This is a genomic window from Cupriavidus sp. UYPR2.512, assembly GCF_000379565.1.
Lineage (GTDB): Bacteria > Pseudomonadota > Gammaproteobacteria > Burkholderiales > Burkholderiaceae > Cupriavidus.
Window position 1 is genome coordinate 1 of the sequence record NZ_KB903195.1, and the last position, 55,763, is coordinate 55,763.

At 65.0% G+C, this 55,763-nt stretch carries 56 protein-coding genes (1 of these 56 running past the window's edge); 8 read left to right on the plus strand and 48 right to left on the minus strand.

The features are described from left to right. Positions 1-1,032, plus strand: a 1,032-nt coding sequence (locus A3A5_RS39840; protein ID WP_018314971.1) for a bifunctional UDP-4-keto-pentose/UDP-xylose synthase, incomplete at its 5' end; no start/stop codon positions are given. A gap of 13 nt (positions 1,033-1,045) precedes the next feature. After that, the gene (locus tag A3A5_RS0134410) at positions 1,046-1,942 is read left to right on the plus strand and encodes a polysaccharide deacetylase family protein (protein ID WP_018314972.1); all 897 of its coding nucleotides are present in this window, start codon (positions 1,046-1,048) and stop codon (positions 1,940-1,942) included. An 87-nt stretch (positions 1,943-2,029) separates the two neighbouring features. Here the strand turns inward: A3A5_RS0134410 and A3A5_RS0134415 are convergent, their stop codons facing one another. From A3A5_RS0134415 to A3A5_RS0134430, 4 genes are all read right to left on the minus strand, one after another. Next, positions 2,030-4,417 carry a heavy metal translocating P-type ATPase gene (locus tag A3A5_RS0134415; RefSeq protein WP_026201422.1) on the minus strand — a complete coding sequence of 796 codons (2,388 nt, stop codon included), beginning with the start codon at positions 4,415-4,417 and terminating at the stop codon, positions 2,030-2,032. Between the two features lie 105 nt (positions 4,418-4,522). Then, positions 4,523-4,933 (minus strand): VOC family protein, encoded by a 411-nt coding sequence (locus A3A5_RS0134420; protein WP_013953282.1) that lies wholly within the window; start codon positions 4,931-4,933, stop codon positions 4,523-4,525. Positions 4,934-5,032: 99 nt separating this feature from the next. After that, entirely contained in the window at positions 5,033-6,490 is a 1,458-nt protein-coding gene (locus tag A3A5_RS0134425; RefSeq protein WP_026201423.1) for a heavy metal sensor histidine kinase, read from the minus strand. After that, complete coding sequence (locus A3A5_RS0134430) at positions 6,487-7,176, minus strand: heavy metal response regulator transcription factor (RefSeq protein WP_018314976.1); 690 nt, start codon at positions 7,174-7,176, stop codon at positions 6,487-6,489. The genes A3A5_RS0134425 and A3A5_RS0134430 overlap by 4 nt, the downstream gene beginning before the upstream one ends. Positions 7,177-7,372: 196 nt before the next feature. On the opposite strand from A3A5_RS0134430, the gene A3A5_RS0134435 reads away from it, so the two are divergent. Further along, positions 7,373-7,810, plus strand: a complete 438-nt coding sequence (locus tag A3A5_RS0134435) for a hypothetical protein (protein WP_018314977.1) — start codon at positions 7,373-7,375, stop codon at positions 7,808-7,810. A 99-nt stretch (positions 7,811-7,909) separates the two neighbouring features. Here A3A5_RS0134435 and A3A5_RS0134440 read toward each other — a convergent pair whose 3' ends face one another. Continuing rightward, positions 7,910-8,230 carry an H-NS family nucleoid-associated regulatory protein gene (locus A3A5_RS0134440; RefSeq protein ID WP_018314978.1) on the minus strand — a complete coding sequence of 107 codons (321 nt, stop codon included), beginning with the start codon at positions 8,228-8,230 and terminating at the stop codon, positions 7,910-7,912. Between the two features lie 272 nt (positions 8,231-8,502). On the opposite strand from A3A5_RS0134440, the gene A3A5_RS0134445 reads away from it, so the two are divergent. Next, the gene (locus tag A3A5_RS0134445) at positions 8,503-8,694 is read left to right on the plus strand and encodes a hypothetical protein (protein WP_018314979.1); all 192 of its coding nucleotides are present in this window, start codon (positions 8,503-8,505) and stop codon (positions 8,692-8,694) included. Between the two features lie 22 nt (positions 8,695-8,716). Here A3A5_RS0134445 and A3A5_RS0134450 read toward each other — a convergent pair whose 3' ends face one another. After that, the gene (locus tag A3A5_RS0134450) at positions 8,717-9,598 is read right to left on the minus strand and encodes a 3-keto-5-aminohexanoate cleavage protein (protein WP_026201424.1); all 882 of its coding nucleotides are present in this window, start codon (positions 9,596-9,598) and stop codon (positions 8,717-8,719) included. Continuing rightward, positions 9,595-10,563: a 3-hydroxyacyl-CoA dehydrogenase family protein gene (locus A3A5_RS0134455; RefSeq protein ID WP_018314981.1), complete on the minus strand. Its 969-nt coding sequence runs from the start codon at positions 10,561-10,563 to the stop codon at positions 9,595-9,597. The genes A3A5_RS0134450 and A3A5_RS0134455 overlap by 4 nt, the downstream gene beginning before the upstream one ends. Before the next feature lie 327 nt (positions 10,564-10,890). Here A3A5_RS0134455 and A3A5_RS0134460 point away from each other — a divergent pair, with 327 nt between their 5' ends. Together A3A5_RS0134460 and A3A5_RS39845 are read left to right on the plus strand one after the other, a co-directional pair. Further along, entirely contained in the window at positions 10,891-11,223 is a 333-nt protein-coding gene (locus A3A5_RS0134460) for a hypothetical protein (protein ID WP_018314982.1), read from the plus strand. 5 nt (positions 11,224-11,228) lie between these two features. After that, complete coding sequence (locus A3A5_RS39845) at positions 11,229-11,876, plus strand: hypothetical protein (protein ID WP_018314983.1); 648 nt, start codon at positions 11,229-11,231, stop codon at positions 11,874-11,876. A gap of 467 nt (positions 11,877-12,343) precedes the next feature. Here the strand turns inward: A3A5_RS39845 and A3A5_RS40440 are convergent, their stop codons facing one another. The 13 genes from A3A5_RS40440 to A3A5_RS0134540 form a co-directional block, all read right to left on the minus strand. Then, positions 12,344-22,585, minus strand: coding sequence for a PLxRFG domain-containing protein (locus tag A3A5_RS40440; protein WP_081624057.1), 10,242 nt, complete (start codon positions 22,583-22,585; stop codon positions 12,344-12,346). A gap of 18 nt (positions 22,586-22,603) precedes the next feature. After that, positions 22,604-24,964, minus strand: a complete 2,361-nt coding sequence (locus tag A3A5_RS44230) for a hypothetical protein (RefSeq protein WP_018314985.1) — start codon at positions 24,962-24,964, stop codon at positions 22,604-22,606. 1 nt (position 24,965) lies between these two features. Then, entirely contained in the window at positions 24,966-25,253 is a 288-nt protein-coding gene (locus tag A3A5_RS0134480; protein ID WP_018314986.1) for a hypothetical protein, read from the minus strand. 59 nt (positions 25,254-25,312) lie between these two features. Continuing rightward, positions 25,313-26,053 (minus strand): phosphoadenosine phosphosulfate reductase family protein, encoded by a 741-nt coding sequence (locus tag A3A5_RS0134485; protein ID WP_018314987.1) that lies wholly within the window; start codon positions 26,051-26,053, stop codon positions 25,313-25,315. Beyond that, positions 26,050-26,922: a hypothetical protein gene (locus A3A5_RS0134490; RefSeq protein WP_018314988.1), complete on the minus strand. Its 873-nt coding sequence runs from the start codon at positions 26,920-26,922 to the stop codon at positions 26,050-26,052. Before A3A5_RS0134490 ends, A3A5_RS0134485 begins: the two co-directional genes overlap by 4 nt. Positions 26,923-26,926: 4 nt before the next feature. Continuing rightward, positions 26,927-27,403, minus strand: coding sequence for a hypothetical protein (locus A3A5_RS0134495; protein WP_018314989.1), 477 nt, complete (start codon positions 27,401-27,403; stop codon positions 26,927-26,929). A 73-nt stretch (positions 27,404-27,476) separates the two neighbouring features. Further along, complete coding sequence (locus A3A5_RS0134500; RefSeq protein WP_018314990.1) at positions 27,477-27,662, minus strand: hypothetical protein; 186 nt, start codon at positions 27,660-27,662, stop codon at positions 27,477-27,479. Continuing rightward, positions 27,659-28,018 carry a hypothetical protein gene (locus tag A3A5_RS0134505; RefSeq protein WP_018314991.1) on the minus strand — a complete coding sequence of 120 codons (360 nt, stop codon included), beginning with the start codon at positions 28,016-28,018 and terminating at the stop codon, positions 27,659-27,661. Before A3A5_RS0134505 ends, A3A5_RS0134500 begins: the two co-directional genes overlap by 4 nt. After that, on the minus strand, positions 28,015-29,547 hold the full coding sequence (locus tag A3A5_RS40445; RefSeq protein WP_018314992.1) for a hypothetical protein: 1,533 nt from the start codon (positions 29,545-29,547) through the stop codon (positions 28,015-28,017). Before A3A5_RS40445 ends, A3A5_RS0134505 begins: the two co-directional genes overlap by 4 nt. Continuing rightward, positions 29,540-31,159: a hypothetical protein gene (locus A3A5_RS39865; protein ID WP_157637379.1), complete on the minus strand. Its 1,620-nt coding sequence runs from the start codon at positions 31,157-31,159 to the stop codon at positions 29,540-29,542. The genes A3A5_RS40445 and A3A5_RS39865 overlap by 8 nt, the downstream gene beginning before the upstream one ends. A 60-nt stretch (positions 31,160-31,219) precedes the next feature. Next, positions 31,220-31,444: a hypothetical protein gene (locus tag A3A5_RS0134525; RefSeq protein WP_018314994.1), complete on the minus strand. Its 225-nt coding sequence runs from the start codon at positions 31,442-31,444 to the stop codon at positions 31,220-31,222. After that, positions 31,441-32,610, minus strand: a complete 1,170-nt coding sequence (locus tag A3A5_RS0134530; protein WP_018314995.1) for a LysR family transcriptional regulator — start codon at positions 32,608-32,610, stop codon at positions 31,441-31,443. Before A3A5_RS0134530 ends, A3A5_RS0134525 begins: the two co-directional genes overlap by 4 nt. 202 nt (positions 32,611-32,812) lie before the next feature. Next, positions 32,813-33,037 (minus strand): hypothetical protein, encoded by a 225-nt coding sequence (locus A3A5_RS0134540; RefSeq protein WP_018314996.1) that lies wholly within the window; start codon positions 33,035-33,037, stop codon positions 32,813-32,815. Between the two features lie 637 nt (positions 33,038-33,674). Between A3A5_RS0134540 and A3A5_RS39870 the strand changes: the two genes are divergently transcribed. Further along, complete coding sequence (locus A3A5_RS39870; protein WP_157637380.1) at positions 33,675-34,859, plus strand: hypothetical protein; 1,185 nt, start codon at positions 33,675-33,677, stop codon at positions 34,857-34,859. Then, positions 34,856-36,304, plus strand: a complete 1,449-nt coding sequence (locus tag A3A5_RS39875) for an oligosaccharide flippase family protein (RefSeq protein WP_018314998.1) — start codon at positions 34,856-34,858, stop codon at positions 36,302-36,304. Before A3A5_RS39870 ends, A3A5_RS39875 begins: the two co-directional genes overlap by 4 nt. Here the strand turns inward: A3A5_RS39875 and A3A5_RS0134555 are convergent. The 28 genes from A3A5_RS0134555 to A3A5_RS0134680 all read right to left on the minus strand — a co-directional run. Next, a complete protein-coding gene (locus A3A5_RS0134555; RefSeq protein ID WP_018314999.1) occupies positions 36,287-37,723 on the minus strand; it encodes a hypothetical protein in 1,437 nt (478 codons plus the stop codon). The genes A3A5_RS39875 and A3A5_RS0134555 overlap by 18 nt on opposite strands. A gap of 8 nt (positions 37,724-37,731) precedes the next feature. Beyond that, entirely contained in the window at positions 37,732-38,580 is an 849-nt protein-coding gene (locus tag A3A5_RS0134560; protein WP_018315000.1) for a hypothetical protein, read from the minus strand. 18 nt (positions 38,581-38,598) lie between these two features. After that, positions 38,599-39,684, minus strand: coding sequence for a hypothetical protein (locus A3A5_RS40450; protein WP_018315001.1), 1,086 nt, complete (start codon positions 39,682-39,684; stop codon positions 38,599-38,601). Between the two features lie 11 nt (positions 39,685-39,695). Further along, entirely contained in the window at positions 39,696-40,337 is a 642-nt protein-coding gene (locus A3A5_RS40455) for a hypothetical protein (protein WP_018315002.1), read from the minus strand. A 3-nt stretch (positions 40,338-40,340) separates the two neighbouring features. After that, positions 40,341-41,129, minus strand: a complete 789-nt coding sequence (locus A3A5_RS0134575; RefSeq protein ID WP_018315003.1) for a DUF6682 family protein — start codon at positions 41,127-41,129, stop codon at positions 40,341-40,343. A 12-nt stretch (positions 41,130-41,141) separates the two neighbouring features. Then, complete coding sequence (locus A3A5_RS0134580; protein ID WP_018315004.1) at positions 41,142-41,525, minus strand: hypothetical protein; 384 nt, start codon at positions 41,523-41,525, stop codon at positions 41,142-41,144. A 90-nt stretch (positions 41,526-41,615) separates the two neighbouring features. Next, positions 41,616-42,248 (minus strand): hypothetical protein, encoded by a 633-nt coding sequence (locus A3A5_RS43820; protein ID WP_198293201.1) that lies wholly within the window; start codon positions 42,246-42,248, stop codon positions 41,616-41,618. Positions 42,249-42,653: 405 nt separating this feature from the next. Continuing rightward, positions 42,654-43,637: a N4-gp56 family major capsid protein gene (locus A3A5_RS0134590; protein ID WP_018315006.1), complete on the minus strand. Its 984-nt coding sequence runs from the start codon at positions 43,635-43,637 to the stop codon at positions 42,654-42,656. Positions 43,638-43,972: 335 nt separating this feature from the next. Beyond that, the gene (locus A3A5_RS0134595; protein WP_018315007.1) at positions 43,973-44,263 is read right to left on the minus strand and encodes a hypothetical protein; all 291 of its coding nucleotides are present in this window, start codon (positions 44,261-44,263) and stop codon (positions 43,973-43,975) included. A gap of 3 nt (positions 44,264-44,266) precedes the next feature. Next, positions 44,267-44,566 carry a hypothetical protein gene (locus A3A5_RS0134600; RefSeq protein WP_018315008.1) on the minus strand — a complete coding sequence of 100 codons (300 nt, stop codon included), beginning with the start codon at positions 44,564-44,566 and terminating at the stop codon, positions 44,267-44,269. A 10-nt stretch (positions 44,567-44,576) separates the two neighbouring features. After that, on the minus strand, positions 44,577-44,954 hold the full coding sequence (locus tag A3A5_RS0134605; protein WP_018315009.1) for a hypothetical protein: 378 nt from the start codon (positions 44,952-44,954) through the stop codon (positions 44,577-44,579). Positions 44,955-44,971: 17 nt separating this feature from the next. After that, positions 44,972-45,940 carry a hypothetical protein gene (locus A3A5_RS44235; RefSeq protein ID WP_018315010.1) on the minus strand — a complete coding sequence of 323 codons (969 nt, stop codon included), beginning with the start codon at positions 45,938-45,940 and terminating at the stop codon, positions 44,972-44,974. 83 nt (positions 45,941-46,023) lie between these two features. Next, positions 46,024-46,260 (minus strand): hypothetical protein, encoded by a 237-nt coding sequence (locus A3A5_RS0134615; protein WP_018315011.1) that lies wholly within the window; start codon positions 46,258-46,260, stop codon positions 46,024-46,026. Further along, positions 46,257-48,578 carry a hypothetical protein gene (locus A3A5_RS0134620; RefSeq protein WP_018315012.1) on the minus strand — a complete coding sequence of 774 codons (2,322 nt, stop codon included), beginning with the start codon at positions 48,576-48,578 and terminating at the stop codon, positions 46,257-46,259. Before A3A5_RS0134620 ends, A3A5_RS0134615 begins: the two co-directional genes overlap by 4 nt. A 10-nt stretch (positions 48,579-48,588) precedes the next feature. After that, a complete protein-coding gene (locus A3A5_RS39905; protein WP_018315013.1) occupies positions 48,589-50,112 on the minus strand; it encodes a hypothetical protein in 1,524 nt (507 codons plus the stop codon). Then, positions 50,113-50,745 (minus strand): hypothetical protein, encoded by a 633-nt coding sequence (locus A3A5_RS0134630; protein WP_018315014.1) that lies wholly within the window; start codon positions 50,743-50,745, stop codon positions 50,113-50,115. Further along, on the minus strand, positions 50,738-51,244 hold the full coding sequence (locus A3A5_RS40465; protein WP_018315015.1) for a hypothetical protein: 507 nt from the start codon (positions 51,242-51,244) through the stop codon (positions 50,738-50,740). The genes A3A5_RS0134630 and A3A5_RS40465 overlap by 8 nt, the downstream gene beginning before the upstream one ends. Before the next feature lie 8 nt (positions 51,245-51,252). Next, entirely contained in the window at positions 51,253-51,570 is a 318-nt protein-coding gene (locus A3A5_RS0134640) for a hypothetical protein (protein ID WP_018315016.1), read from the minus strand. Beyond that, positions 51,567-52,097: a hypothetical protein gene (locus A3A5_RS39915; RefSeq protein WP_035814327.1), complete on the minus strand. Its 531-nt coding sequence runs from the start codon at positions 52,095-52,097 to the stop codon at positions 51,567-51,569. Before A3A5_RS39915 ends, A3A5_RS0134640 begins: the two co-directional genes overlap by 4 nt. Before the next feature lies 1 nt (position 52,098). After that, complete coding sequence (locus A3A5_RS0134650) at positions 52,099-52,584, minus strand: glycoside hydrolase family 108 protein (protein WP_018315018.1); 486 nt, start codon at positions 52,582-52,584, stop codon at positions 52,099-52,101. Between the two features lie 1,097 nt (positions 52,585-53,681). Continuing rightward, positions 53,682-53,888: a hypothetical protein gene (locus A3A5_RS0134655; protein WP_018315019.1), complete on the minus strand. Its 207-nt coding sequence runs from the start codon at positions 53,886-53,888 to the stop codon at positions 53,682-53,684. Then, positions 53,885-54,118: a DUF4031 domain-containing protein gene (locus tag A3A5_RS39920; protein ID WP_051108611.1), complete on the minus strand. Its 234-nt coding sequence runs from the start codon at positions 54,116-54,118 to the stop codon at positions 53,885-53,887. The genes A3A5_RS0134655 and A3A5_RS39920 overlap by 4 nt, the downstream gene beginning before the upstream one ends. Continuing rightward, positions 54,103-54,276 carry a hypothetical protein gene (locus A3A5_RS43825; RefSeq protein ID WP_157637382.1) on the minus strand — a complete coding sequence of 58 codons (174 nt, stop codon included), beginning with the start codon at positions 54,274-54,276 and terminating at the stop codon, positions 54,103-54,105. Before A3A5_RS43825 ends, A3A5_RS39920 begins: the two co-directional genes overlap by 16 nt. Next, positions 54,273-54,602, minus strand: a complete 330-nt coding sequence (locus tag A3A5_RS0134665) for a hypothetical protein (protein WP_026201428.1) — start codon at positions 54,600-54,602, stop codon at positions 54,273-54,275. The genes A3A5_RS43825 and A3A5_RS0134665 overlap by 4 nt, the downstream gene beginning before the upstream one ends. 135 nt (positions 54,603-54,737) lie before the next feature. Continuing rightward, a complete protein-coding gene (locus A3A5_RS0134675) occupies positions 54,738-55,382 on the minus strand; it encodes a hypothetical protein (protein ID WP_018315022.1) in 645 nt (214 codons plus the stop codon). A gap of 1 nt (position 55,383) precedes the next feature. Beyond that, entirely contained in the window at positions 55,384-55,521 is a 138-nt protein-coding gene (locus tag A3A5_RS43830) for a hypothetical protein (RefSeq protein ID WP_157637383.1), read from the minus strand. Between the two features lie 43 nt (positions 55,522-55,564). Continuing rightward, on the minus strand, positions 55,565-55,714 hold the full coding sequence (locus A3A5_RS43835) for a hypothetical protein (protein WP_157637384.1): 150 nt from the start codon (positions 55,712-55,714) through the stop codon (positions 55,565-55,567). Positions 55,715-55,745: 31 nt separating this feature from the next. Next, positions 55,746-55,763 carry the 3' end of a hypothetical protein gene (locus A3A5_RS0134680; RefSeq protein WP_157637385.1) on the minus strand. The gene runs 240 nt beyond the window's last position, so 18 of the gene's 258 nt are visible here — the last part of the coding sequence; the start codon falls outside the window, past its right edge; the stop codon is at positions 55,746-55,748.

A 55,763-nucleotide genomic window follows, 5' to 3' on the forward strand; every position in this document is an offset into this window, starting at 1 on the left:
GGCGTCAACGGCTTCATCGGCCACCACCTGACGCGCCGCATCCTGGAAACCACGCCGTGGGAGGTCTACGGCATGGACATGTCGTCGGACCGCCTCGGCGATCTCGTCGACCATCCGCGCATGCACTTCTTCGAGGGTGACATCACCATCAACAAGGAGTGGATCGAGTACAACATCCGCAAGTGCGACGTGGTGCTGCCGCTGGTGGCCATCGCCACCCCGGCGACCTACGTGCGCCAGCCGCTGCGCGTGTTCGAGCTGGACTTCGAGGCCAACCTGCCGATCGTGCGCGCCGCGGTCAAGTACGGCAAGCACCTGGTGTTCCCGTCGACCTCCGAGGTCTACGGCATGTGCAGCGATGATGAGTTCGACCCCGAGGCCTCGCCGCTGGTCTACGGCCCGATCAACAAGCCGCGCTGGATCTATGCCTGCTCCAAGCAGCTGATGGACCGTGTGATCCACGCCTACGGCATGGAGCAAGGCCTGAACTACACCCTGTTCCGTCCGTTCAACTGGATCGGCGCCGGGCTGGACTCGATCTTCGAATCAAAGGAAGGCTCGTCGCGCGTGGTGACACAGTTCCTCGGCCATATCGTGCGCGGCGAGCCGATCAAGCTGGTCGACGGCGGCGCGCAGAAGCGCGCCTTTGCCGATATCTCGGACGGCATCAGCGCGCTGATGCGCATCATCGAGAACCCCAACGGCATCGCCAGCGGCAAGATCTTCAATATTGGCAACCCGGCCAATATCCACTCGGTGCGCGAGCTGGCCGAGATGATGCTGAAGATGGCCGCCGACTACCCGGAATACGCCGACGAGGCGCGCAAGACGCAGATCATCGAGACCTCATCGGGCGACTTCTACGGCAAGGGCTATCAGGACGTCCAGCACCGCGTGCCCAAGATCGACAACACCATTGAAGAGCTGGGCTGGAAGCCCGAGATCAGCATGGAAGCGGCGCTGCGCCGCATCTTCGAGGCGTACCGCGGCAAGGTGGTCGAGGCCCGCACGCTGGTCGATTCCGCCAACTGAGCGCGCACCGCAGATGGCACGCATTGCCCTGAAGGTCGACGTCGACACGCTGCGCGGCACGCGCGAAGGCGTGCCGAAGCTGCTGTCGATGCTGGCGGCTGCGCAGGCGCAGGCAACCTTCCTGTTCAGCCTCGGCCCCGACCATACCGGCTGGGCGCTGCGGCGCGTATTCCGGCCCGGCTTCCTGAAGAAGGTGTCGCGCACCTCGGTGGTGTCCAACTACGGCTTGCGCACGCTGATGTACGGCGTGCTGTTGCCGGGGCCGGACATCGGCCGCAAGGGCGCCGCCGAGATGCGCGCGGCGCGCGCGGCCGGCCATGAGTGCGGCATCCACACCTGGGACCACGTCTACTGGCAGGACAACGTGCGCGAGCGCGATGCCGCCTGGACGCGCCGGCAGATGCAGCAGGCGTTCGCGCGCTACCGCGAGGTCTTCGGCGAAGCGCCGGCCACGCACGGCGCGGCCGGCTGGCAGATGAACGAAGCAGCCTTCCGCCAGATCGACGAATGGGGCATGGCCTATGCGTCCGACGGACGCGGCAGCGCGCCCTATATCCCGACCATCGACGGCGTGCCCTGCCGGCACGTGCAGATGCCGACCACGCTGCCGACGCTGGATGAACTGATCGGCACCGACGACCTGACCGAAGATAACGTCCACACCGCGCTGCTGAAGCTGACCGCAGGCACGCGCGACCATGTCTTCACGCTGCATACCGAGCTGGAAGGCGGCAAGCTGGCGCCGGTGTTCGAGCGGCTGCTGGCGGGATGGCGTGCGCAGGGGCACGAGCTGGTGTCGATGGCGACGTGGTATCGCGGGCTGGACCGGCAGGGACTGCCGGAGTTGCCGGTGACGTGGGGAGAGATCCCGGGACGCAGTGGTGAGTTGATCGTGCAGCCGCAGGGCTGACAGCTAGTTCCGGCCGCTGAATTTTCCAGTTGCCGAATGGTTGCCCCCTCTCCCGCAAGCGGGAGAGGAAGCAACCCGCGCGCGGAGTCAGCTCCCGCGCCTTACCGCCCCCACCCGCAGCCCGTTGAACACCACCAGCAGGCTCGCGCCCATATCGGCGAACACCGCCATCCACATCGTCCCCATCCCCAGCACCGTCAGCACCAGGAACACGGCCTTGATGCCGAGCGCCAGCGCGATGTTCTGCATGAGGATGCTTGAGGTGCGGCGCGACAGGCGCACAAAGGCCGGGATCTTGCGCAGGTCATCGTCCATCAGCGCCACGTCGGCCGTCTCGATAGCGGTGTCGGTGCCGGCTGCGCCCATGGCGAAGCCGATATCGGCACGCGCCAGCGCCGGTGCGTCGTTGATGCCGTCGCCCACCATGCCGATGCGGCCACCGCGCGCGTGGGCGGCGCCGGCGAGCGCCGCAATGCCATCGGCCTTGTCCTGCGGTAACTGGTTGCCGCGCGCCTCATCAATGCCGACCTGCGCGGCAATGGCTTGCGCCGTGTGCGGATTGTCGCCCGACAGCATCAGCGTCCTGACGCCCAGTTCATGCAACGCTGCAATTGCCTGCCGGCTGGTGTCGCGCACGGTATCCGCCACGGCGAACAGCGCCAGCGCCGAGGCGGCGCCATTGCCGTCGACGCGCGCCAGCAGCACCACGGTCTTGCCCTCGCGCTCCAGCGCTTCGAGCCGCGCTTCCAGCGCCGGCGAGCAGGCGCCCATCTCATGCACCAGACGGTGGTTGCCCAGGCAGTACGCCACGCCCTGCACCTTGCCGCGCGTGCCGCGCCCCGCCAGCGCCTCGAAGTCGTCCACGGGCAGCGTGCCGATCCTGTCGGCCACGGCCGCCGCGGCCACCGCGCGCGAAACCGGATGGTCCGAGCGCGCCGCCAGGCTGGCAGCAATGGCGCGTGCCTGCGGTGCGTCCTCGGCGAGCAGCGCGTGGTTGGTCTGCGCGGGCTTGCCGTGCGTGATCGTGCCGGTCTTGTCCAACGCCACCCAGGCCAGGTGCCGGCCCTGCTCCAGGTACACCCCGCCCTTGACCAGGATGCCGCGCCGCGCGGCCGCTGCCAGCCCGCTCACGATGGTCACCGGCGTGGAAATCACCAGCGCGCAGGGACAGGCGATCACCAGCAGCACCAGCGCCTTGTAGATCCAGTCGACCCAGGCGCCGCCCATGGCCAGCGGCGGCACTACCGCGACCGCCAGCGCAATCGCGAACACCGTGGGTGTGTAGATGCGCGCGAACTGGTCGACAAAACGCTGCGTGGGCGCACGGCTGCCCTGCGCGGCCTCCACCGCGTGGATGATGCGCGCCAGCGTGGAATCGCTGGCGGGCGCCGTCACGGTGTACTCCAGCTCGCCGGACTGGTTGATCGAGCCGGCGAACAGCGCATCGCCCTCGGCCTTGTCGACCGGCACGCTTTCGCCGGTGATGGGCGCCTGGTCCAGCGCCGACTGGCCGCGCACGACCTTGCCGTCTAGCGCGACGCGCTCGCCCGGCCGCAGCCGCACCAGCTCGCCCACCGCAACGCCGGCGGCGGGCACGGTGTCCCAGCTGCCATCGGCGCGCCGCACCGTGGCCTGTTCCGGCGCCATCGCCATCAAGCCGCGGATCGCATTACGCGCCCGGTCCAGCGAGGCCGCCTCGATGCGCTCCGCCAGCGCGAACAGCACCATCACCATGGCCGCTTCCGGCCACTGGCGCAGCAGCAGCGCGCCGGTGACGGCAATGCTCATCAGGGCATTGATGTTCAGGTTGCCATTGCGCAGCGCGATCCAGCCCTTGCGGTAGGTGGTCAGCCCGCCCAGTGCCACTGCCGCCAGTGCCAGCACGGCGGGCAGCCACGGCAAGCCCAGGCCCAGCCACTCCGCCGCTTCGGCACCCAAGGCGGCCACGCCGGCCAGCGCCAGCGGCCACCAGGGCTTGCTTGCCGTGGATTGCGGCAAGACTTGCTGCGCGGCCTCGGTGCTCAGCGGCACCGGCTGCATGCCGAGGCTCTCGATCGCCCTGGCCACCGGCTCCGGTGACGGCAGGGTGTGATGCACCGTCAACACCCGCTGTATCAGATTGAACTCCAGCGCCGCCACGCCCGCCATGCCGCCCAGCTTGTTGCGGATCAGCGCTTCCTCGGTCGGACAGTCCATCGCGTCGATGCGCCATGCAGCGGTCTGCGCGCCGGCGGGGACATCAACCGATGCGGCGGGCGTCAGCGCAACCGTGGACGAGCAGCCGCCGCCGTAGCAGGCGGAAGCCGCCGGTGCCTGCCGGGCCTCGGCATGGCCGTGCCTATGATGGCCATGGTCATGGTCATGGTCGTGGTGGTGATGGTCGTGATCATGCCCGCCATGCCGGTGGGCGGTGCCATCGTGCGCGTGGGCAGCGTGATCTTGGGGAAGTGCGTCCTCAGGTGACGTGCGAGCCATATCTTGTTGTTCCCGCTGGTTTAACCTGATGACATTGAAGACCCTGTAGCGGCTACAGAGTCAAGCGGCATGGCGGCGACCGCGGCGCCATGCCGCACGGGCGGGTCAGTGCTCGCAGTTGACCATCCAGGACATGCCGAAGCGGTCCACCAGCATGCCGAAGCCTTCGGCCCAGAAAGTCTTCTGGTACGGCACCACGACCTGGCCGCCTTCGCTCAGGCCGTCGAAGATGCGCTGGCCCTCGTCCTTGCTGACCGCCCCCACCGACAGGCTGAAGCCGCTGAACGCCGGGCGCTCGCCGCGCCGGCCGTCGGACGCCATCACCTGGTTCTCGCCGAACTGGATATTGGCGTGCATCACCTTGTCTTTCCAGTCATCGGGAACCTCCATGCCGGGGCTCGGCGGAGCGTCCTTGTAGCGCATCGCGAACGTGACCTGCGCGCCCAGCACCTTGCCGTAGAAGGCCACGGCCTCATCGAAACGGCCGCCAAAATCCAGATAGGGTTGCACCTGCATGTCGCTCTCCTTGTGAATGGTCGATCGGGCTGCATGGCATTGGCTGTTCGCCCGCGCGCCATTATGCGCGCGTGACGGCGTGCAAGCGCCCGCCCGGATTCAGGAAACCGCGGCGGGGGCCGGGACGGGCGGCGCGGCAGTGGCCAATGCTTCGGCGGGAAATTGCAGCGAGAACATCGTTTCGCCGGCAAGACTGCGCACCGTCACGCTGCCGCCATGCAGCCGCATGATGGTGTCGACGATGGCCAGCCCCAGCCGGGTCGACGCCGCCGAGTTGCGGCGCGACGGATCGGCCCGGTAGAAGCGCCCGAAGATATGGGGGAGCGTCTCGGGCGGGATCGCCGGCCCGGCATTGGTCACGCGGATGCAGGTCGTGCCGCCGCCCGGCGCCGCGGCGCGCTCAACGTCGAGCCGCACCGTGCTGCCGGCCGGCGCATGGCGCAGCGCATTGTCGAGCAGGTTGGTGACCGCGCGGCGCAGCAGCGTCTGGTCGGCCTGCACCATTGCCGTACCGTTCACCGCCAGCGCGACATCGCGGTCGGCGGCGACGGCCTCGAAGTACTCGGCCATCTTGTCCAGTTCTTCGCGCGCGTCCAGTGTGCGGATGCCCAGCGCCACCTGCGCATGGTCGGCGCGCGCCAGGAACAGCATGTTCTCGATCATGCGCGCCAGGCGCTCGTACTCTTCCAGGTTGGACTCGAGCAGCGCCTCATACTCGGCCACGCCGCGGCTCTGCGCCAGCGTGACCTGGGTCTGGCCGATCAGGTTGCTGATCGGCGTGCGGAAATCATGCGCCAGGTCCGCCGAGAACTCGGACAGCCGCGAGAAACTGTCCTGCAGCCGCGCCAGCATGTCGTTGAGGGCCGCCGCCAGCTCGCGCAGCTCGGCCGGTGCACTGCCCACGTCAAGCCGCGTGGCAAGGCGGCTGGTGGTGACCGCGGCGGCATCGGCAGCCATGCGCCGCAGCGGCCGCAGCCCGCGCCGCGCCAGCGCAAAGCCCAGCCCCGCCGCCACGGCAGCGCCGCACAGCGTGGCCCACAGCACCTGGTGGCGGTATTCGCGGATCAGCGCCACGCGGTAGCCGGCATCGCGCAGCACCACGATCTCCACGGCCTTGTCCGAATCCCCCAGCTGGCCCAACGCGGCGATGCCGCGCGAGGGCACGCCATTCTTGGGGTACCAGGTCTGCAACAGGCTCTTCTCTGGCTGCATGGTGGCCGGCAGCACGCGCAGCGGCGGCACAGATTCATTGCGCGGGTTGAGCGTGACCAGCGGCTCGCCCTGGCGTGAGCGCACCACCAGGATCAGCCCCTCATGGCCCATCGCAATATCGGCAAAGCGGTGGGTATCGGCGCGGATCTCGGCCTCGCTGCGCACCTCGCGCAGCAGGTGGCGCACCAGCAGCACCTCGCCGACCAGCTCGCTTTCATCGCGCCCCTCCAGTTGCACCGACAGCGCCCCGGACAGGTAGGCCGCCACGCTGGCAAGAATCACGGCCGTGGCCAGCCCGTACGCCAGCGCCAGCCGCGTGGTGAGCGAAGAAGGCAGCCGCATCATGCGTCCTGGCCCCGGTCCTCGCTGTCGTCCAGCACGTAGCCCATGCCGCGCCGCGTGTGGATCAGCTTGCGCGGGAAGGGATCATCGACCTTGGCGCGCAGGCGCCGGATCGAGACGTCGACCACATTGGTATTGCTGTCGAAATTGACGTCCCAGACCTGCGAGGCGATCAGCGAACGCGACAGCACCTCGCCGCGCCGGCGCGCCAGCAGGTAAAGCAGCGCAAACTCCTTGGAGGTCAGGTCGATCTTCTGGCCGGCGCGCACCACGCGGCGGCGGATGGCGTCGATCTGCAGGTCGGCCACTTCGATGAACTCGCTCTCGCGCAGCGGGCCGCGCCGCAGGATGGTGCGGATGCGCAGCACCAGCTCGGCAAAAGCAAAGGGCTTGACCATGTAGTCGTCGGCGCCAAGCTCCAGCCCCTTGAGGCGGTCCGACAGCTCGTCGCGCGCGGTCAGGAACAGCACCGGGGTATCGCGCTCGCGGCGCAGCTCGCGCAGCACCTGCCAGCCATCCAGGCCCGGCAGCATCACGTCCAGCACGATCAGGTCATAGGGATGCTCGCGCGCATGGGCCAGGCCGTCCGCGCCGTCGCGCGCCAGGTCCACCACGAAGCCGGACTCGGTCAGGCCCTTGTGCAGGTAGTCGCCCGCCTTGGGTTCGTCCTCGACAATCAGGATACGCATGATTCGGTCACTTTCCGCGGCACCAGCGCCGCCATGGCGTAACGCTAGCCGAGGATGACCGCCAATGGGCAAAGATTTCAGAAATGTCATCGCCATGCCAGGGCAATGCAGGCGGAAACCCCGGTAAAATGCGCGCTCATCGCCGGCGTCATGCCGGCTTACGCCGCCCTTGCCCCCACCCTGCCCGCCCCTGCCAATGAAACGCCTGCCGAATTGCCTGCTGCTGTCCCTGGCCATGCTTGCGCTGCCCGTCTCCGGTGCCGCGGCGGCAGCGGTGTGCAGCGCGGTACAGGCAGCCGGGCTGTCGCTGCCGGAACGGCATGCGGCCGCAAAAATGGAAGCGGAAGCGGCGCTGGACGGCACCGGCCCGGGCACCTGCCGCGCCAGCGCGGTCCAGGTGATGGCCGAGCCTTCCGGCAGTGGCCATGCGCTGCAGTTGCACGATGCCGATGCGCCGCAGGCAACCGGCCAGGGCGCCACGCCGCTGGAGACGCAGCCATCGGCCGGATCCGGCGTGCTGCGCGAACTGCCTGCGGAGGTGCTGGTGCATTGGGCGCACGCGGCGCCAATGGCCACGCCCGGTGCATTCACCGACATCCTGCCGCTGGAACGCCTGCTGCCCGCACGCTGCTGAGCGCGTCATAGCGGGCACAGCGCACGCATCGCTTCTTTTCGGTTTTTCGGAATACCCTTGGCACCGGCAAGGCGCGGCGAATTGCCGCGCCTGCGCTTTTTATCCGACGCGGAAGAATTCGATCGACTGCCCGGCGTTCACGGCCCGTTGCAGCCAGTCTGGATACTCGCCCTGCCCGTCCCAGCTCTGGCCGAGCGCATTGCGGTATAGCGGGCGTGCAGCGGCAGCCTTGGGGACGGCCTGCGGGACAGGCTGGGCCACGGCTGGCGCGGCCTCAGGCGCGGGCTCATGCCCGGCGTCGATGGCAACATGATCAAAGCACCCGGCGGCGACGAGATCGTCGAACGTCAGGGCATGACGGTCCATTTGCTCGCGGATCCACGCCACCGCAGCGAGTTTGGCTGAATCAGACTCGGACATGACTCTTGTGAGAGGCCCGCTGCATTTCCGCGGGCGATGAAAAACCGGCGATGGAACCGCAGGCCGGTCGGATAGCCGTGATTCTACAGCCTTTACCGGCGCTGCTGCTTTTCCCTCGTGGGCGCGCGGCCAATTGCCGTGCGCTTGCCGCGCACGTCCGCTGCCGAGTGACAGCAATGTCATGTGCCGGTCATGCTCGTGTGGGCACGCGCTGCCTAGACTTGCTTCACCGCCGCCCACCCTGGGCCGGCACCCTTACGGAGAAGCGACTCATGCAAGCACTCAGGCAAGTCTTTGTGGCCACCGCCCTTATTGCCGCCGTGGTCGGCACTGCGCAGGCTGCACCGCGCAACGTCGATCCGTTCAGCGACGGGGCGCACAGCGCCACCGGCACCCGCAGCGCATTCACGGACGGCGCGCATAACCCCAACGGCCCGCGCGACAGCTTCAGCGACGGCGCCTGACGGCACCCGGCCAGGCAGCGCCTCAGCACATCTCGCCGTAGATGCGGCGCGCATCGGCCGCGTCGGCAATCGGCCGGCCCAGCGTCAGGCCGCCCTGTACCGCCTGCGCCACCAGCGCATGGTTGCCGGGTGCGCGGCTGCCGTCGCGCAGCAGCAGGTTGTTCTCGAATCCTACCCGCACATGGCCGCCAAATGCCGCGGCCGCGGTCACGCAGGCATTCTCTTCGCGGCCGAAGGCGCAGATCGCCCACGGCAACACATCGCCGGACTCGCCCGCGGCCTGCAGGAACGGCAGCAGGTCGTGCGGCGACGACACCTGTCCGGCGGCATAGCGCCCCAGCACGTACAGCACCGACCATGCGCCCGGGGGCACCATGCCACGCTCACGCATCGACTGCCAGCGCCGCACATCGGCCACGTCATACAGGATCACCTGCGTCATCACGCGCTCACGCGCCAGCCAGGCGAAGAACGCCGCCAGCTCGCTGTCCGGGATGTCCGGCACGGCCACTTCGCGCAGGCCCACCGAAACGGCTTCGGGCCGCAGCTCACGCACCATCGCCATCTGCTCCGCGGCCTGGTAGACGCCCGCGGCCTCGCTCGTCACCTGCACCAGCAACGCTTCGCCCACAGCCTGCTTCACCGCGGCCAGCGCGTCGCGGTAGGCCTGCACGTCGAGAGAGTGGCGGCCTTCGGCATCGCGCACATGCATGTGCATCATGGCGGCGCCGGCATCCAGGCAGGCGCGCGCTTCAGCAGCCAGCGCCGCGGCGGTCAGCGGCACTGCCGGATGGTCGCTGGCACGCTTGTAGGCGCCGTTGGGCGCCACCGTGACGATCAGCGGCGCATCGGCCAGCGGCACGCGGGCCGCGGCCACAGGGGCTTGGGAAGGGGTCTGGGTCATGGCTCGATCTCGGGCAGTTCAGGCGCGATCAGCGCCAGGCCGGCGCGCAGCAGACTGTCATAGCGTGCGCGCTCGGCGGCAATGGTTTCGGGGGTCCACTGGTAGAAGCCTTCGCCGCGCTTCATGCCGTGGCGGCCGTCGGCGGCGCGCTCGGACAGGCAGCGCGCCGGATGGTCGTCGTTGCAGAAGGTCGGGTACATGGTGGCGCCGGCGGCCGCGTGCACGTCGATGCCCGCGTGGTCGCGCTGCAGCACCTGCCCGGCCGCCAGGAAGCGAAAGCCGAAGCCGAAGCGCACTGCCGCATCGACATCCTCGGGCGAGGCAATGCCGCGGTCAATCAGGCTGAAGGCCTCGCGCGACAGCGCATGCTGCAGCCGGTTGGCAAGAAAGCCCGGCAGGTCCTTGCGCACCTTGACCGGCACCATCGCGCAGCGGCGCATGAAGGCGATCAGCGCGTCGGCACAGGCCTCGTCGCTGTCATCGCCCATCACCACTTCCACCAGCGGCACCAGGTGCGCCGGCATGAAGAAGTGCAGGCCGAGCATGCGCGCACGCGTGTCGAGCCCCGCGCCGATGGCGCTGATCGGGAAGCTGGAGCTGTTGCTGGCCAGCACGGTATCGGTCCGAGCGCGCCGCACCAGCCCGGCAAAGAGCGCCTGCTTCAGGTCCAGCCGTTCCGGGATGCACTCGATCACCAGGTCCGCCGTGGACCAGTCCACCGCATCCAGCGTCGCGGCCACCGCCAGGCGCTCCGCGCCTTGTTCACGGCCGATCGCGGCCAGGTTGCCGTGCACGCGCCCAGGCAGGGCGCGGGCGCGGCCGGCATCGGGCTCGACCACGGTGGTGCGGCACAGCGCGCGGGTCAGCACCACGGCAACATCGGCGCCCATGGTGCCACCGCCCACCACCACCGCGTGCGCGGCGCCAGGGCGGCTCAGGATGACCGGAGTGGTCGGGTTCGACATAGGTTCTCCCAGGGGGATGCGACGTGGCGCGCACTCGCCATCGCCTCAATCCTGATGGCGGGGCATCGAATCCCGGCAGTGTAGAGAACTTGCTTTGATTGAAGAAGTCGATTCTGTGGATAGTAAAATCTGACGTCGCTGCAAGTACTTGTTATTTATATACTTTTCACTTTTCAACGTGCCTTATACCGTCAGCATTACCGTCACCAAAGGAAAGTACCCTGCACGCGGCTTCGCGGCACCATGGATTCTATCCCGAGGCACGCATTTACCGTCGCCCCAGTTGGGAATCTCGGGATACACTGTATGCATATACAGTTATGCCACATGCCAAAATTCCCAACCGGGCCCGACGGGCGATACCAATTCCCGCGGCTCCACTCTGCCCAGCTCCGCGCCATCTACGAGCGCAACCCGTGCGCGGAGGTGCGCGAGCTGCTGTGGGAAATCCACCGACTCCATATCCTGCTGCGCCGCGCCAACCAGTTGCAGGAGGCCAGCGGCGCCGGCTGCCATACCTCGTACCTGCAGATCCTGGAAACCTTCCGCGCCGAGCTACGTGGCGAGCCCTGCATCGAGGAGCGCAAGGCCTGGGATGCGGAGTTCTTTGGGCCGCGGCGCGTGAGCGAATACACTCGACGGCAGAAGGAGAAGGAGTAGCCAGCATGCCGGCACCACCCCTCACCGCCCTGTCGCCCATGCTGCTGACGGAACGGAAAACGCTGCCGACCACCGGCGAATGGCTGTGGGAGGTCAAGTTCGATGGCTACCGGATCCTTGCCTCAACAGGTCAGCCGCGACTGAAGACCAAGAACGGCGCCGACGCGACAACCTGGTTCCCGGAGATCGCTTCCGCCTTGGCCGCCCTGCCCGGCGGAGCCATCCTCGACGGCGAGGTCTGCGTGCTGGATGACATCGGCCGCAGTGACTTCGAGCGCCTACATGAGCGAGCGAGGCGCCGCGGCTGGTATGCCGGCGCCGACCCGGTTGCCTACTGCGTGTTTGACCTGCTCGTCGCCGGCGGCCGGGATCTGCGCGGCCAACCAGTCGAGAAGCGCAAGGCGGCGCTCCGCAAGCTACTCGCCGATCCGCCACCCGGGTTGCTCTACGTCCAGGACGTTGACGACGCGGCATGGCTCTACGATGCTGCGCTCCAACTAGGGCTGGAGGGAATTGTCGGCAAGCGGGCCGGCAGTCCGTATCGGGATGGCATCCGATCGCCAGACTGGATCAAGATCAAGCGCAAGGGCGCAATCCTGCCGGGCTTTCGCCGATCACAACAGATAGAAAAATTTTTGCGGGTCAGTCTGTGACGAATTGATTCCCTTGGAGCCCTTGAATCTGCTGGGCTCGTTGGGTACGCGGGGGAAAATCTTGCACTCACGCGTTAGAAAAAGCGCTTGTCAAGACTGGGCAAGCCGAGCCGTTTCAATACAATTAGGCGCAGGTTCCCAGCGGTCTGCCAAGCCTAGTGCAGGTATGAGCGGGGGATTGGGTTGGAGGTGGGGCGACGTGTCCGCGCCGCCCCTCTCCGTGATCCACTTTTACAACAAGGCTAAATGTCAGTAAAAGTGTTTGTACAAGCAGTTGAAGCAGTAGCGCATCTTCTCGATTCCGTTGCGCTACTTTGGGCCCTAATCGGGGGCTAATCCTCAACCCGCCCGGCTCGCCGGGCGGTCTTGAAGACCTGCTGCGAATTTCGCAACGTGCTCATTTTTGAGGATCCAGACGCGAAAGTAAAGAGTTTCTGCCCATTGTGTAAAGTCCGTCACCCTTCGGGCTAATCCGCTAGCGCCACCTCCGCCTGCCGGCGCATCTCCTTCGGCACGCTCTTGATGAGCCGGTCCTCCGACGTGGACTGCATATCGCGCGCGCGGCGCTGGACCTGCGACAGCTTGATCTTGATGGGTGCCTCCGGGTTCTGGAGGTTCCACTCGACCAACGCCTGGCGAGCATCGGCAATGGCGGCCGGATCCTTCTTCGCCACGCCCTTGGCCCACCGGCCAGCAATCTCCGACTCGACGGCGCGCGCCAGATTCGCCTTCTGGATGACCTCGCCACGCTGGCGGCCCGACTCGGCGATGTGCGCCGGCTGGAAGCCGATGGCCTTGAAGACGCCATCGAGGGCCGAGGCGTCCGCCACCTTGCGATCCTTGCTGTCGCTGTAGGTCTTGGTGCTGACCATGTCAATGCCCTTGGCCATGTCGCGGAAGGCCTTCGGGGACATGGCCAGCGCCGCGGCGCCGAGCTGCCCGTTCTGAGCCAGGCCGGCTGCCTGCGCGATTTGCTCGGCCAGACCACCGGCGGCGCCGAAGACTTCCGACACCTCCTTGCTCTTGTCGGTGGTCGACTTCTTGAAGATCGCGGTACCGGGGATCAGGTTGCCCACCGACATGCGGCCCGCAATGTCGATCGGCAGGCCGTAGGACACGCCGTACTGCACGAAGCCAGCAGCGTCCTTGCCGAACACGTTGGCCACCAGCTCACGCTTCCATTCCTTGGTGCCGGTCGAGTAGCCCAAGGACTGGGCGATGGTGTCGATCACGTCGTCCAGATCGTCGGCCCCGGGCATACCCTGCATGCCAGCGAACAGCACCAGGATGCCGAGGGCGATCGCGCGCTCCTTGGCGGGCAGGCGCTTCAAGAATTCCAAGTAGGAGATGGAAAATTGCTTGAAGGTGAACAGGGTTGAGCCCACCGCGCCGCGCGCCCAGTTAGGTTTATTTGCAGGGCTGTAGACGCCTTGTGTTTCCTCTACTGCCTTCTTGGCAAAGTCGTAGGCCGCATCCCCCTCCATCCCCTGCTTTTGCGCCACGCGGTACGCGGCGATGAAAGCCACGTCCCGGTTGTACAGCTCGGCCAGCGAGAAGAACGAGCCGAAGGCCTTCAGGAAGTTCCGCATGTAGCGGTTCCCCTGGATCATGCCCGTCCGGCTCGACTCCCCATAGAGCATGTGGATCTCGTGCGGGCTGGTCACACCCTCGTCCGTTGCGCGCTCGAGCGCCGCACGCAGGGCCGGGTCGGCGATTTCCGTGTCGCGGTTGCGCAGCCGGCGGCCCGCCAGGCGCATGGCCTCGCCCACCATGCCCGCCGTATTCCCGCCGAACTGGTGGAGGTACGGATAGGTCATGGTGACGGTCTGCGTCATGTTCACGAGCGCCGATGCGATCGAGCCGCCGATGTAGTTCACGAACAGCAGGCCGCGCAGCTTGCTCGCCTCCTCGCCCGGGTTCTGCAGGTAGCTCAGCAGGTTGACCGCCTCGTCCTTGGCGTCGCCGCGGTCCTTCGGGATGGCGGCGGCAGCCTTGAGCATGTCGCCCATGTGGTCGTTGGCGGCGGCGGCGCGCGCGTTCGACGTCAGGAAGGCGGCCAGCACGCGGGTCGGGTCTTCCGAATAGCCCTTGATCCCCTTCCGGGCGATCAGGCGCTTCATGGCTGAACGGTTGGACACTGCGGTCTTGAGGTAGCGCTGGAAGGCGTCGCTCTGCTCTGCACCCATCATTTGCGCCATCAGCTCGACGGTCTCCGGGGTCACGCCCTTGAACAGCGAATAGGCGTTCTGCGACAGCACGCCCTGCTTGACGGTGGCGTTCGGGTATTCCTCCTGCAGTGCGCGCGCGGCTTGGTTGGCCTCGGCCTGGGTCTCGAACATGCCGAAGAACGGGCGGATCTCCTCGCCGTCGGCGTCGCGCAGCGGCTTGCCGTCCTCGCCGGCCATGAATACGTCGACCGTGTATTGGCCGAAGCGGGTCAGCGGGGCATAGCCCTTGCGCTTCAGGTCTTCGATCTGCTCGGCCTTGCCTTCAAAGCCATGGCGCAGTTTCTGGAGTTCGGCGACGCGGGCCTGGAGCGGCGCGATTTCCGCCTCGTGGCGCTTGCGCATCTTCGCCACCTGGTCCGCATACTCGTTGCGATCGGCTTCCGTGTCGGCGCCGGCTTGGTCCAGCGCACGCACTTCCTGCGCCTGCGTCGCCTTCAGGTCAGCAAGCTCGCTCTCGGCTACGTCGATCTCGTCGGCGAACTGATCGAAGTAGAACTTCGCGGCCTGGCGCAGGTTCATGCCCTTCGGCGCGACTTGCAGCTTGGATGCCTTGGCGAGGCGGCCCATTTCCGAGATAGCTAGGTCGTCCAGCGACTTGTCGACCGCGGCGCGGAACTCGCGGTAGAGGTCGATCTGCTCTTTGGTCAGGCCGAACTCGCGGCGCAGCGCATCATCGGAGTAGATCGTCTCGTTCAGGGTTCCGTCGAAGATCGGCTTGGCAATCGCCTTGGCGTCGGCGGCGTCGCGTCGCACGGTGAACAACCCCTTGAATGCCTCGCGGGCGGTTTCGAGCTTCGGTAGCAGGCCCTCGGCGCGGTCTGCTGCCTCGGAGGCATAGCGCGCCACGTCATCGATGTACTGCTGGGCGAGGTTGAAGACCTTGCCGAACCCTTCCGGGTCGACCTGGGCCTTGTGGTACTGGGTGCCCACCGTCTTGTGCCACCAGCGGTTGAAGGTGCGTTGGCTGGTGAAGGTGTCGGATACCTGCTGGCGCACGCGGTCGCGCAGGTTGGCCATAGCGTCTTGGTCGCCGGTGGCGGCAGCGCGGAACAGGGTCGGCTCATCGCCCGCCGGCTCGGCGCGGAAGCGGATGTCCGGATTGGCGGGATCGAAGTTGCCATTGTTGCCGGTGGCGCTCTTGATCTGCTCGGGGCGGAAGGCAACCCATGCGTCCGCACCATACTCATCGCCGCCCATCTGCTCGCCGAGGCTTTCATCGCCGCGGATCAAGATGCCATCGTGGCCGTCTTTGATGGCCCGGTCGCGGAAGGTGGCCGCCGACTCGTCACCGCGCACGAAGCGCGCCGCGAACTCGCGCGCGCCGATCTCGACCGGGTTGGCGATAGACGCATAGACCGGCATCACGTTGCCGCCGGGCTTGTAGCCCATGCGAACGGGCCAAGTGGTCTGGTCGGGCTCTTGGCCGGCGAACAGAGCGGCCACCTGCGGCGACTCCGTCATGAAGATGCCAAGATCCGACGAACGATGGCCGGAGCCCTCGCGCGCTCGCCCGGTATCGAATTGCGAGAAATCGCGTTGGGTGCCGTGATACATCACCTTCGGCGAGCCGTCCGGATTTACCACCTTGCTATCGCCAAACCAGCGCCTGAAGGCCGCATCTTGCGTGGTGCCGCGGAATGCCGGGGCCGGCTGCCCACCGCGCGGGCTACCCTCCGGCCCACCGTTCTCCAGCCCCTTGCGGGCGGTGCGGATCAGGTGCGCCAGATCGGCGTCGTTGTACTCGGCCAGTTGGGTGAGCCCCAGCCGGCGCAGCGCGTCGCGGATCGCACCCACGAATTCCTTCCAGCGCTGGCGCAGCGTCGGCTTTTCCTGAGCGATATGGGCGATCAACTCCTCGGACAGCAGGGCCTTGATGACTTCGTCGCCGTAGCGCGCCGGGTCGGCCTTCTGCGCCCGCACCATGCCGTCGATATAGCCCTCGAAGGTGTCACCAAAGCCGTATTGCTCGGCGATCGCGCGCAGCCCCTTGATGCCGCCCAGTTGGGCGAACAGCTTGTTCATGCGCCGGCCGACCTCGGCGCCCAGCAGTTGGCGGATACCGAAGTGCCCGACGAGTTCATGCAGCGCCGTCGTTTCGAGGTCTTCGAGGGTAGAATGGTTCGACAGGACTACATAGAGCTTGCCACCATGGAACGCGCCTTTCACGCCCTTCGGATTCAAGCCCGCCGCGCGCGCGTCGCGTTGCAGCGCATCGGGCAGATCTTCAAAAGACGCCGCGATCTCGACGCCGGGCATCTTGGCGAAGCCGGCGCGCAGGCGAGCAAACAGGTTGTCTGCGTCCGCACCGGAGACACGCGGTTCATTGTTGACGCTGGCGCCGCCGGCCGCGTTGATCCCGCCGTCCTGCCCGACTTCCTCCGGCGTTGACCGGAACATGGCCACATTGCCGTCATCCGTCTCGCGCGTCTCGACCGTATCGAAGAAATGGTCGAAGCCCGCGCGGATCGCCGGGATTTCGCCGGCCGTTGGGTACGGATACGCACCCTCGCGCGCGAATGCGTCTTCGCTGACGATGTTGGCCAGATAGTCGTTCGCGGCGCCCTGGTCCGCCAGCTTGGCAATGACATAGCTCTCGAACGCTCGCGCGGACATTTCTTCCGGCGTGGTCCAGTAAGCCTTTGAGCGCAGCTTGTCGAGTTCGCGCGAGCGCTCCCGCAGGGCTGTGTCGCTGATGGCACGATTGACTCCGGCAAAGGCCGCGCGCATTTCCTCGCGCACACCCTCCCCGCCCTTCTGGTCGGCCGTCATCATGCCCAGGCGGTCGCCGCGCATACGGGAGAAGTAGCTGTCGAGCGAATGCCACCACTCATGCGCCAGCGAGCCGGCGCCGCTGCCCTTGGTCAGGTTGATGACCACGTTACCGCGCTCGTAGTGGGCGCTGCTCGGGTTCTTGCCACCGCTGCCACGTGCCCCGAAAGCGAGGCCAAGCTCGCCGTTCAGCGAGAGCGCGCGCGGCGGCACGTCCAGCACGCCGGCCAGGTCCATGAGCGCGTCATAGGCGTTGTTCAGGTCTTGCTGGCGGCGGGCGCCTTCGACGTAGTTGCCGAACTGCACGCCACGGAAGCCAAAGGACTCCGCGAAGCGCTCGGGCGTCACGTCGGCGCCGTCGCGGTGGTCGCCGCCGACGCGCGGGGCGTTCTCAGCGTTGCGCACGTCTGGCGTTTCCTTCAGCTTGGCCAGCCTTTCCTCAAGCTCAGCTTGGTGCTCGGCGAGGTATGCACGCGCCTCCTGGGCCGTGGACAGGCCGGTATGCAGGCGCACCACCTCCTTGCCGATCTTCTTGCCGATGAAGAAACCTTTCTGGCCGCGGGTGGAGTAGATGGCGAAGCTGACCGCTCGCTTCTGCGGCTCCTCGTCCACCTTGGCCAGCGCCGCCTGCCTGAAGGCCTCGATTGCCTCTTCCTTGGTGTCACCCATGGCCAGCATGCGCGGCCAGTTGCCGAAGGCAGTAGCCTTGGCCTCTCGGTTGACACTCCAGATCGTCTTTGCCGGGTCGTAGTGCTTGCCCTCAAAGATGCTGTAATGGCCAGCGCTGAGGGTCAGGCCCTTGAGCGACTTGGCGTGGCCGACGGCCAGATACAGATCGATGTTGTTCAGGATGTCACCGAGCCCATTCTGGCGGCGCGAGCCTTCCATGAACTCGCGGACAGCCTCCGGCTTGACGGTACCGGCAAGCAAATCCTCGGCGAACGCGCGCAGCGTCTCGACCTTCGAGACCCAACCGGACAGCTTCCAGCCTTTCTGCGGCTTGGTCGGGATAGCATCACGCGCAGCCCGAGCGAACGCAACCGCCCACGGATCGGCGCCGCCATCCAGCAGCTTGTTGTAGTCCGGATCGGGCCACGTCTTTGACAGCGGGTGCGCGGCGACATCAAGGCCGTGCGCTTCCTTCATGGCGTCGGCGTAGGCTTGGGCGTAGTGCTTGCGGGCACCGGTCAGCACCTCGCCAAAGTCTTCGATCTTGCCTGGCTGGGGAGCGCGTGAGCCGTCGACAGCGGCGGGCTCAGGCTCCTCTTTGGCGGAAACCGGCTCCGGCTCGGTGGTAGCCGACGCGTCGGTGGATTGCGGTTCCGTGGACACACCCTCCGGCGCCGGCTCATCTCCCGCGGACTCTTGCGCGCGCCCGGCCTCCTTGGCCATCTGCTCGGCCCGGACCTCGGAATACGGGCGGTTGCCGTCCGGCTCGTGCTGGGCCAGATAGTCGCGCGCCGGCTGCAACTCGCCTTCGCCCAGCGCATCGAGCGCAGCTTGACCGGCATCGCGCGGCGCGCCAGCTTCGGCCAATCGCGTCACTTCCTTAGCCAAGAATGCGGCAGCCAGGCGCTGCGGCTCGCCGTCGACGTTGGAGCTTTGCAGCGGCTTGGGCTGGCGCAGCGGCTCGGCTGCGGTCTGCGCAGTGCCTGCCTCAGCCTTTGGCCTTACACTTTCCTCCGGCGTCGATTCCACTTGTTGCGGCGCGCCATCCTCGTCGATTTCCTTGTCTGGCGCGGCCCTCAGGGTAGGTGATTCAACTTCCTGCGAGACGTCGCTCGACTTATTCGACTTCTGACGGATCTCGAACCGCTTCGTCCCGGCCGGGTTCACCACCTCATGGGTGTCGCTCAGGCCGTTCTCGGTAATGTGGCGCTCGGCGCGTGCCTTGGTGCCGTACCACTTGAGCGGCTTTTCGCTCAGTGCCGGCTGACCGTCGGCGGCGTCGCCTGCAGCAGGTACGCCGCTATCACCAGGTCGTACAGCCTCTCCGGCGGCATCGTCTGCGTCAGCAGTGCCTTGCGCAGCGTCTTCATGCTCCGCACCGGAATCTTCGTTACTCTCGACAGATGCTCCAGCGCCGCTATCGGTTCCACTTCCCACGCGAGATTCATTCGGTTGCTCCTGAATGCCGGTGACTTGCGGTGCCGGGGCAGCGCCGCTCTTGTCGCGCGAGGCGACGATGGCCTTGGCGATCTTCTCCGCACCACGCTTTTCGATCAGTTCGCGGGCAGCCTCGATGGTTGCCTCGGCCGTGGGCCCGTGCATCAGCGCCAAGCCGCTCGATACCTCGGAAAGCGTGTAGCGCGCTTCCGGGGCCGGGTTGTCCTTGAGCGACTCATGGACGATGAAATCGAAGTCCGGCAGCAGATCCTTGAGTTCAGTGACCGCGCGCGGGTGCTTGTCGGCAGGGATCGGCTGGAAGCCTTCCTCGGGGCCGCCGTAGAAGAAATACGTGGTCGCGGCCGGCGCCTCGGGCTCGTCCTGCGCCACCTCGGCCGGATTCACCGTCGCAGCACCCTCACCTGCGCGAATCGCCTTCGGGTCGATGGGCTGCTTGGTGTTGCCGTCCTTGAGCCAGGTCTTGAACTCGCCGATGGGCATTTCCGTGATGGCGCCCAAGCCCTGCCAGCCGTCCTCATAGCCGTCCAGATAGCCCTTGCGCGCGGCGGCCTCGGTGGTAAATCCGAGAAGGGCTTTATGCTCATCGAAGGCGCCGGTCTTCGGGTCGATCTGGTCGACTACGTAGACCTTCTTGCTCGTGGCGTCCGGGCCGATGAAGACGTCTACCGGGTCTTTGTCCGCCCCGTCGGTGCCCTCCACATAGCCGTAGTGGTGCACCATAGTCGATTCCCAGGCGTTGCCGTCCGGATCGACGCCGCTGCGCGTGGCGCCCTTGGGGTTCTCGATGGCGATCGGCAGGCCGTGGAACTTGATGCGGGCCTTCTTGTAGTTGCCGTTTTCCTTCTGCGCCTCGGTCGGCTCGGTGTTCGTCTCGGCGGCTGCCGTGCTGACCTTTTTGGCCAACTCGTTCCGCGCGATCTGCATCTCGGCGGGCGTCAGGCGGCGAGCCTCGCCGGTCTCGGGATTGACCAGGTACGTGCCGTCGGCGCGTTTCTCCACGGTCTGGCCGGCGGCGATCGCGGCGCGGATGGCCTCGCGGCGCTGGGCGAAGTCGCTCGGCTGTGCCGGTGCGGCCGGCGCGCGGGCGGGCGCGTAGGGGTCAAGCTCGTTCGGCGTGGAGGGGATAGCCTCGGGCGGAGCCATCAGGGCCTCGCGCAGGCCTTGGAAGCGGTCGATCTTGGCCAGTTCGTCCGCCGTCGGCGCGGTGTCACGGAATCCGGCGCGCGCCAGCTCGGCGGCGAAGCGCGGTTCGTGGTTCTCGACAGCCGGATCGGCCAGCACATCCGACAGGATGCGGGCGCGGTCCTGGCGCGAGCGCTCAGCGCGGTTGTGCTCGATGGCCTGCTGGATCTCGGCCAGACGTGCGGAGCCTTCGCGCTCGCGCATGGAGTCCTGGAACAGCGTGCGCGCCTGGCTCTCCAGTGCGGCGAGGCTCCGGTCAATCTGGTCCGTCTTCACCAGGTCGGAGAATTCCTGCTCATAGCGGGCACGCTCGGCCATGTCGGCGGGCGCGGGCAGGCGGGCAGCGGGACGGCCCGGCAGGCGCGGCGCGGGCGGCGGCACTTCGCGCACCTCGCCCTCGATGGTGTTCAGGTCTTCATTCGGCAGGCCGGGGCCGGCGGCGCGCTGCTTCGGTGCCCGGGTCGGAACGAGCGCCCCACCCCCGCCAGCATCATCGCCGCCGCCCGGCGGCATGGTGAAGTTGCCCGCGCCGGAGAAAATGGATTCAAGCTGCGTCAGCGCCTGCTCGCGCAGGTCCGCGCGCGCTTCCGGATTGGTGGCCACCGTCAGCGCATAGAGCGCCTCATCGCGCAGAGTCGGATCCTTGCCCTGCATGAAGGTCGGGAAAGCCTCGCGGATCTTGTCGATGCGCGCGGTGAACGGGTCGACTTCCTCGGCGGGCTGCGCCGCAGCGCCCGGCGGCACCACACCATCCGCCGGCGGCACTGCACCCGGAGCCTCTGCGCCGGGCGCCACGCCGGGGACTACCGTCGGCTGGGCCGGTGCATGGCCGGCCGCGCGCGACAAGACGCCGCCTGCACCACCCATCGGACCGCCCACCATGGCGCCGCCGGCGAAGTTGCCGAACGAGCCGCGCGTCACATCCTGACCCACCGGTCGGCCAAGGGCAAAGTTCTCGCCCATGGCCTGGCCCACGCCTTCAGAGACTTCCTGCCCGCCCTCACCCACCGCGCCAGCCGTCGCGCCGACCACGCCGCGCACGGTCGGGCGCTTGCTGATACTGCCCAGCACGGCAGACACGCCCTTGTGTGCGATCAGGTCTTCGATGATCTTGGCATTGAAGGCGCCACCGGCGGCGCCCATCAGGCCGGCGCCCATGCCGGCGTACTGCGCTGCGGCGTTCTCCACGGCGTTGCGTGCCGTGCGCGCGTCGCCGGTCTTGTCGAAGGCCTCACGGTAAATCGGCACATCGGCCATGAGCTGGTCATGGGTCATCTTGCTGAGCGTCTGGCCGACGTTCTGGCGTGCATCCGATGCGGCATTGCCGCCGGTCATCAGGCCACCGGTGGCAGCGCCGGTCACCTTGGCGGCAGCCGACGCAGCAGCAGCACCCGCGGCATCCCCTGCGGCGGCGAGGCGCGCGGCACGTGCGGCCGGGCCGAGCGCGGGCAGGATGCTGGGCGCCAGCGAGCCCAATCCGTTCGCCGCGGTCATCAGCCAGCCGGACACGCTGTCCGGCGCCTTCCACGTTTCCGGCTTCATCAGGTCGCCGTCGAATCCATCCTGACGCGCCAGCTTGCCGCCCTCAGTCATGCCGCTGCGCAGCGCCGCGGCCGGCTTCGTGAGCGGGTTGAAGCCCGCGTAGTCCTCGGTGCCAGTGAGGTGGTTGGCCGCGGCTGCCGCCACCTCACCGGCGCCGCCGAGCATGTCGCCCAGGCCGGACACAGCCGAGGCGCCGAACTCGCGCGCCAAGTCGCCCACCGTTGCGCCAGCCGCGCGCGCGGCGTCCGTGCGACGGGTATCTCGCTCGAAGTCCGCCGGCGAGGCGCCGGGCTGCTCGGCAGGATTGAAGTAGCTGACCGATGCTGGGCGCTCCTTGGGCGGGTTCAGCGTGCCGCGGATGCGCTTGACGGCCTCAGCCGCTGCGACCATCTTGTCGACGTATGCTGGATCTTCCGCATAGCCGCCCGCCTTGAGCGCCGTGGCGAACCGACGCGGATCGGAGCCGGAGCCGATGGCGCCGGGATACTTGCGCCCGATCAGGCCGGTATAGTCGTTGCCGAAGTCATCCAGGCTGGCGTACTGGCGGTACCGGTCACGGCTGCCGGTCATGTTGTCCGTTGCCGCAGCGCCCTTGCCCGAAAAGTCCTTGATGTTCCCGAGATTGTTCGTGCCCGGGATGACGCTCTTGCCCCAGCCGGTTTCCAGCCCCCACTGCCCGATCAGCGCATCGGGATCGACATCCAGATCGGCGCCGACGCGCTCGGCCAGAGCGCTGTTGTCGCGGATGAAGTTCGAGCGGGCGTCGCCGTCGGATTGGGTGCCGGCCGGCGCGGAGGCGGGCGCAGCCCCACCCAACGCGCGGAGTTGATCGAGGAAATTACCGTTGGAGGCTTGGTCCATATTGGTCTTTGTGTGCGGTCAGATACGGCGGCCGGTGTAGATTTCGATCGCTCGGCGATCGTCGGGAGTGAGCTTGCTCAAGTAGCTGGGGTCGGCCTTGACGATCTGCGCCAGGGTCTCAGCGGCCTGCGGTTGCTGGCCACTCCGGAAGGCCTGCAGGGAGCGGGTAAAGTTGCTGCTGCGCAGCGACCTACCGTAGTCGCCGACGGCGCTGGCGACGGACGAGGCTGCGCCCTTGACCTGATCCCACACCGGTCGGCCAGGCTCCTCGATGCCATATTTCTTGGCTGACTCCAGTTCCTGCGCGGTGTACTGGGGGGCGGCATTTCCAGCGGGGGCCGGCGCAGGCGCGGGGGCAGCGGACTTCGGTGTTGCCGCATCCGCCCCGTACTTATTGACCATATTCATGACCTGCAGGCTGCGCTGCGAGAGTTGGTCGCCACCAGCCGCTGCGGTGCGCACTTGGTCGACGGCTGCCTTGTTGCCGGCGTTCTGCGAAAGGGTCCGGAACAAGTCGGGGTTCGTCTTGGCGAAGTTCTGCATGAACCCAGTTTCCTGCTGCTTGATCCAGGCGTCATCGATGCCGCCCACCACCTTGCCGTCCTTGTCCTTGCGGATGAGGCCGGCGGGATTGACATTGCGCTGCAGGTAGTAGGTGTTGCCGTCCTCGTCGCGCGCACCGATGTCCCACGTGCCATCGGCGCTGAGAATCGGCAGCCGGCGATAGTTGGCCTGGCCGGACACCGGGATTTCCTCGCCGGCATCCGCTCGAGCGATGCCGCGGGCCATCGTCGCGGCCATGGCGCGGCCGCCCTCGGTCTGCGCCAGTTGCGGGTTGTTCTCCACGATCTGGTTGGCGTAGGTGTAGGCCGATGGGCCCCACGGCGCCACGGCGCCATCCACAGTGGCGTAATTCTTGAAGAAGTCGTCTTGCTTGAACGGCGTGGCCTCGCCCTTGCCGCCGCGCGAGCCCGAACCAGATCCCGAGCCGCCCTGCCCGCGCATCAGCGCGGTAAGCATACGGTCCTCGCGCGCAGCAGCGGCGGCCCGGTCTCGCATGTTGTTGTTCCGCGTGACCTCGTCCAGTTGCGCCTGGCGCTGACGGTCCATCATCCACATGCGCGTGAGCTGGTTGTCTTCCTTGCCCTGGTTGGTCAGCCACGTCGTCAGCAGCTTCGGATCGGACGCGGCAATCATGGCGCCCGCGGCCTCGCGCTCATCTTTGAACACGCGCGGCTGGCCGTAGACCGCCCCGGTCTTGTCGTTGACCATGGACAGCTTGATGCCGCCGCCGGTGCCGTCCGAATTCGTCGGCAACACCTCACGCTTGACCGAGTGCCCGTCAGGCAGCAGGTTGTAGATGTGATAGATGTCGTCGTAGTTGCCGTTCATGTAGGCGTTCATCGCCGCGCTGGAGTACTTGCGCGCGATCACGTCGGCCATCGCCTTGTTGGCTTCGTCGGCAAGGCCCAGGCTCGCTGCCTTCTCGATGTACTTGCGCTGGTAGTCGTCAAGGCTGAACTTGCGCGGCGCTAGCTCGGCAGGCTCTGCGGAGGCAGGCGCTGCGGCCTGACTCGGCACGGGCGTGGGGGCAAGCTCAGCCGGCGCGGCGGCTTGGCTCGGCGCGGGCGCACCACTGCCAGCAGCGGGCACATACATGCGCGCCTGGTCCTCATGCAGCTTGTCCGCGTAGGCCGTCGCACGCTCGGGGGTATCGAACACGCCAAGGTGCTTGCCGGTGCGCTGGAACTGCTGGATGGCCTCCTCATCTGACAAGATGCGGCTGCCGTCGTCGGCGACGGTCGGAATCAGGTATTCCTTGCCATCCATGCCCACCGACATCGAGCGAACGGTGCTGATCGAGCCATCGGCATTCTTGACCACCGGCCGCTTGGCGAGGTCGATGTTGCCCGCCTCCAGCAGCCCGTCATTACCCGCTGCCGGCGCGCCTGCATCCATACTGGTCTTCACCATACGCGGCGCGTTGTCGGCGAAGCGCTCGGGATTCAGCAAGGCCTCCATGCCTGCGCCGACACCGCGGCCCGGCGCGGGATTGTCGACCTGTGCCGGCATCGCCGCGCGCGTGGCGGCATCCATCGGGCGCGTGTCGGGCGGCCCGGCGGTCGCCTCATTGAAGGCGTCAGCGTAGGACGTCGGCGCCGAAGGTCCGGCCGCGGGCGCGGGCGCAGCCACTGGGGCCGGCGCAGCAGCCGGGGCCGGCGCGCTCTCGCCTGGCGCCGCGTCCTGTGCCATTTGATCCGCCGACCACTTCGCCAGTTCTTCTTGCCGACGGCGCTTTTCGCTCTCCTGATACTGCTGGGCAAAGTCCGCACCAGCGCCCATGCCCTGAAGGAAGCCCGTACCGAATCCGCCTGCCATATCAAGCCCCCTCAAGGAATTGGAATCCGGTGCCGAAGCCAGCATCGGTCGACGCGCTCATCGGCGCCGGAGCGTCTGGCGCCGCGGTCTCGGGCGCAGGAACAGCCGGTGCTGCGGCCGTCGTCGGGCTGTCGATCTGCGTGCCCTGCGGGTTGGACATATCGACCTTGCTCACCTGCGGCGTGCTCGCATCACCGGCCTGGCCCTTCATGTAGCCGGCCATCTGCTTGGCCAAGTCCTGCTGCGCGCGCAGTTTCTGCGCCTCCTGATACTGCTTGGCCAGGCTCATGGAGGCATTCATGCCTTGCAGGAAACCGGTACCGAAGCCACCTGTGTAAAGAGCCATGGTCAGTCCTCGTTGATCGTGAGTTCGCGGTCGAGGTGCGCCACATGCGGGCGCAGCGCGTCGGCCACGAGGGTCAATTTGCGTTGGTATTCGGCATACTTGGCCGGGTGGTGCTTGGCGAGGTAGGCAGCGCGGCCCTCGTCCCACCAAGCCGTGCAGGTCATGCAATCGAGCGCGCCCTTGCAGCCTTCCGCGTAGAAGCGCGGCGCCTCGACGCCCATGGCGTCCAGCGCCAACATCACCTGCTCGGTGGTCCAGCTTTGGATGGGGTACAGCAGTTCGATCCCGTCATGCACGTCACCGGATCGCGTGACGGGCGCGGCATAGTCGGTGTCGCGCTGACCGCGCACGATGAGCGTGATGCCGTCTGCCTTCATGCGCGCCTGCATCGGCAGCATGATCGTGCGCGCGCAGCAGTCGTAGCGGTCCTGCAGTCGCGGGCCACCCGTGTGAATCCGCCCGATAGTCGTCGCGCTCGTCGGGATCAGGTCGGAGGGCAAGCCGAATTCGGCACGCACTTCCCCCACCACGCCATCCACTAGCGCGAGGTGCGGCACGAGGTTGGCGATCTCCCGTACCAATTTCTGCGTCTCCGGGAAGTCGTCGCCGGTACGCAGGTGGTAGACCGTCATTGCAGCCCAATACGGGCGCAGCAGGTGCAGTGCACAGAGCGAGTCCCGCCCGCCCGAGAACTGGAAGGCGATGCGCTCGTGGCGCGCGAAGGCGGCGGCGATGTCCGTCACAGCAGCAACGCCCCCGCGCCGACGGCAGCACCTGCCATGCTTCCCATCGACTGGTTATTGGACGAGGCAGCCTGCACACCGAGGTTCATCGCGCCGACGGTGGAGTTGTTCGCGCTGATCGCCGTATTGGCGGCGTTGATCCCCATGCCGTAGGCGCCGGACACAGAATTGCCCGCCGCCAGGGTGTTGCCGATGCCGGCACCAGAGGTGCCCGCCGCCGCCGAGCCTGCGCCGACCGCGCTGGTCAGGTTCTGGCCGGCGGTATTGGTCATGTTCCGACCGAACGACGCTGCACCGGCCCGCAGGGCGATGCCCTTGTCGCGCGCCGCGGTGCGGGCCCCGGTCATGCCGGCCGCCGTCTGCGCCGCTTGGGCAATGTCCGTCATCCGGTTGGCGCTGGCGAACTTACCCGAGTTCGGGTTGACGCCCATCGCGGTCAACTGGCGGTTCGCCTGCTCGCGCTGGGAATCGAACGACGCCGTCATGTCCGCGCGTGCGGTGCCGGCCTGCTGGTTCTGGTCGGCGGCGGAACCGTAGTCCATCGCCTCCTGCACCATCTGCTTCTCGACGGGCTGGAAGGTGTCCTTGTAGTAGTCCCACTGCTCGTCGGAGCGGTCCTGCGCCTGCCGGGCCAAGTCCATCTGCTGGCGCGAGGCTTCCGACGAGATGTCCAGCGAGTTCTTCAACGACGGCTGCAGGTCGGCGTATTGCTGCTTTTGGAAGGCCAGATTGTCATCGGCGGATTGCTTGGCCAACTCGGCGGCCCGCTCGTTGGAAGCCGCAATGGCGCTGGTGTCCGGGGCGCTATCGCTGCAGCAGTACAGCGTGAAGCGCGGGGCGAGGAGGCGCAGAAGATTGGAAAGGATCATGGAGCTATCCTCGTGCGGCCTTTTCGGCCTCAAGGTTGAGCAGGTACCGATCGAACCCCTCCGCATGCCAATGCCGTCGCGCCTCAGGCAGCGCCTTGCGCGCGTGCTCGAAGCCGCCCACCAGGAACAGCGACTTGACGAACACGTTGATGTAGTCGGAGCGCGTGATGAAGGCGATTTCCTTGTCGGTCCTCGACTCGGTCGCCTCCATGGCATTGGCCGCCATCCAATTCAGGATGGCGTTGTCAATGAGGGGGTGCAGTTGCGCGAAGTGCGCGCGGTAGAAGGGATTGGCGGGGAGCAGGACCAACGCGCTGCGGAACGCTCGGTGGATGTCCTCGTCGGAGACGGGCTTGTCCCGGTCAATCAGGTCGTCCCAGGCATGGAGGACGTCTCGGAACAGCAGGTTGAAGGCGACGGCCGCCTCATTGCCGAGCAGGAAATGCTCGAAGAACTCTTTGATGCTTGAGAATGCGCGCATTTCCGCCTTCGTGGCCGAATGAGCCGCACTCTATCACGATACTTACCTGCGATAAGTATTACTTTCGCAACAGTCAGGGCCCCTCCTCCACCTTCGGGTAGCGGTCCTTGACGGCCTTGATCGGCTCGTAGAATTCCGGCACCTTGGGAAACTCGCCGCGATCCATGGCGTGCCACAGCGCGTCAAGCTGGTCTTCCACGGGGAGATAGGCGGCTTTGCGCAGCGGCCCATGGTCGGGGCGGTGTCGGATGACTTTCATGGAACGCTCACAGTGAAAGTGGCGTCGAGAACAGGGAAGGCCTCGACGGTGATCGTATGCTCGCCCGCCAGCAGGTCCAACTCGACAGCCGACTCGTCGTGCCCATACCGCTGGCCGTCGATGATGATGGTGCATGGCACCGGCAGGCCGGTAAGGATTGTGCCGATCAGCGTTGCGGTGTTCTCGGGGCGCTCTAGGATTTCGCCGCCCGCGACGTAGTGGCGCAAGTCATCGCATGCACCCACAATCACCGACTCGCCCGGATGGTTGGCTTGGATCTGCACCATCTCTTCAGGGCAGGAGCCATAGCGCAGAATTCGCCCGGCTCCGTTGTAGACCGCGTATTGCGAATTCATCGCTTCGTCTCCAGTAGTACGATTGAACGTTTGGCACTGGTGAAAGTGGCGCCTGTTGATCGAAACATCAGACTGTAAGTATGTGACCCACCACCGGGAGTGTCTGACAGCACCGCTGCAACTCTTGTCCAAGGGAGGCCGGCTGGATCGAGAAAGTTCTCAGCCCATATATTGGTTCCATCTCTATCTAGCCACACCTCAATGATGTCGTCCGTCGCCGTCAAGCTGAAACTAATGAACACTGCGATAGGGGCGCCGGACGAGGTGATTGTGCAAGACGCTTCGTTGAAAGTGCCTGAGCCGCGAGTCGATTCTGCCGCAGAGTACCCACTGACCGGGATCGTCACAGCATTGCCGGCGATCTTCAGGGTATTAACCTCTGCATCCCCGATCTTGGCGTAGGTGATCGCCGCGTCCGCAATCTTGGCCGTGCCGATATTTGCGTCGGCGATCTTCGCGGCAGTGACCTGCGCATTGCCGATCTTGGCATTGGTGATAGCGCCGTCGGCAATGTTGGCGGTGCCTACAGTGATGGTGCCGAGGTTGCCAGAGATCGCCGACAGCGACGTCACGCTGATCTTGTCCGCCGTGATGGCGCCCGCCGCCACCTTCCCCGCCGTCACCGCGCCAGCCGCCAGCACATCCGTGGTGACCGACCCCGCGGCGAGCTGCCCCGCGGTGATGCTGTTCGCCACCAGCTTATCGGCGGTGATGGTGTTGGCCGCGATCTTGTCGCCGGTGATTGTGCCCGCCTCAATCCGCGCCACATCGATGAAGCCCGCCGTGATCTTCTCGGCCGAGAGGTCCGCAATGCGCGCGTCATCGATGGCCGCCAGCCCGATCATGGCCCTGCCGATCGTGCCCACCTTGATGAAGGCGTCTCGGATGTACGTCCCCGCGGGCACCAGGTAGCCGTTGATGACGGTTGGCTCCGCCTGGATGACAAACGGCGTGGTGGAATCCCCCGTGAGGATGTCCATCACATAGCCCGGGTCCAGGCTCGTCTGCCCCTGCGTGCCGGCCACGGCGTTGTAAGGCCCGACCACATTGGCCCGCGACACGGCGCGCACCCAGTAGTAGAGCGACCGCCCGCCCCCGACCGAATCCGCATAGACCTTTCCCGGCGTCATCCCGACGCGCGAGGCCAGGCCGAGGTCATCCACCTCTGCGCGCCAGATCTCCGTGTAGGCGTGGTTCGGGTAGGTGGGCTGCGTCCAGGTCAGCAGGATGCTGGCCAGCCCGCCGGTGGCCTCCAAGTCCGTGAGCGCAGGCGGCGGCGTGAGGTCGCCGAGGGCGTCAGGGTCGATGGAGATGCCAGGCAGCCCGCCGGGGCCGATGCCGCCCTGCCCCGGCAGCTTGACCGTGAAGCCATCCATGCCCTGCAGCATGCGCAGCGTGACCCCCATGTCCAGCTGATCGCCCCGCTGGCCATTGCGCACTTCCACCGCCTCCTTGAGCGCCGAGAGGAACCCGCGCAGCGCGGGCGAGGCATCCGTCGGGATTGCGCCGATCGAGGGGTTCTTAGACATTGGCCAACTCCCCGATGCTGTTGGCGACAAAGACCGCCGTGACCGGGTTGGTGCCGGTCAGCTCAATCTCGCAGATGCTGTAGCGCCGCGGGGATGGCAGCTTGAAGGGCTCGCCGTTCGTGACGCTGCGCTCGTGCAGCAACGTGCCATCGGCAAAGAGGCGGAACGTGACCGGGTAGGCCGTGGCCTTGACCTGCGCAACCGCAAAGTTGGACGGCTTGAGCAGCAGGAACTTCTTCGAGCGCCAGAGGTAGGTGAGCAGCGCCGCCCCGCTGGCGGCCCAGCGCTTGACCGTGTTTCCGACGGCGAGATACAGCCCGCCGCTGCGCAGATCGAAGTACCCTGCGGTGGCGTACAGGTCGATCTTGGTGAGCGGCGCGCGGCTGTCCTGCGGATCGAGGATGAATCCGCCCTGCACCGTGCCGGCGTCGTAGAAAGCGAAGTACTTCCCATCCCAGCCGTAGGCGTGGATCGAGGCCGGGTTGAGCGCGTCCCAGTCCTCCTGCGACAGCAGATCCTCGGTGAGCACCCGGGCCGTGCCGTTGCCGATCAGGGCCAGGCCGTTCGGCGCGGCATAGATGACACCCGCATCCACCTTGACGATGGAGCGCGCCGAGATGCACGAATGCGGGAACGACTGGATCGGCTGGCCGGATAGCGAGGTGGTATCCGTGCCGGTGTAGGCGTAGGGGAAGCCATCGGTCAGCACGATCAGGGTCTGCTCGACCACCGCGCCGCCGATGATCTTGTGCGGCACGGAATCCCGCAGGCTCGAAGGCCACGCATAGCCCTTGTATGGCTTGCAGGCGCACACGTCCGAGCCAGAGAACCCGACCATCCCGCCATTGGGATAGGCCAGCAGCCCGAACATATCCGCCGGCGGCATGTCGTTGTCGATCGCCGAGAGCGTCTCGCCCAGCGCAGTGCCGGCAACGTTGTCGGTAAAGGTCGTCTGCGCGGCCGGGATCTCGGCGACGAACAGCAGCGCACCGTTGTCCGCGCTTCGGTAGAGCCGCTTCGTCGTGATGTTGAACGCGCCCGACGGCGGCAGGTCCAGGCCCGACAGATCGACGGTCTGGCCCTCGTAGACGGAGACCACATTCGATGCCAGGCTCGGTGTGCCCTCCTCGCTCCAGCCGGTCACAAAGGTCATCACGTAGACGCGCGACTGCTTGACAGTGGTGGTCACGCCACCGGTGCCCTCGACAGCAACCGGGGCGGTATCCGGCGCCGGCACGCCGAGGGTGTACGCCGCGACGGGATACCCGGTGCCGCCGGTGAGCGCCAAGGCCGAATCCGTGACCTTAGGCACCCCGTCACCCGTGAAGTACGTGCGCTCGGTGGTGTCGCCCGCCACCTGCCCGCGTACGGCATTGACGACCGTGGTCCAGTGGAACCAGAAGGTCGCATCGCCTACCACGTCCTGACCAAAGCGGTAGATTGACTTGATCGGCCCAGGCTTGGAGAGCGTGGCAATGTCGGCCGTGCCAGCCCAGCCGCGCAGGTCGCCGCGATTGAAGCGGCAGTTCTGCGCAATCTGCGCCGCGTTGTCAGGCAACTCGGTCGGCTCGAACAGCGGCATGATACCGGTTGGGACTTTGATAGCGAGCATAGGCAGCACCAAAGAAAAAGCCCCGCTCAGTGGCGGGGCTTGGTGTGGGGCGGGAGGGGCTTAGGCGAGCGTGATAACCGGATCGCCGAGGGGGTTCGCCGGCGGCTCGGCGCTCTCTGCCCGCGCGGCAGCGACACGCTCGGCGAGGCTCTGATTGGCCGTCCCCTCGATCAGCGCGATCAGGCTGGTGATGTGCTCGCGCTGGCGGATCAGGCCTTGCAGGACGATGTTGACGTCGGCCGGCGAGAGGTCGGGCAGTGCAGCGAGGATGGGGGACTGGCTCATGCTGCACCCTCCGACAGCATTCCAACGTCGCAACGGTGCCGCTCGATCTCCCCGTGCTCGCGGTGATGCACGATCAGACGCATGTCGCGGCCGGCTCGATAGCCCTGCCCTGCGTGCCAGGCATCGCGCGCAGCCAGCGTGCGGAAATACTCGACCACGCCGCCGCGGTACTCCTTGGAATCCTGGTGGTGGACGTGCCCGACATACCAATATCGGTGCCCCGTCTCACCCCAGTCCTGCGGGCGGTCGGCAGCCATCAGGCTCACCATGTCCGCGCCCTTGATCGTGTCGCCATGCGTCGAGCCGATCAGCACCTTGCCGAATCGGTAGTACCAAGCCACGGCCGGCGACAGATCCACCTCCACGCGCGGCTCGTCGTGGAAGTAGCACGAGAGCATCAGCGCGAGCGCGTAGGACGAGTGCCCATCGTGGTTGCCGCGGTTGACGCGCACCACCACCTTCTGGTGCCTTTCGAGCAGGCGGCGAACGCAGTAGAGCATCGCGCGCAGGCCGACTTGCTGGACCTTGGCCCAGCGCCCGTCCACATCGAGCTGGTGGCCGGATTGTGACTGGTTCTTCTGATTATCAGCATGGAATGCATCGCCGAGGTTCAGCAGCAATGCCGTCTTAGCGGGCGGCGCGCTGGCCACGAGGCGATCCACCGCGCTGCACGTAAGGCGCTCGGCAATGCTGAGGTCGAAGTCCTCTCCCGCGTCCTGCCACCAGGCGTACATGCCAAAGTGCGGGTCGCCCTGCGGGTAGACGCACAGCAGATCCTCGTCAGCCACCTTGGGCGGCTTCGTGATCGGCGCGAGGCCCTTGACGCCCTCGGCCATCGTAGCGGCGAAGTCCCGCATGATTTGCTCGAAGCGCTCCGGATCTTGGGCACTCTTCACCCACTGCCCGCGCGGCTTGCCTTCCTCGTCATAGTAGGTCGACACCCCCTTGACCATGAACCCGTCGGGCACCGTACGGGTCATGGCGTGTTCCGGCGAATACCCCGCCTTCGCCGCCCGCTTCCGCAGCGCCACCATGGAGTCATTCACCGCAGTCTTGCCCACTCCCAAAGCCCTGGCCGCCTTCGTGCCGCTCCCGTGCTTCAGGATGGCCTCAAGATATTCCAGTTGCCGCGGTGTCGCCCACTCGCGCAGTCGGTCATCAATCATGGTATTAGCTGCTCAGTCGTTGGCGGAATTCACCGCAAGCGGGCGAGGACGGCTCGCACCTGGGAAACTGCTGGATGGGCTGATAGAGGTCATCGACCCCAAGAACAACAGGCGGATACCGGCGGCATTCGCCCAACTCCTTGCAGAAGTAGGCGCACGGGCCGCAGCTCGGCCGGGCTTCGGGCTTCTTGCGTGCCATGGCTCAGTCCGGCAGCGCAGCGTTCGCACCCACGCCCGGCTCGATCGACTTGACGCAGTGGTCCGCCTGGAACCAGTTGAGGAAGCGGCAGAGCACGCAGCCCCAGCGCTTTTCCTCGCGCATGGCCTTACCGGCGCGGCTTGAAATCGTCTCGTCCGGGTCGCCGCCGAGCACGGCATTGGCGCCCTGGTCGAGGGCGATGAGCAGGTTCCAGAGGTATCGGCGCATGGGCGTCTCCTTTTGGGCATGAAAAAACCGCCCGAAGGCGGTTGAGGGGGAATCGTAGGCCGGTCTGCCTATCCGGGCAGCACGGTAACCGGCTTTGGGGTTGGTAGAGATGCTAGTGGTGGGAGGGGCAATTCGAGTCGCGCGGCGCAAAAGGTCGCGCCCAGAAGGCGAACATATCCCACCTGCTATGATCCCTCGCTCGAACAATGCGAGGAAAAATGATGCTTTCGGCTATATGGAGGCTGCTCGATCTTGCACGGTCGACACAGCATGGTCCCGCACCCACAGCCCCAACGATGCAATGCGAGCAAGCCTTTTTTGATGGTGTGCGAGCGTTTTACGCAGGCCTACGCAAGGCAGATAACCCCTACTGGCAAGGAAGACCTCATCTACGGCAGGCCTGGGACAACGGATACGAATACAGCGATTGCCTCGCTCGACCGTGGTGACTGTAGATGCTCAATTCGAGTTCAGGCCGATCGCATGCAATCCCCCACTTGGAAGGGATTGATGCATTGAGCACACAGGTAGAATCCCTTGTGGCGCACGACGAAACCAGAAATGCGCGCCGATTCAAGACCAGAACCTCAAGGGTGAGCTGGTACAAAAACGGATCACAACAAATAGGGGTCCATCAATGCAGAAAATTATCGCGCGCCTTGGTGAAACCAGAGAGGGTGGGCGCGTCCGACGCCAACTGAATTTCTCGCATGGTGAGATCTGGTGGGACATCTCTGGACCCGATGAAGCCCTACCGCCGCCATTGAGTCGCCATGACATGGCGGCGACCGCTTTGATTTTCAAAGCGATGCACATCGGCCATTCGCTTCACATTGATGGCCCTGTATCCTCGTCGCTGCTGGAAAACCTCGAAAACTTCGTAGCAAGCTGGGCAGTCTGGCGCCCTGACCTGTATAAGCGCGTGGGCATCACCGCCACCGAGATTGTCCGGGACGATCAGCCGGCCGCCGGCGCAACCGGCAAAGCTGTAGCAGCATTCTCCGGCGGAGTTGACGCATCCTTTACCCTCCTTAGGCACGCGAGGGGTGATGTTGGGTTGCGCAGCAAGAATCTTGTCGCAGGCGTCCTCATTCAGGGGCTGGACATTCCGCTAGACAAGAACGACGCCTTTGACAAGGCCGCCATCTCTGCGGCCGACAGTCTTCGATCACTTGACGTTCCCTTTGCAACGGTGCGGACAAACTGGAAGTCGGTAGCGTGCACTCAATGGGAGATGGAGTTCGGCACCGCCGTGGCAACTTGCCTCCGGAATTGGCTCGGTAAGGCCGACACCGCCCTCATTGGCTCCGATGAAGACTACTCCCGCCTTGTTCTTCCATGGGGCGGAAATCCCATCACCTATTCAATGCTCTCCTCGCGAGACCTCACGGTCGTTTATGACGGCGGCGAGTTTGCGCGCACGGAGAAGGTCGAATATCTTAACTCCTGGGCCGCAGGCGTGCGCAATTTGCGCGTTTGCTGGGAAGGCCCGATCACCGGCGAAAACTGCGGATACTGCGAGAAGTGCGTGCGCACCAAGATGAACTTCCTTGCCGTCGGCGCAAGGCTGCCTGCGTCACTGCCCGGCCATCTGACGCCATGGCGAGTGTTGAACGTTCGCGCGGGGAACGACGGCCAGGTCGCACTCCTCAGCGAGATCTACGACATCGCAAAAGACAGGCAGATTGACGCGCCTTGGGTCACGGCTCTCCACTACTCACTGACCAAGAATCGCCTCATGAACTCCGCGCGCCGCTTCAAAATCCTCAAGTCGGCTTGGAAATTTACCAAGTCTCTAGGGCTAAGACCGGCCACACAGTGAATAGGAAGTCGCTATCTGCGGCGGTCCCGTGGGCGGCATTTGATGCCGTCGCGGCTGCCGCTCTCAACCTGTTCACGATTGCCCTGCTCTCAAAAATCCTCAGCCCCCGGGATTTTGGGCTGGTCGTCCTCGCGCAGTCCGTCGTCGCAGTTGTCCAGCTCGTGGGTGGGCTCGGGCTTCAAGACGCCATTGTTCAGCGCAAGCAGATCGACCAGGCATGTCAGGACAGCGCCTTCACGACATCAAGCGTCATGGGGCTCGTCGGCTCCGTCGTCTGCGCGCTAATCGCCGCCATTCTCGCTAGGGCGGGCCAGGACACAACGCTTTGCTACGTGATCCTGGTGGAAGGCCTATCCTGCACGCTTGTTGGCATCGCCACGCTGCCAACCGCGATCCTCACGCGCTCCTTGCGGACGAGCACTCTGGCGAAGCGCACTCTCGTTGGGCGACTGTCCTATCTGCTTGTCGCGACACTTCTCGCGCTGTCGCATTGGGGGCTATGGAGCATCGTCATTGCCAATGCGGTGCAAAACCTTATCTGCACCGCAATGGTATGGCTATCTATCGAGAACAAGCCGAAGCTGCGATTCTCATGGGCGCACACGAAAGGCCTCATTGCGTTCGGCGCCCCCGTCATGCTTGAGGGAGTTCTATGGTCCGTTCTGACGCGCGTTTTCAACGTCCTGGTGGCCAGATACCACGGCCTTGATGCGCTCGGGTTCCTCAACATGGCAATGAGGGCCACCGACGCTCTTGCCGGGATAGTCCAGTCCGTATGTAGCAAGGTTGCCCTGCCGATGCTCTCGCAGCATCAGGATGACCCGGGGCGACTTCGCCTCTCGTTCATGCGGGCTACGGAACTGCTCTCCTTCATCTCTTTTCCGGCCTTCCTCGGGCTTGGCGTCACCTCTGACCTGTGGGTGCCTCTACTCCTCGGGCAGCAGTGGTCCAATGCCGTGCCGGCGGTTCAGTTGCTATGCGTGTACTGGGCCGTCATGCTTGCGCGGATGTTTGTCGCATACTGCCTGCGCGCCGTCGGGAAGACCACTGTCTACCTACTTCCAGCGGGAATATCTGCCATCACAACAGTGGCCGCGGTAATCCTCATGTCCGGTATGGAGCCCATCTATACGGTCTACGCTTGGGCGGGCCGCCTCATCATCACCGTGCCGATCGGGGCGTATTTGCTCCTTCGCTTTACCAGCATTGATTACCGGAGCCAGTTTTCTCCACTGGTGGGGCCAGCATTTTGCTCTGTCCTTATGATCGCGGCGATCGTCTGGCTCCGGCATTCATACACGCCCGCCAACAGCTACTACCTGCTCCTCGCAGAGATTCTGATCGGCATGCTGTCATACGCCGTGGTTGCCGCAGCGTATTACCACAGGCTTACGTCGCAAGCGGCCCGCGCCCTGCGGGCGCGATTCTTAGCCAGTGCTAACTGATTTGAGAATCAGTCGGCGCGCAATAAGGTCGCTCACCTTGAACGTTACAAGCGCTCCGGCTGACACCGTGAGTGGCGATGCACGCCCACCGAGATCAATATTCCCCGAATTTCCGAAGGCCTGGGTAGTTTGGCCTCCATTCGCAATCAGTCGAATCGTAAGCTCCTGATTTGGTAGCATCTCGCAACTGATGTTGTTGATCTGCGTTGCAGAGCACTGAACCGCGGGAAATTCCGTGTGGCCGGTGATTAGCGTATCGGATGTTGCGGCTGCAAGCTGCTTGGTAATGCCGCTAGAACGTCCAACGAGCGCAGTTCCAGAAATCGTGTTCGGCCTCGGGTAGAAATACAAGACGTTGCTGCCGATGGCGATCTCATCAAAGGCACCGAGAATGGTATTGCCACCGAATTCGGCGCCAACCGCATTCCCCATATACAAAAGGTAGCCGCTGCCATCTCCTACGGAGCCTGCATTGGCAAATCGGTTTCGCTCCACGACATGCCCAACCCCCCCGCCATCCAATCGGACGGATTCTGCCAAGTTCTCAAACCAGTTGTCATCCACATGCACCTGACTGGCGCCATAGACATCGATGGCTCGTCTCGCATTCTGGAAGGTGCACTTGTTCTTGAACGTCACATTGCCAGGGAAGACGGTATCCGTGCTCCGACCGTGTCGGGCAATCGTTCCAACCCGGTTCGTGCTCACCCGATTTTGCAGGGTGCACGAATCAAAGGTCACCTGCCCGTGCTGCCCCCGCATGTCCAGGGCGTAGCCGGTCGTGCCCTCAACGTTCACATCGACGTCGATGAAGTTGACGAACTGTTGCGGCAGCAGTGCGCTATTGTCTAGTGTGCCAATGGACTGGATGCCGTTGTCAAAGAAGTCGATCTGGATGTCAGAGAACGACGAATTCCATAGTCCGCCGGCATTACCCTGAGCCGCTAGTGGCTGCGCGACGAACTGCATAGCAAAGCATCCGGCATTGGTGGGCGCCCCTGCCGATCCACCTACCATCCGATAGCTACTATCATTTAGGAACTGGATGGCACCGGGCACAAGCTTCTGCATGCCCCCAGCCAGGCCAGCTGCCGCAATGAACTGTGTAGCTCGCGCACCCTGCCCGAACATTGATACGTAGGCTTGCCGGAGAATGGACGAAGCGATGTAGAAACTTTCGTCGGAGAACTCGAGAGCCCAGCCTGTAAAGTTGTTGTGGTTGTGGAGGAATAGCAGCGCAGCGTTGATCTCCACGTCATCAGCGACCCCGTCACAGATGACGTCGCAGCCCGAGCCTTGGCGCCCAACGGTATAGCGCATGCGCCTGCCAATCTTTGTCCCGTCGGGGAACTGGGCATATTTTTGTTGTCGGCCACTATCGGTCCCGACTCGCGCGCTGGGAGCGTCAAGGATTGACATACATCACCTCACGAAATAGTAATGGCCGGCTGCACAGTGACAGAGCCGTTGGCGTCGCGCGTCACAGCGGGTTGCGTGACGGTCTTGGTCGTGGTGCCGAAGTAGGTCACGTGGTACGCATCAATGGCAGGCGTCACGCCATTGACAGCATCCGTTGTGAATACGCCGCTGGTGCCGTCCGGCCAGGTGATATTGGCCGACAACAGCACGTTATTGCTGTCGCGCGTGACGCTGGATAGCGAAGCGAACGAGCTACTGGCCACCCATGCCTTCAGTCGCATGTTCAGCCAGAATCCGGTGAGATAGTCCCGAATCTTGGCGACCGTCGTCTGCAGTAGACCAGCCCCACGACTAGCCGGGATCGTTTCCGCGCCGGTCAGCGTGCCGGCGTCCGTGGCGGTGCCGTTGGCGATGGCGGAATTCGCTGCGGCAGCTGCAGCAGCGGAGCCGGCTGCGGCTGCGGCGGATGTTGCCGCATTGCCGGCCTGTGTGGTTGCCGTGCCGGCCTGACTGGTTGCAGTCGTCGCTGATGTGGTAGCGCTAGCGGCTTGGGTTGTCGCAATGCCAGCCTGTGCGGTCGCCGTGTCGCGCGCCGTCTCAGCACCTTGGCGCGCGGCTACCGCCTGCGTGGCACTTGCCGCCGAGTCACTCTTGCTCTGCGCTGAGGCGATTTGGCTGGCGCCAGCCGCGTCACGCGCCGTAGCGGCGGCGGTACTGGCTGCGCTTGCTGTGGCGGCAGACGCTGCGGCGGCCTCCGCGAGGGAAACGCGCTCCAGGTATTTGAGGTTGGCCTCAGATTCCGCGAAAGTAGGCGTCCGCCCGAGGTCGCCGCGAAGCAGGAGGTGATCGGTTTCCATCGAGTCTTCCGTGGTGGGTTACAGGCTGCCGTAGGCGGTGAGCACCCAGGCCGCGCCGTCATAGGTGGCGCGAGCCCATTGGCCGGGGTTCAGGTACTTCAGCGCAGCGACACCCACCAGATCGGCGCCAGCCGCGGCAGCGGTGCGGGTGACATGCACGCGATCACCAGTCGCCGGGTTCGTCGTGTTCAGGGTGACGGTGCGCGGCGCAGTGATCGCTACGTCATAGATGACAGTGGTATCGACCACTCGCCCGGTGGTCACGTCGGCATTACCTGGCTTCGTGACGGTCGGCACGATCGTGCCGGCACTTGCCGCCGCAGCCGCGGCGCTCGCTGCCGCCGCCGTAGCACTCGCCGCAGCATTCCCTGCCTGCGTCGTTGCAGTGGTTGCTGAACCTGCGGCTGCCGTTGCGCTGCCCGCTGCCGCCGTGGCGGAGGCCGCGGCATTGCCGGCCTGCGTCGTGGCCGTGGCGGCGCTGCCCGCCGATGCCGTCGCCGAGCCCGCCGCAGCCGCGGCCGATCCGGCTGCATTCCCCTCAGACGTCGCCGCATTCACCCGCGACGCCTCCGAGGCATTGGCACTGGTAGTAGCGGACTGCGACGAAGCGAGGGCTGCTGCAGCTTGGGTACCTGCACTGGCGGCGCTACCTGCCCCTGCCGTGGCACTTCCTGCGGCTGCAGTCTGTGCGGCTTGCGCTGCTACCTTGGCTGCGGTGGCTTGGCCCACCAGGTCGGAGGCCAACCCGCTCACCTCTTCAAAGAACTGCTGGAAGTCCGCCTTCGGCTCTGCAACCAACTCGGCAATCTCATCGAGATTGGCCGACGGCGCATCCGGGACGACAGCCAGCGCGCTATAGGCCTTGAGCCCGCCCGTCGGCGAAATCTTGATCTTGTACGAGGAGCCCGCCGCACCAAGGACGTTCGGGAACAGGCTCAGCGTGCATTCGCCAAAGGCATCGGTCACGCCCTCCACTTCGCGCGGCACCGCGAAGCCTTGGTAGATCTCATACCGGTCCAGCTTCGCCGTGACCTTGGCACCGACAACTGCCTGGGCGCCCTGGTCATAGAGCCGCACGAGGACGGCGCATGTTGGAATGCTCATGGGGTCTCCAGTTATCGGCCGAAGCGCACCGAATAGACGGTGCCGGTACCGCTCACGCCGTCGTTGAGGCGGTCCGCGCTGGCCTTGTCGCGCTCAGTCACGTAGAGGGTTTCGTGGTAGCCCGCCTGCTCCGCGCTGCTCCAGGCCTTGCTCGGCATCGCCATCAGATCGGCCTTGGCGCGCTCCAGCACGGCCCGGCGCCAGCGCGAGGCGATCGCATCGGGGATGGTGGTTGCCGTGGCCTTGGGCTTGAGCGCCACGCGCACGGTCAGCGCCAGATCGGCGCCGGCATTGAGCGGGATCGGATAGAGGCGAAGCTCGCCCCACGTGACCATGTTGTAGAACCGCGGCGCGCCCGTGGCCGTCTGCCAGGCGGCAAAAATCCGGGAGATCTCCGGCACGGTCTTGGCCGTCAGTTCCACGCCCGGCGCCCACACCTCTCGGACCATCACCAGATCGGCGCCGGTGGGCAGGTCCAACTCATAGACCGCCTTGTTGTCGAACACCAGAATGGGGTCAAGCCACTCCATCCACGCTTGGGTGTCTTCGCAGAACTTGATTGCCGCCTGCACCACGGCGCGGCGCACCGTGAATTCCGGGCAGGACTCCACGTCTGCCATGATGTCTGGCAGGAAATCGTCAATCGCAGCCATGGATTACCTCGCGGCGGCGGGCACGGCCGGGTTGAGCGGCAGCACCTGCAAATTCGGGTTGTTCCCGGTCAGGGCCTGCACCTGGGAATTGAGCGAGGACAGGAACATCGACGCGAACGTGTTGGCCAGGCCAGCGTTGGTCGCGTATTCCGAGTCCTTCATGTAGGCGCGGGCAACGACGTAGTTCACGAGGTCATCGAGATACTTGTCGTCCACGCCAATGACCCCGGCGTCGCTCCCATCCTTGCCATAGCGAGGCGTTCCGGACGTGCCGGTATTGGGGATGGGTGCCGGGTTGGCGAGATAGCTCGCCTCGACCCACATCGCCGGCGAGGCCGGGACTGCGGGGTAGACGTAGAAGTACTTGGGCGTGCGCGGGTCGTAGACGAATGCCTCGACCTTCGCGCCCGTGGTCGTGTGCCAGTTCGGGTTCTGCGCGTCCAGCACGTCGCGCGAGATCACGCGGATGGCGCGGCCCGGCGTGAGACCGTCGGCGCCCATGTTGCGGACGAGCTCGTTCAGCGCATTGCCGTGGACGGTGGCCGGCGTCGAACCGTCACCGGGCTTGACGTCCGTGCTCGCAATCGTGTCGAGCGATTGCTTGGTGCCCTGCTTCAGCTTGATCGCATCAACGCGGGCCCCGGCGATCGGGAGATACTTGGCGATGGCCACCTGCCCGTCATCGAGCCAGCCGACCAGCTCACGCTCGGTCCAGCGCACGAATTGCGGCTCGGCGTCCAGCAGCAGCGTGGAGACGCGAAAGAGCGCGTCACGGATGAGGACAGATGGCATCGCCGCGGCTCCTTACTGCACTGCGCCGTGGTACGAGTAGGCGAAGCGCGGGACGCTGCCCCTCACGATGCCTTCCTTCGTGTGGGTGTAGGTATCCTGCACAGCGTTCTGCAGGATCTCCAGAACCTCGACGGGAATCTCGACCATCGCATTGCGGTGGATCGAGTAGGCGTAGCCGTTGAGCGAGATGTCCACAGGCAGTTTGCCCATGTCGTCGGCGCCGCTATGGATCGTGATTCGGGCCTTGCGGCCGCACAGTTCAACGTCGTGGCCGACGCTCTTGACGGCGACGGGCGGGACGTTCGGGGTACCGGCCTGCACGCCAGCCGGCGCGGTTGCCATCTGGTCCTCCAGGTCGATGACGGTCGAATCGGTATTGGTGGGGGTCTTTGCCATGGTGTTGCCTCTCGTCAATGAAAAAACCCGCTTGCGCGGGCTTGGTGGGTGAAGCGGAAATGAAAAACCCCGCAGGAGCGGGGCTTGGGGTTACGGCATGTCAGGCCAGTGCCTGTTGTGCTTTCTCAGGTTGTCAGGCCCGGAAAGAACCTGCAGGTTGAACTCGTTATGCAGGCCGCAGACGATCTTGCTTATCAACGGCACGATGTGGTCGACGTGGTGAACGATGCCGGTCTGCTTCGAGATGCATTGCGCCTCGGCGTAGAACCGTCGAACCTTCACAAGGTTTGCCCATGCGACTGCAGCATTGCGTTTGGCAGCACGGCGCCGCGCCAGTTTCTCGTTCTCCTTCTCCGCGGACTGACGGGTGTATCTCTTGCCAGTTGCGGATACAAAGACACGACCCTCACCTGTCCACATGGGGTTCTTGTCACCGATCATTCTCGCTGACCGCCTTGCGATCGCATCGGGATCGGCACCACGACACTCATGGGAGCAGTAGATTCGCCGGCCAGCGTGGCACTCATGTTCCCTAAACTGCTTGCCGCACCATTTGCATGTGAGCGTCTGAATCTCGCCATCGCGGCCGTTGTAGGCCTTGCGAATCTTGTAGCCACACTCAAGCGAGCAGGTGCGAACATGACTGAGGCTCGGAGGCAGACTGAACTCCTTCCCGCACGCCTCACAATCACGAGTCGTTGCTGCCTTGTTGCGCGCATACATGCACGCCTTTGAGCAGTAATCCCCCTTGTCGCTCGCCTTGGGCCGGAACTTGGTGCCACATGTTTTGCACTCACGCTCAACCCGGCGGTTCTGTACCACGTGCCAGCATGCCTTCGAGCAGTACAGGCCCGCTCGCGCCGTTGGGTCGACGCGGAACGTCACGCCGCAGTGGGCGCATTCACGATGCAACTCCGGACGGCGCGGCTTATACCTGCACGCGTTCGAGCAATTCAGCTTCGGATCGCCTGGCCTGGCAACATAAAAGGCCGCTCCGCACGTCTTGCACTGACGTTCAATTTTCCCTTTCGGGGCCTTCTCTTCCGCCACAGATTCCCTCCACCATTGCAGGCGGAGGGAATCTTATGTCACGCGCCTTTATGCTTCAAGACGCATGGATACAACACCTTATGCCGTGCAGGCGACCTCTCCCCGGCAGAGCCAAAGGTCCTGCAAGAGGATAGCCCCCTGCATAGTTTTCCAGGCCACGTGGCCACGTTGCGCCAGCGGATCCGAGTCCGACGGCTTGGCGTTGACGACCATCGGGGTGATGGCGAACGCGCCCTTCAGCGCCACGATGCCGTAGGCGTTGGCGGCCAGGAACAGCACCGGGTACACGTCCGCGTTGGTCGTGTTGCCCGACAGCATCGTGCCCGGGGCGCCGCCAGCCGACAGCCACGGCTCGAATATGGTCGACGTCACGTAACGCACGTCTTCCACCTTGCCCAGCTCGTTCTCGTACGGCGTGATCGAGCCGTACTTCTCGGCCGGGGTGAAGCCCGCCAGACCGCGGATGTCCGATTCCAGATCGGGGTGGACCAGCGCGATGTAGGCCGGCGCCACGTTCTCCGTGCCGAAGCTCGGCGTCGAGCGCACGATCTTGGTGATCGGGCGGCCGTTCTGACGCTTCAGCGCGCGGGTGGCGCGACGCTGCAGGGTCAGCGAGATCGGGGTGTTCACCGCAGCGCGCGAGGCGCCATTCGCATATTGAACATTCGTGCCAGCCTTTAGCACGCCGAAGCGGACCTTCTCCACGATCTGAGCGGCCTGCTCGCCCAGCAGTTCGGTGGCTTCCGCCAGCACCGGATCTTCGTGCGTGTCCTGCACGATGTCGGTGATAGTCGTTTTATCGCCGTACTGCGAGAGCGTGAGCGATACGTCGGTCGAGTTGAGGGTCTGACCAGCGGGGGTCACGCCTTCGGTCAGCGCAACCGGCGTGGTCGGCAGCGCGTTGTAGCGACGGAAGACGATGGTCTTCGAGTGGTTCGCCGGCAGCGGCTTGGCCTGGCCGAACTTCTCGATGACCAGGAACGGGATGCCGCGCTTCAGCAGGTCTTTCGACGCATAGGCGGCGGTACGGGGCGAAATATCGCCGTAGGCAGTTTGTGCCATGGTGGGTTTCCTTTCAGGAGATGAATCGAGGGGATGGACTTCGAGTCAGCATTCGCCGCGGCCGGGCGATGAATCCGCCGGCTCAGACGAGGCCGTGAAAGGAGCGCGCACCTTTCGTATGCAGTCCGTTCGCCATGTGCGGCGCCTTGCGGCGTATCGCGGCGTTGGCCTGCGCAATCGGTGTTGCTGGCTCCAGGTTCCGCCGTTGACGCTGGCGGGGAAGCGGTTGCCGGTGATTTGCTTGCCCTGCGCACCGGCACGCAGGGGAGGCAGTCTGTGCTGCGGGACTGCCGCAGAAAGCGGGAGGGTTTAGCCGATTCTTACGGCCATGAGCACTAGCAGATGAGCGTGCCAGGGGCTCCCGGGGCGACGCCGGTGCCGGGGTTGGGTGCCAGCAGGTAATGCGGAGTCCACTGCCGCGACGGCCATGCATCCGGCAGAGGCCTCGTCGCCGGCTCCGCGATTGCCGGCCCAATGACCGGCGGCGTTCGGACGGCTGGCGTCACCTTGTTGAAGACCGTCGCCAGATGCTCGCGGATGGACTTCCACTGCTCCGGCGTAGGCGGCGTGTCGCCGGTCAGCTCGGCGAAGCCTTGCAGCCAGTAGGCGAATTGCTCGAGCGTCATGGCTTACTCGACGGCCTTGCGCGCGACGTAGCCCACGCCGGCAGTGATGCCCACCGATGTCAGTGGCACCACGTCCTGCGGCTCAGGCGTTTGCCAGGACACGTACCCGTTGACCGAGACCGACACGTCCTTGCTGTCGTCGTCGGCCAGCAGGCTCAGGGCCGCGTCGACATTGGCCAGCACGGCGGCGCGATCGCGCGCATGCACGGGCTGGTGCGCCACGACATCCGCATCGAACTTGGCGGCGATGGCGGCCTTGGCGGCTTCCTTGGTTTCGGCGACAACGCCAATCGAATAGCTCATGGTTCGCTCCTTATTCGGCGATGGCCTGCGTGGCTGAAGCTGCGGCTGCAGCGGCAGAAGCGGAAGCGGCCTCAGCGGAGGCTTGTGCGGAGCCCTCCAGGCTCGCGGACGTGGTGAGCACGTGCTCCGACGGCTCAGTTTCCGGAAGCTCGGCCGGTTCGTCGGTCACTCCCTGCCCGACGGCAGCCAGCGAGAACGACTGCAGCGTCACCGGCTCGGGCGCAGTTTCCAGCGCGACCTCGGCGATATGCAGGTCGTTGCCCGCGTAGACGTGGAATTGGGCCGCCTGGCCCGGCTCGATGCGCTGCTCGCCGCCGGCTTCGCTGGTGACCACGATGGCGTGGTCGGCGTGCGGATTGCCGTGGGAAATGGTGATTGTGGTGGTCATGTTGGGTTCCTTGAAGATCAGGCCTCGTTGAAGGCCCTGAGGAAGTCGTCGTTGCCCGACGGGGCGACATCGGCCGGCAGGCGCAGGCCCGACGAGCGCACGCCCTCGGCATCGGCAGCGTCATCCCACGGGTCCGTTTCCTCCACGCCAGCGTTCTCGGTGGCGTTGTCGGGCTTCATGTCGGCCGGTGCGCGGGTGTCAGCCTGGGCGGCGCCGGCTTCGTTGGCCTTCTTGAAGCGGTCCAGCAGACCATTCACTTCGCGTGCGGTGCCGGTGGCTTCGATGCGCATGGCGTCAGCCTTGTCACCTTCCGGCAGACCATCGCGCCAGGCGCCGAACTCGGGCGACTGGTAGGTGTCGAAGAAGTCGCCGTGGCGGTCGAGGATTCGCTCGAAGTGATCGCGCACGGCGTTGTCCTTGATGCCGGCAACCAGGTCATCGATGTTCTTGTTCACCGCGCCCACGGAATCACCCGCGGCGCGGCCGCCGAAGTGCATGGCGATCTTCTTGATCGACTCCACGAACTCGGGACCAAAGTCCTCGGTCATCTGCGCGATCGCGGTCTTCACGTCCTCGGGCTCGCCCTCGCCCTCGCCTTCGCCGGCTACGTCGATTTCGATGGTCGGCTGATCGCCACCTTCACCGCCGGCAGGCTGCATGGCAGCTTCGCGGGCATCCAGTTCGGCCGCACGCTGCGCCAGTTCGGTTTCACGGGCCTTGAGGCGCCCTTCCCACGAGCGCTCGCGCTGGGCGTCGGCTTCGCTCTGCGCGTCAGCGGCAGGTGCGGCGTCGGCAGCCGGAGCAGCATCAGCAGCAGGCGCATCGACAGCGACTACAGCCGGAGCATCGCCGCTTGCGTTATCGCCATCACCGGCCGGCACTTCCTCGGGCGGCATGATGCCGAAAGCCTCGTCTTCCGACGGCGCCGCGGCGGGCGCCTGGTCTTCGTTGAACGCGGTGTTGAAGTCTTCGTCTTGCTTTGCCATCTGGTTATCTCCGTCGGCTTTTCAACAAAAAAGCCGGGGAGTGCCCGGCTTCAACTGTCCTGCTTGGCGCAGGGGTCAAACCTTCAAACCTTGGGGAACGGCGCTTCTTCCTGATCCGTCAGCACCCGGCGCAGGGCGCGCAGTTGGGCCGCGGCGCCTTGCGTGCGCGCCAGCTTCTCGGGCAGCACAATGCGCAGTTCGTCGTGGTAGACCGCATCCATGGCATCGAGCAGATTCAGCAGCGCCAGGGCGGCTTGCGAGCGGGCAAAGCCCTGCAGCTCGCGCGCGGCGTCCATGGCGACTTCACGGGGATCGGTCATTGCGGGGCCTGCTGCGGTTGCTGCGGCTGTTCAGGGGCGGGCTGCCCGGGCTGGGCCTGCGGCGTCGTGCCTTGCATCTGCGCGATGGTGGCCAGCGCTTCGTCGGTCTTCTGCTCGGCGTGCTGCAGGATCTCGTCGCCTGCTGCCGCTGCATGGGGGTTGGCCGTGGCGATCGCACCGGCTTCCAGCGCGCGGGCGGCGGTCTCGACCTCAACCTGCTGCGTCACGGCGCGGACGCGTGCGGATTCGGCCAGCATGTGCTGCGCCTGGCGCATCAGACGCTCGGCGTCGGCATTGAGCTTCGCGGCAGTCGCCTGAGCCTGCGCCAGTACTGCAGCGGCTTGTGCCTCGGCCAGCTTCTGCTGCATCTGCGCCGCTTCGTTGTTCTGCTCGCCCTCCACCTCTTCCTTGGTCTTGACCACACCAGTCAAGTCCAGGGCCTCGGCCTGTTGACGCAGGAGTTCGTCGCGCTTCACGAACGGTGCATCCATCGGGTTGCCGGTGGCGACACCGAAGGCTTGCAGTTGCTGCGCCCGCACTTCCTTGGCCACCAGCGACGCGGCGCCGGTTGCCTTGATGTCGTAGTCGCCCTTGACTTCGTCGTCCTTGCTGAACTGCATGTTCCAGCGGTACAGCGCGGTGATGAACGGGACTGTCACGCCCTCGTCGTAGTTGCTGACCTGATCCTTGAAGACGATGGAGCTATTGCCCATCAGCATCGAGAGGCCCGAAGCGGTACCGGCAGCACCGGCCGTCGGGTTGTCGCCAGTGACGTACTTCGGCACCGCCGTCGTCTCGTCGGCGTTGTTCTCGAACATGGTGGCGAGCTGGTTCAACTCGGTGATGCTGTTCGGGATGGTGTAGACGCGCAGGGCCGGTGCCACTGCGTTCTCATTGGAGCGCGTCCAGACCTTGAACGGACGAATGTCACGCGGATCCTGCCCGGGATTCAGCAGGCCGGTGTTCGCCTCGATCTGCGGGCCCGCCGTGATGGCCGCGTTGTCCAGCATCATGCGCACGCTCGCATTGAGCATGTCCTGGTCGTCACGCATGATCGTGGCGATACCCTCGCCAAAGATGCTGGTCTCGTCCTTGTCCAGGTAGTAGATGTGGTACGGCCACAGCACGCCGGCGATCGGCTGGATGCTCGCCTTGATGACGTCGCCCGTGGGCAGCAGCCAGATATTCGTGAAGAACGTCTCGATCAAGCGCTCGTCGGGCACTTCCACGCCGCATTCGCGCAGCGAGGCGCCATCGATCCAGCCCCAGCGCTCCAGCACGTCGTACTTGCCGGTGCGGTCGGCAATGGCGGAGGCTTCCCGATCGCCCATGGAGCGCAGTTCCACGTCGAAGGGCCGCGCCTCGGCGGCGCCATCCGGACGCGATTCGATGTACTCGCGGATCTTCTTCTTGTCGAACTTGCGGCGCCTGGACAGGTCCAGCAGTTCCGTGCGCGTCATCGGGTGCAGTTCGTAGACGTACCGGCACGACTCCAGTTCGGTCGAGCTCATGTCCGGGTAGAAGTGCCACAGTGGCACGTAGTCCACGAACGGGGCGATGTACGTCTCGGTCTTCATCACCCAGCAATAGCTGACCTTGCCCGTCTTCTCGTCCTTCTTGGTTTCCCGCACAAAGCGCTGACGCACCTTGCGCTCAACCAGGGGCGCCTTCAGCACGCCCGTACCGTACAGGTTGCCGCTGTGGATGACCTTCTTGGCCTGCGCCTTGTAGCGCGCCTCGATCAGTTGGTCATCAATGAGGGCCGCCATCTTCGAGGAGGCCTTGGCGCACGATTGGCGCACCGCCTCGTCAAGCTGGTCCTCATTAGGGGGCTGGCCCATCGAAGCCTTGAGAAGTGCAGCGAACTCTTGTCGCTGCTCCGGCGCTACGGTCGGACTCGGGGTTGGCTCGATGGACCAGTTTCGTTGCGCGTTGGCCGGAAACAGCAGATCGGTGATGCGTGCATCGACCGTCTTGACCTTCACGCGAGTCTTGCGGACAAACGCCTTGGAGCGGTTCTTGTCCAGATTGGCGATGACTTCGGGATCGTAGATCCCCTTGTACTGACGCAGGTCGCGCAGCCAGCGCTCTTCCGTGAGCTGGCGCTCGATCCTGGCCTGGTTGAACTCGGCCAGCAGCTTCGGGCCGATGGCCGCCAGTTGCTCGAACGAAGGCGTCGGCGCAGCGTCATCGAAAGCGCTCTCGGCTGCCTCGGCATAGGCCACTTGATCCTGGCTCGGTACCGGCGGATTATCACGAGGGTGCGCGGACACGGGCGCCGCAAGCGGCTCGTCGTCCAGCATCAGGTCTTCTTGCATAGGCTAAGCCTCAGTATCCAGCGGTCGATGCCGCGGCGTGGCCGCTGCTGCCGCCCCATGCGTCATTGCCGGCGTTGCGGGGAATGACCGGACGGGCGAAGGTGAGTGCGAGCGCATCGGCAAGGTCAGGAGACCGGATGCCGCGCTTGCGCATGTCGTCTTTGCTCTCCACCAGCTTCAGGCCGTTGGAGTTGTGCTTCCAGCCCGGGGCGGACAGGTCGGACATCAGTTCCGACGAATTGGGCAGCCGGCAGGGAACGTCCTCCAGCCACTCTTTCATCGTCCACCACATCTCGGCGCGCAGATTCGCGTAGACGTCGGTGCGCGCCGGCTTCTCGGCGGAGTTGACGCCGATAACGGGAATGTTCAGTTCCTTCAGGCGGTCCACGATGCCGGAGCCGATGCCGATCTTGTCGACAAAGAGCGCGTCTGGCTCGCGGGACCGATAGAGATCAGCCAGCATGCCGGCGATTTCCATCGTGCCCTTCTTCTTGTGCGTCTCGATGCGCGTGACCATCCGGCCGCGGCGGAAACAGATGGCAGTGCGGTCGTCGCCGTACTCAGCCGGGTCGCAGCCAATGACCGTCACGGCGCGCGGACTCTCGATGAAGTCGGAGTTCACGGCACGCGCGACCATCGTCGGCGGAATCAGCGGGTTGGCCGTCGAGGACTGGAACGCGAGCGACGGCACCGCCGGGTATTCCTGATCGAACAGCCAGGCCATGCCTTCGCCGTAGGTCCGGATCTTGTTCCGGCGCCACTGCATCTGCTCCATGTCCAGCCCGTAGGCCGTCTGGTATTCCAGTTCGTCCTTGCTCAGCTCGAAATTGGCCTGCAGCGGCGCGCGGTATTCGTCCTGCCAGAACCAGGGCACGAAGATGGCCAGCCATTCGCCGTCGCCCTTTTCGGCGTCCTGCCACATGGCATGAAACTGATTGCCGATGCCGTTGGCCGTCGACTCGAGGATGATCTCGGTCCCCGCGGCGTCCGCCACGGTGTTGCCGATACCCGCCAGGTGCATCGCGGCGTTCTGCCAGAAGCCAAACTCAGAGCCGTGCAGCAACTGCGCCGTGTTCGAGCGCCCTACGTCCTGCGTGCCGGCCGTGGCCAGCTTGTAGCCAGAATCCAGCACATCGAACACCAGTTCCTTGGCGTTCGTCGCGCCCGTGCTCGGCGGCAACGGGTTGTGCTCGTGATAGCGCTTGACCATCCCGAACAGGTTGTCCGTCGCCTTCTGCTCGTGAGCGACGATGAAGGCCCGGCGCCCCTGCGCCATGCTGGTCTTCCAATAGAAGCGACCGGCAATGTAGGTCGAAGCGCCCTGCTGCCGCCCCTTGAGAATCAGCACACGGACCTTGCCGGTCTCGCGCAGTTGCTTCTCGATCAGTTCGTGGATGTACTGCTGCGCCCGGTTCAGCACAAACGGGCGCTTGGTGCCAACCTTGTCGAGGATCTTGAGGCAGTGCGGCGCGTAGATGCGAAACTCGTCCCGCAGCTTCTTGATGAGCTGCGCCTCGGTGCTGAGGACCGCCACTTACTCGGACGCCTCGGAAAGGCTGACTTCGCGGAGGAGCTTTTCGAGCGGCGACTCTTCCTTGTCCTTCGCATCGATGCCAAAGGCTTCGCGCTCCAGCTTGATCAAGGTCGCCTGCGTCCGCGACATGCTCTCCAGCGAGGAAACGCGGCTCGGCAGGCTGATGGCGCGCTGCAACGCTTTCGCCGTGCCGACCTCATCACCGGCAGCCAACATCTCGGCGGCCCGCTCGTACTCTTCCTTGCTCTCGGTCAGCGCCTCAAGCTCGTCGGCGATGGTATTGGCGATGCGACGCAACCGGCCAATGTCCTTGCGGTGCTCGCGCTGGACAGCAACCTTGACCTCGGCGCCGCCCTGGACAATCTCCTCCTCCGAGGCGCGCTCGGTTGCCGACTTGCCACCCCGGGGGAGCCTGGCAACCTCCGTGGCAACAATATCTCTGGCAAGCAAATCTGCCGCGCGCTCGTTGGTTTTCTTGGCGAGGTCGCGCTGCCAGTGGTTGGCCTCCGCATACTTCTGGATTGCCGTGTGCGAGATGCCATGTTCCTTGGCAATCTGGCGCACAGACTTCACATTGGGGCGATAGTCCTTGTAGATCGCATCCCAGTCGATGTCACGCTTCGGCTTAGCCACGATCCGCCTTCTCGCGCTCAGCGATCAGTTGGGTGACCAGCAGCAGCTTGAACAGCGTCTTGGTCTGCTTGATGTGCGGGAAGTACACGGGAAGCACATCCGCCGCACGACACGACATCTCGATCAACTGGTCATCCTGCTCATTGCCGGTAGACGAGAACATCAGCACCTTGCGCACCTTCTTGGGCGCACCGGTCGACATCCCCATCTGCGTGGCATAGCAGACAACCTGGCCGATGCCTGCCACCACATCGCGCACGCCACACCCGCCATCCTTGGCTTCGACCACCGTGGCCGTACCGTCGTCATGGAACAGCGCCAAGTCGGCACGGCCGCGCGGCAAGGGAAACTCACGTTCAGCAACAGAGAATTCCGGGATGCCCTCATCGACAAAGGCGCAGCCGCCGTCCGCGAAGATACGCATCTGGATCGTCGCCACGAGCGACTTCTCGCCGCGGCTCAGAAGGACGTTGCGGATATGGTCAAAGCCTGCAGCCATAGCTAACCTCAGTGCTTCACCACGAGCGCCAGCAGGCCGACGCCCACAAAGCCAATGGTGGCCAGAATGCCCATCACCATCCACTTGCGGGATTCGATCAGCCCGGGCATGTCGCGCTCAATCTTGGCGACGCGCTCAGCCAGCCTCTCGTTCTCTTCCTTGCGGCGCTCGATGGCCACGAAGGCGCGGTCAAGGCCCAGGCGGGTCTCGGCGTGGCGCTCCTCCAGGCGGACGAGCTGCTGCATGGAGTCGGCGATCTTCTCGACGGCACCCTCCACGGCGCGGATGCGCAACTCGTGCGCCTGCATTTGGGCCTCGTCGCTCATGCCTTCTCCCCTGCGCGCGCCAGCAGCTCGCTCTTGGCCTGCGAGCCGCGGGTGCTGCCGTACAGGTAGTGGAAGATGCCGGTAATGATGGTCGACACCAGCACGCCGAGGATCGTGTCCGCGATCCGCTGGCCGAAGCCCTCGGGCGGGAAGAACGTCACGGCGCTGAAGAACGCCATGGAGAACAGGCTCCAGGCGGTGGCGAAGTAGTAGACGAAGCGCTTGGAGAACAGGTCTTCCTGGCCCAGCGCGGCTACCTGCATGGCGCGGGCGTTGGCGACGTCGTCGAGATACGCCTTCTCCATGTCCGCCTGCTGGGCGCTCATGGTCTGCTGGAACTCAAGCACCTTGGCGGGATCGGCTTTGAGCGCGGCGAGCGCGGCGTCACCATCGGCGGTGCCCGTTACGGTCTGCGCGATGCCAACCACGTGCGCGGCGACGTCTTCAGCCTTGTCGCTGCCCGTGAGCAGCTTGATGATGCCTGGCGCGAAGTTGGCCAGGGCCATGGCGAGCGGAATGAAGGGCATGTCAGGCATCCACGGCGCAATAGCGCAGGTTCTGCGCGATCCGGCCCGCCCAACCCGAGGCGTTGGCGCCCCAGTTGGAGAGCCTGCGCATGAAGTCCAGGCGCTCGGCGTTCAGGCGGAACAGTTGATCCGTCTCGCTCATGCGCTTCGCCGCGGCGGCGGTGATCGGGCCCCAATGGCCGTCGTCGGCGACGCCCAGCGCCACCTGCAGCTTGCGCACCGCGGTCTCGATGCCGCTGTTCACGGCGAAGTCGAAGGTCTGGAAGGCGACAGACGGATAGAGCTGGTCGGCGTTGGTGCGCGACCAGAAATCCCGTTCGTAGATCCGCCTGGCGTCCTCGCGGGTCAGGGCCTTGATGTTCAGGCTGGGATAGGAGCGCTTCGAAATGCCCCAGTTGGTTTCGCCGCCCGGGTCATCCTTGGGATTCCGATTGGAGTAGCCACCCTCGGAGCCGAGCAAGCGATCGAATGCAGTGTTGAAGTCCATGGCGACTCCAGACGAGCTCCGACGCGCCCGTGCGCACTGGGCGCCGGACGGCCGCATCGGAAGCTGGAAATGAAAATGGCCCGGCGGCACCTTTCGGGTGCAGGCCGAGCCATCGAATAGACCGGGAGTGTGTGGAGGCTGCCACTCCCGAAGCAGCAATTCCGAGTCAGGGTGGAGGGACCGGCTCGAAAATTGGGCGCAACTTGGGCATCAGGGTAGATGCCACTGGCGTTTTGTCGTCGGCTGGGCGTGAAGCCCTAAGCGCCGATCATGTGCGAGTTATTTTACACAAGCTGTTCCTGTTATGTAGGGGAATCGTAATGTCAGTAACAACTTATTTCGCCTTTAACTTCAATGAGTTATACCCGTGGCGAGTAAAAGCCATGCGTATGGGGGGATCGCAAAAACACTAACAGTTTATGTTATATAGTTAGGAAACCCATTGTGCAGCAATGGATTTTCTTGCTTAACAGGCCGTCATCAGGGCCTGCACCAACACGGGGAGGAATCTTGGAATCTGTTCTTTTTGCCGTCGCTTCGGCGCAACACTTGCACGCTGAGCTTGCGCCAGGCGGCACGGCAGTTGGTGGGCATCCTCCACCCCCTGTTGGGCGGGATTGGCACGTTGACAACCATGAGAAAATGAAAGTGCCTTGAAATTGGCTTGTGAATTAAGGAAATTTCACTACAGACCAAAACAAGGCTGTCAACGCAGACCCATTGCACACGTTGAATAGCTGGCACGAGTACGCCGGCGCTCGTGCTGCCATTAAGTGGGCGCATCAAGGTACTGGGCCATTGGTCCTGTCTAAACCCTGGGGCATCTCAGGTGCGGTTCGCCGTGGTCGGAGTGGAGGCCGGCCACGGTTTGAGTCGCCCCGCCCCGCTCCCAAAAAGAAGAATGGTGAAATCGAAAACTCAGCAGGCACTGGACTGGCTGTCCGTCAATCCAGGGCATTCGGCCTATGAGGCCGCAGCGCAATTCGGGCTCACGCCCACGGCCGTATACCGTGCACAGGCCAGGAAGAAGGGGAAGGTCATCTGCCCGTGCTGCGGGCAGGTGGTCCGCAAGGGGTTCGAGTTGAACCAGGCGCTTATTAAGACTCCGCGGGGTAGGCCGCCGAAGGACGGGTGATGGCGGCCCGCTCCGACACCGGAATCCACTCCGCCGCTGCGGGCTGGGGTGCGGCGCGCTCCAGCAGCGCATAGGCGGCGTCATACACGTATTGCTTGAGGTCGGATTGACCTTCCTTAACGGTGAATCCGTTGGCGAGGAAAATCTCGCGAATCTGGTCCTTGGTCATGCTCCCTCCTTGCTGGCGCGACGCTTGCGCAGGATCTCAACCAAGCCCTCCCGGCCGATCTCAACGGCGCCGAGCTGCACTGCCAACGCCCGCTTGCTCTTGGCGATGTCGAAGTGCTCCTGGTGCGTGCCCGCCTTCTGGATCCACTTCCGGGCCACGCCGATCTTGTCAGCCGCGTTGAGGATCGCCGCGGCCAACATCTTCTCTGCTTCTGTCATTTCGATTTCCATTCCGGGTCCGGGTGCAGGCCGTCAGGCCCGTAGATAGCTTCCAGATCCATGCACTCAGCGCCGCAGTTCGGACAGTAGTGCGTGTCCGTGTGGATCTCGTCGCCTTGCCAGGCGCATTCCAGGCACTCCACTGTCGTGCCGGTACCGTTGTTGCTCACGTCGGCACCCCCGGGGCGATCGGCATCCAGAACACGATGTCGTCCCACCCCCAGTCCTGCCCGTCGTTGTGCGGGTCGTCCCAGTAGCGGAACGCCTGGTGGGATTCCTCGTGGGTCGGCCGCTCCCACCGCAGCTCGCCGATGCGCACGTCGCCGTTGTTGAACATGATCAGCACCGGCTTCTCGCGGCCGCCAGTCGCCTCGAGCAACTTTCTCTCTCGGTACTCGCGCCACTGCGCGCGCGATCGCTCAGGATCGGATTCACGATACTTTCGTGTCGCCTGCCTGCGAGCTTCTTTTCGATCCCCCTCATAGACGCGCTTCACGCTCCCTCCTTGTTTTCGCGTAGGCACATCACCATGCGGCCGTAGCTGGCTTCCATGTCGTCCACATAGACGGCCATCACGCGCCCTCCTTGCTTGCGCGCAGGGAGGCGTCGATGGGGTTTCGTTCTAGGATCATCAATCCTCCTTTGGTTCGTCGGCAGGTATCCTGATCGCGCGCCGAGAACTTTGGGCGGCGATTTCAGCCTCGATGTTTGCCTCGATATGGTCGGCGGCGATGGAGGCGCTCGCACCACACGGCGCAAGCGGGATCACCCAGTCCGCGTATTTGGCGCCATTCCGATTGATGTAGTCGCGGCGGAATGATTCATTGCCTTCAAACAGCCGAAGATCGTAGCTGCCCTCACCATCGAACACCGCCCACGCGAAAATCAAATCCTCGCGCGGCTGCCCCACCATCCCGCGCGCTTGCGCCTGCGATGGCGCATCGAGACGTGCCGCATTGAAGCCGGCCCACCATGCTTTGCCATGCGACTCATCCGCGTTGGCGTAGTCCATCTGGTCGGCGGCGATCGGGGCGGCGAGGATGGCTTTCAATGTGTTGACAACCACAGGCCATCCGGGCGGCTGAGTTTTCAGTACGGAGTCAATCGCGTCCTGTATGGCGCCTTTCTCCAGTTCGTCTAGTGCTCCCGCAGCCGGTGCGAGCGCGGCGCGGGCGATCCAAGCATCTCGGGCCGCATCCTTGCTCTGCTTGCTAAACCAGACCCACCGATCTGACCACGCATCAAACGCCTCGAGCTCAGTCTTCTGTTTTTCCATTTCACACTCCTCCAATAGCCGGGATGCCGTCAACCTTGCCGATGTCAGCGAACAGGTTGATGGGGCCATTCCACGTTTCGTGAATTTCGACATTCAGTGCAGCCATTGCCGCCCGCCATTGTTTGTAGAGTTCTAGCATGGCTGTCCCTGGGTTTCTGCCCGCCGGAGCGAGCGGGTTGTGGTCAGACGAGAAAGCTAAAGCCGCGCGCCAGTTCGTCAAAAACTGCGCCGTACATTTCATAGCAACGGCGATACATGGCTTTCGTTACCGGGTCCAGCGAACCCCGACGTGCCAGCAACATGCTGTAACGCTTGGCTAGTACTTTGCTCATTTCTCAATCCCCCGTGCGTGTTGCGTTGTGGTTAGGCGCGAGCAGTGAG

Excerpts from the sequence above, each read along its gene's own strand:
- A3A5_RS0134480 (WP_018314986.1), bottom strand. The coding sequence starts at position 25,253 with ATGAGCCTGGCCAAGCAGTATCAGGAGGCGCAGAAACTGCGCGCGCAG.
- A3A5_RS0134425 (WP_026201423.1), bottom strand. The coding sequence starts at position 6,490 with ATGATGCGGCTGCCTTCTTCGCTCACCACGCGGCTGGCGCTGGCGTAC.
- A3A5_RS0134655 (WP_018315019.1), bottom strand. The coding sequence starts at position 53,888 with ATGACCAAGGACCAGATTCGCGAGATTTTCCTCGCCAACGGATTCACC.
- A3A5_RS0134580 (WP_018315004.1), bottom strand. The coding sequence starts at position 41,525 with ATGGCAAAGACCCCCACCAATACCGATTCGACCGTCATCGACCTGGAG.
- A3A5_RS44235 (WP_018315010.1), bottom strand. The coding sequence starts at position 45,940 with ATGGCAAAGCAAGACGAAGACTTCAACACCGCGTTCAACGAAGACCAG.
- A3A5_RS40445 (WP_018314992.1), bottom strand. The coding sequence starts at position 29,547 with ATGTCTAAGAACCCCTCGATCGGCGCAATCCCGACGGATGCCTCGCCC.
- A3A5_RS0134435 (WP_018314977.1), top strand. The coding sequence starts at position 7,373 with ATGAAACGCCTGCCGAATTGCCTGCTGCTGTCCCTGGCCATGCTTGCG.
- A3A5_RS0134650 (WP_018315018.1), bottom strand. The coding sequence starts at position 52,584 with ATGGACTTCAACACTGCATTCGATCGCTTGCTCGGCTCCGAGGGTGGC.
- A3A5_RS39915 (WP_035814327.1), bottom strand. The coding sequence starts at position 52,097 with ATGCCCTTCATTCCGCTCGCCATGGCCCTGGCCAACTTCGCGCCAGGC.
- A3A5_RS40440 (WP_081624057.1), bottom strand. The coding sequence starts at position 22,585 with ATGGACCAAGCCTCCAACGGTAATTTCCTCGATCAACTCCGCGCGTTG.
- A3A5_RS0134530 (WP_018314995.1), bottom strand. The coding sequence starts at position 32,610 with ATGATTGATGACCGACTGCGCGAGTGGGCGACACCGCGGCAACTGGAA.
- A3A5_RS0134410 (WP_018314972.1), top strand. The coding sequence starts at position 1,046 with ATGGCACGCATTGCCCTGAAGGTCGACGTCGACACGCTGCGCGGCACG.
- A3A5_RS0134675 (WP_018315022.1), bottom strand. The coding sequence starts at position 55,382 with ATGGAAAAACAGAAGACTGAGCTCGAGGCGTTTGATGCGTGGTCAGAT.
- A3A5_RS0134615 (WP_018315011.1), bottom strand. The coding sequence starts at position 46,260 with ATGACCGATCCCCGTGAAGTCGCCATGGACGCCGCGCGCGAGCTGCAG.
- A3A5_RS0134490 (WP_018314988.1), bottom strand. The coding sequence starts at position 26,922 with ATGATCCTTTCCAATCTTCTGCGCCTCCTCGCCCCGCGCTTCACGCTG.
- A3A5_RS0134495 (WP_018314989.1), bottom strand. The coding sequence starts at position 27,403 with ATGCGCGCATTCTCAAGCATCAAAGAGTTCTTCGAGCATTTCCTGCTC.
- A3A5_RS0134620 (WP_018315012.1), bottom strand. The coding sequence starts at position 48,578 with ATGCAAGAAGACCTGATGCTGGACGACGAGCCGCTTGCGGCGCCCGTG.
- A3A5_RS39865 (WP_157637379.1), bottom strand. The coding sequence starts at position 31,159 with ATGCTCGCTATCAAAGTCCCAACCGGTATCATGCCGCTGTTCGAGCCG.
- A3A5_RS40465 (WP_018315015.1), bottom strand. The coding sequence starts at position 51,244 with ATGGCTGCAGGCTTTGACCATATCCGCAACGTCCTTCTGAGCCGCGGC.
- A3A5_RS0134525 (WP_018314994.1), bottom strand. The coding sequence starts at position 31,444 with ATGAGCCAGTCCCCCATCCTCGCTGCACTGCCCGACCTCTCGCCGGCC.
- A3A5_RS0134440 (WP_018314978.1), bottom strand. The coding sequence starts at position 8,230 with ATGTCCGAGTCTGATTCAGCCAAACTCGCTGCGGTGGCGTGGATCCGC.
- A3A5_RS39920 (WP_051108611.1), bottom strand. The coding sequence starts at position 54,118 with ATGGAAATCGAAATGACAGAAGCAGAGAAGATGTTGGCCGCGGCGATC.
- A3A5_RS0134600 (WP_018315008.1), bottom strand. The coding sequence starts at position 44,566 with ATGAGCTATTCGATTGGCGTTGTCGCCGAAACCAAGGAAGCCGCCAAG.
- A3A5_RS0134540 (WP_018314996.1), bottom strand. The coding sequence starts at position 33,037 with ATGCGCCGATACCTCTGGAACCTGCTCATCGCCCTCGACCAGGGCGCC.
- A3A5_RS0134445 (WP_018314979.1), top strand. The coding sequence starts at position 8,503 with ATGCAAGCACTCAGGCAAGTCTTTGTGGCCACCGCCCTTATTGCCGCC.
- A3A5_RS0134560 (WP_018315000.1), bottom strand. The coding sequence starts at position 38,580 with ATGGAAACCGATCACCTCCTGCTTCGCGGCGACCTCGGGCGGACGCCT.
- A3A5_RS0134640 (WP_018315016.1), bottom strand. The coding sequence starts at position 51,570 with ATGAGCGACGAGGCCCAAATGCAGGCGCACGAGTTGCGCATCCGCGCC.
- A3A5_RS43830 (WP_157637383.1), bottom strand. The coding sequence starts at position 55,521 with ATGCTAGAACTCTACAAACAATGGCGGGCGGCAATGGCTGCACTGAAT.
- A3A5_RS44230 (WP_018314985.1), bottom strand. The coding sequence starts at position 24,964 with ATGGCAGGCGGATTCGGTACGGGCTTCCTTCAGGGCATGGGCGCTGGT.
- A3A5_RS0134415 (WP_026201422.1), bottom strand. The coding sequence starts at position 4,417 with ATGGCTCGCACGTCACCTGAGGACGCACTTCCCCAAGATCACGCTGCC.
- A3A5_RS0134500 (WP_018314990.1), bottom strand. The coding sequence starts at position 27,662 with ATGAAAGTCATCCGACACCGCCCCGACCATGGGCCGCTGCGCAAAGCC.
- A3A5_RS0134575 (WP_018315003.1), bottom strand. The coding sequence starts at position 41,129 with ATGCCATCTGTCCTCATCCGTGACGCGCTCTTTCGCGTCTCCACGCTG.
- A3A5_RS0134420 (WP_013953282.1), bottom strand. The coding sequence starts at position 4,933 with ATGCAGGTGCAACCCTATCTGGATTTTGGCGGCCGTTTCGATGAGGCC.
- A3A5_RS0134460 (WP_018314982.1), top strand. The coding sequence starts at position 10,891 with ATGCCAAAATTCCCAACCGGGCCCGACGGGCGATACCAATTCCCGCGG.
- A3A5_RS40455 (WP_018315002.1), bottom strand. The coding sequence starts at position 40,337 with ATGGCTGCGATTGACGATTTCCTGCCAGACATCATGGCAGACGTGGAG.
- A3A5_RS0134590 (WP_018315006.1), bottom strand. The coding sequence starts at position 43,637 with ATGGCACAAACTGCCTACGGCGATATTTCGCCCCGTACCGCCGCCTAT.
- A3A5_RS0134455 (WP_018314981.1), bottom strand. The coding sequence starts at position 10,563 with ATGTCGAACCCGACCACTCCGGTCATCCTGAGCCGCCCTGGCGCCGCG.
- A3A5_RS43835 (WP_157637384.1), bottom strand. The coding sequence starts at position 55,714 with ATGAGCAAAGTACTAGCCAAGCGTTACAGCATGTTGCTGGCACGTCGG.
- A3A5_RS39870 (WP_157637380.1), top strand. The coding sequence starts at position 33,675 with ATGCAGAAAATTATCGCGCGCCTTGGTGAAACCAGAGAGGGTGGGCGC.
- A3A5_RS0134505 (WP_018314991.1), bottom strand. The coding sequence starts at position 28,018 with ATGAATTCGCAATACGCGGTCTACAACGGAGCCGGGCGAATTCTGCGC.
- A3A5_RS43820 (WP_198293201.1), bottom strand. The coding sequence starts at position 42,248 with ATGTATGCGCGCAACAAGGCAGCAACGACTCGTGATTGTGAGGCGTGC.
- A3A5_RS0134595 (WP_018315007.1), bottom strand. The coding sequence starts at position 44,263 with ATGACGCTCGAGCAATTCGCCTACTGGCTGCAAGGCTTCGCCGAGCTG.
- A3A5_RS0134555 (WP_018314999.1), bottom strand. The coding sequence starts at position 37,723 with ATGTCAATCCTTGACGCTCCCAGCGCGCGAGTCGGGACCGATAGTGGC.
- A3A5_RS0134430 (WP_018314976.1), bottom strand. The coding sequence starts at position 7,176 with ATGCGTATCCTGATTGTCGAGGACGAACCCAAGGCGGGCGACTACCTG.
- A3A5_RS0134605 (WP_018315009.1), bottom strand. The coding sequence starts at position 44,954 with ATGACCACCACAATCACCATTTCCCACGGCAATCCGCACGCCGACCAC.
- A3A5_RS39845 (WP_018314983.1), top strand. The coding sequence starts at position 11,229 with ATGCCGGCACCACCCCTCACCGCCCTGTCGCCCATGCTGCTGACGGAA.
- A3A5_RS40450 (WP_018315001.1), bottom strand. The coding sequence starts at position 39,684 with ATGAGCATTCCAACATGCGCCGTCCTCGTGCGGCTCTATGACCAGGGC.
- A3A5_RS0134450 (WP_026201424.1), bottom strand. The coding sequence starts at position 9,598 with ATGACCCAGACCCCTTCCCAAGCCCCTGTGGCCGCGGCCCGCGTGCCG.